The sequence below is a fragment of the Enterobacter sp. Crenshaw genome, from assembly GCF_024734705.1.
GTDB classification, from domain to species: domain Bacteria; phylum Pseudomonadota; class Gammaproteobacteria; order Enterobacterales; family Enterobacteriaceae; genus Enterobacter; species Enterobacter asburiae_B.
Genome location: NZ_CP102932.1, coordinates 518,153 through 575,823, shown reverse-complemented (window position 1 = coordinate 575,823; position 57,671 = coordinate 518,153). Strand labels below are relative to the sequence as shown.

General features: G+C 55.6%; 50 protein-coding genes and 1 pseudogene (2 of these 51 running past the window's edge). 31 read left to right on the top strand and 20 right to left on the bottom strand.

The annotated features are described in order from the left end of the window. From NWV12_RS02665 to NWV12_RS02640, 7 genes and pseudogenes are all read right to left on the bottom strand, one after another. Window positions 1-676, bottom strand: partial view of a DUF2955 domain-containing protein gene (locus NWV12_RS02665; RefSeq protein ID WP_023310256.1) — the 5' portion only. Its footprint begins 401 nt before the window's first position; only the first 676 of its 1,077 coding nucleotides appear in the window; its start codon is at window positions 674-676; the stop codon falls past the left edge of the window. A 4-nt stretch (window positions 677-680) separates the two neighbouring features. Next, window positions 681-1,748, bottom strand: coding sequence for an HlyD family secretion protein (locus tag NWV12_RS02660; protein WP_101744430.1), 1,068 nt, complete (start codon window positions 1,746-1,748; stop codon window positions 681-683). Next, complete coding sequence (locus NWV12_RS02655) at window positions 1,745-2,215, bottom strand: MarR family winged helix-turn-helix transcriptional regulator (protein ID WP_033144545.1); 471 nt, start codon at window positions 2,213-2,215, stop codon at window positions 1,745-1,747. Before NWV12_RS02655 ends, NWV12_RS02660 begins: the two co-directional genes overlap by 4 nt. Before the next feature lie 149 nt (window positions 2,216-2,364). Continuing rightward, window positions 2,365-3,060, bottom strand: coding sequence for a helix-turn-helix transcriptional regulator (locus NWV12_RS02650; RefSeq protein ID WP_048980606.1), 696 nt, complete (start codon window positions 3,058-3,060; stop codon window positions 2,365-2,367). After that, a pseudogene (locus NWV12_RS22100) lies at window positions 3,035-3,121 on the bottom strand (amino acid-binding protein); the annotation flags it as partial. The gene NWV12_RS02650 and the pseudogene NWV12_RS22100, both read right to left, overlap by 26 nt. Before the next feature lie 7 nt (window positions 3,122-3,128). Continuing rightward, the gene (locus NWV12_RS02645; RefSeq protein WP_033144543.1) at window positions 3,129-3,452 is read right to left on the bottom strand and encodes an antibiotic biosynthesis monooxygenase; all 324 of its coding nucleotides are present in this window, start codon (window positions 3,450-3,452) and stop codon (window positions 3,129-3,131) included. A 152-nt stretch (window positions 3,453-3,604) separates the two neighbouring features. Beyond that, a complete protein-coding gene (locus NWV12_RS02640) occupies window positions 3,605-5,020 on the bottom strand; it encodes an aldehyde dehydrogenase family protein (protein ID WP_048980608.1) in 1,416 nt (471 codons plus the stop codon). Between the two features lie 100 nt (window positions 5,021-5,120). Here NWV12_RS02640 and NWV12_RS02635 point away from each other — a divergent pair, with 100 nt between their 5' ends. Next, window positions 5,121-6,023, top strand: coding sequence for a LysR family transcriptional regulator (locus NWV12_RS02635; protein ID WP_033144541.1), 903 nt, complete (start codon window positions 5,121-5,123; stop codon window positions 6,021-6,023). Here the strand turns inward: NWV12_RS02635 and NWV12_RS02630 are convergent. After that, on the bottom strand, window positions 6,010-6,489 hold the full coding sequence (locus NWV12_RS02630) for a carboxymuconolactone decarboxylase family protein (RefSeq protein ID WP_014882392.1): 480 nt from the start codon (window positions 6,487-6,489) through the stop codon (window positions 6,010-6,012). The genes NWV12_RS02635 and NWV12_RS02630 overlap by 14 nt on opposite strands. Window positions 6,490-6,590: 101 nt before the next feature. Between NWV12_RS02630 and NWV12_RS02625 the strand changes: the two genes are divergently transcribed. Continuing rightward, window positions 6,591-7,979 (top strand): PLP-dependent aminotransferase family protein, encoded by a 1,389-nt coding sequence (locus tag NWV12_RS02625; RefSeq protein WP_048980612.1) that lies wholly within the window; start codon window positions 6,591-6,593, stop codon window positions 7,977-7,979. Window positions 7,980-8,065: 86 nt separating this feature from the next. Here NWV12_RS02625 and NWV12_RS02620 read toward each other — a convergent pair whose 3' ends face one another. Beyond that, complete coding sequence (locus NWV12_RS02620) at window positions 8,066-8,227, bottom strand: DUF1127 domain-containing protein (RefSeq protein WP_048980613.1); 162 nt, start codon at window positions 8,225-8,227, stop codon at window positions 8,066-8,068. Between the two features lie 176 nt (window positions 8,228-8,403). Between NWV12_RS02620 and NWV12_RS02615 the strand changes: the two genes are divergently transcribed. Beyond that, window positions 8,404-9,819 carry a PLP-dependent aminotransferase family protein gene (locus NWV12_RS02615; RefSeq protein ID WP_033144539.1) on the top strand — a complete coding sequence of 472 codons (1,416 nt, stop codon included), beginning with the start codon at window positions 8,404-8,406 and terminating at the stop codon, window positions 9,817-9,819. 99 nt (window positions 9,820-9,918) lie between these two features. On the opposite strand, the gene NWV12_RS02610 is transcribed toward NWV12_RS02615, so the two are convergent. Then, window positions 9,919-11,040 (bottom strand): cupin domain-containing protein, encoded by a 1,122-nt coding sequence (locus tag NWV12_RS02610; RefSeq protein WP_048980616.1) that lies wholly within the window; start codon window positions 11,038-11,040, stop codon window positions 9,919-9,921. Between the two features lie 332 nt (window positions 11,041-11,372). Here NWV12_RS02610 and NWV12_RS02605 point away from each other — a divergent pair, with 332 nt between their 5' ends. The 15 genes from NWV12_RS02605 to NWV12_RS02535 all read left to right on the top strand — a co-directional run bounded on the left by NWV12_RS02605 (window position 11,373) and on the right by NWV12_RS02535 (window position 30,125). Beyond that, entirely contained in the window at window positions 11,373-12,593 is a 1,221-nt protein-coding gene (locus NWV12_RS02605) for a VWA domain-containing protein (protein WP_033144537.1), read from the top strand. A 249-nt stretch (window positions 12,594-12,842) separates the two neighbouring features. Then, window positions 12,843-14,216 carry an SrfA family protein gene (locus NWV12_RS02600; RefSeq protein ID WP_048980618.1) on the top strand — a complete coding sequence of 458 codons (1,374 nt, stop codon included), beginning with the start codon at window positions 12,843-12,845 and terminating at the stop codon, window positions 14,214-14,216. After that, complete coding sequence (locus NWV12_RS02595; RefSeq protein WP_048980619.1) at window positions 14,217-17,222, top strand: virulence factor SrfB; 3,006 nt, start codon at window positions 14,217-14,219, stop codon at window positions 17,220-17,222. Continuing rightward, window positions 17,222-19,888 carry a putative virulence factor gene (locus NWV12_RS02590; protein WP_048980621.1) on the top strand — a complete coding sequence of 889 codons (2,667 nt, stop codon included), beginning with the start codon at window positions 17,222-17,224 and terminating at the stop codon, window positions 19,886-19,888. The genes NWV12_RS02595 and NWV12_RS02590 overlap by 1 nt, the downstream gene beginning before the upstream one ends. 6 nt (window positions 19,889-19,894) lie before the next feature. After that, window positions 19,895-20,854, top strand: a complete 960-nt coding sequence (locus NWV12_RS02585) for a hypothetical protein (protein WP_048980622.1) — start codon at window positions 19,895-19,897, stop codon at window positions 20,852-20,854. Between the two features lie 8 nt (window positions 20,855-20,862). Continuing rightward, on the top strand, window positions 20,863-22,818 hold the full coding sequence (locus tag NWV12_RS02580; RefSeq protein WP_048980623.1) for a vWA domain-containing protein: 1,956 nt from the start codon (window positions 20,863-20,865) through the stop codon (window positions 22,816-22,818). Then, the gene (locus tag NWV12_RS02575) at window positions 22,818-23,504 is read left to right on the top strand and encodes an ABC transporter ATP-binding protein (protein ID WP_087823597.1); all 687 of its coding nucleotides are present in this window, start codon (window positions 22,818-22,820) and stop codon (window positions 23,502-23,504) included. Before NWV12_RS02580 ends, NWV12_RS02575 begins: the two co-directional genes overlap by 1 nt. A 31-nt stretch (window positions 23,505-23,535) precedes the next feature. Further along, window positions 23,536-24,717: an ABC transporter permease gene (locus NWV12_RS02570; protein WP_232056989.1), complete on the top strand. Its 1,182-nt coding sequence runs from the start codon at window positions 23,536-23,538 to the stop codon at window positions 24,715-24,717. Then, window positions 24,707-26,242 carry an SUMF1/EgtB/PvdO family nonheme iron enzyme gene (locus NWV12_RS02565; protein ID WP_083239558.1) on the top strand — a complete coding sequence of 512 codons (1,536 nt, stop codon included), beginning with the start codon at window positions 24,707-24,709 and terminating at the stop codon, window positions 26,240-26,242. Before NWV12_RS02570 ends, NWV12_RS02565 begins: the two co-directional genes overlap by 11 nt. Before the next feature lie 18 nt (window positions 26,243-26,260). Beyond that, window positions 26,261-26,959: a hypothetical protein gene (locus NWV12_RS02560; RefSeq protein WP_033144530.1), complete on the top strand. Its 699-nt coding sequence runs from the start codon at window positions 26,261-26,263 to the stop codon at window positions 26,957-26,959. Between the two features lie 11 nt (window positions 26,960-26,970). Beyond that, entirely contained in the window at window positions 26,971-27,453 is a 483-nt protein-coding gene (locus NWV12_RS02555; protein WP_048980631.1) for a hypothetical protein, read from the top strand. Between the two features lie 51 nt (window positions 27,454-27,504). Then, window positions 27,505-27,981: a hypothetical protein gene (locus tag NWV12_RS02550; protein WP_053085578.1), complete on the top strand. Its 477-nt coding sequence runs from the start codon at window positions 27,505-27,507 to the stop codon at window positions 27,979-27,981. Between the two features lie 25 nt (window positions 27,982-28,006). Further along, complete coding sequence (locus tag NWV12_RS02545; RefSeq protein ID WP_048980632.1) at window positions 28,007-28,435, top strand: IrmA family protein; 429 nt, start codon at window positions 28,007-28,009, stop codon at window positions 28,433-28,435. Between the two features lies 1 nt (window position 28,436). Beyond that, entirely contained in the window at window positions 28,437-29,687 is a 1,251-nt protein-coding gene (locus tag NWV12_RS02540) for a hypothetical protein (protein WP_048980633.1), read from the top strand. 141 nt (window positions 29,688-29,828) lie between these two features. Beyond that, on the top strand, window positions 29,829-30,125 hold the full coding sequence (locus NWV12_RS02535; RefSeq protein WP_048980634.1) for a hypothetical protein: 297 nt from the start codon (window positions 29,829-29,831) through the stop codon (window positions 30,123-30,125). A gap of 58 nt (window positions 30,126-30,183) precedes the next feature. Here NWV12_RS02535 and NWV12_RS02530 read toward each other — a convergent pair whose 3' ends face one another. Next, on the bottom strand, window positions 30,184-30,786 hold the full coding sequence (locus NWV12_RS02530; RefSeq protein WP_023310243.1) for an ATP-dependent Clp protease proteolytic subunit: 603 nt from the start codon (window positions 30,784-30,786) through the stop codon (window positions 30,184-30,186). An 88-nt stretch (window positions 30,787-30,874) separates the two neighbouring features. Between NWV12_RS02530 and NWV12_RS02525 the strand changes: the two genes are divergently transcribed. Then, window positions 30,875-31,261: a VOC family protein gene (locus NWV12_RS02525; RefSeq protein ID WP_039260954.1), complete on the top strand. Its 387-nt coding sequence runs from the start codon at window positions 30,875-30,877 to the stop codon at window positions 31,259-31,261. 185 nt (window positions 31,262-31,446) lie between these two features. Next, entirely contained in the window at window positions 31,447-32,064 is a 618-nt protein-coding gene (locus NWV12_RS02520; RefSeq protein ID WP_048980636.1) for a response regulator transcription factor, read from the top strand. Between the two features lie 3 nt (window positions 32,065-32,067). Here NWV12_RS02520 and NWV12_RS02515 read toward each other — a convergent pair whose 3' ends face one another. The 5 genes from NWV12_RS02515 to NWV12_RS02495 all read right to left on the bottom strand — a co-directional run bounded on the left by NWV12_RS02515 (window position 32,068) and on the right by NWV12_RS02495 (window position 39,290). Further along, a complete protein-coding gene (locus NWV12_RS02515; protein WP_048980638.1) occupies window positions 32,068-37,650 on the bottom strand; it encodes an ATP-binding protein in 5,583 nt (1,860 codons plus the stop codon). Between the two features lie 9 nt (window positions 37,651-37,659). Next, window positions 37,660-38,040, bottom strand: coding sequence for a response regulator transcription factor (locus NWV12_RS02510; RefSeq protein WP_048980640.1), 381 nt, complete (start codon window positions 38,038-38,040; stop codon window positions 37,660-37,662). Between the two features lie 23 nt (window positions 38,041-38,063). After that, window positions 38,064-38,324 carry a XapX domain-containing protein gene (locus tag NWV12_RS02505; RefSeq protein ID WP_010427264.1) on the bottom strand — a complete coding sequence of 87 codons (261 nt, stop codon included), beginning with the start codon at window positions 38,322-38,324 and terminating at the stop codon, window positions 38,064-38,066. Continuing rightward, window positions 38,321-38,542 carry a DUF1427 family protein gene (locus tag NWV12_RS02500; protein WP_048980642.1) on the bottom strand — a complete coding sequence of 74 codons (222 nt, stop codon included), beginning with the start codon at window positions 38,540-38,542 and terminating at the stop codon, window positions 38,321-38,323. The genes NWV12_RS02505 and NWV12_RS02500 overlap by 4 nt, the downstream gene beginning before the upstream one ends. Before the next feature lie 61 nt (window positions 38,543-38,603). After that, the gene (locus NWV12_RS02495) at window positions 38,604-39,290 is read right to left on the bottom strand and encodes a hydrolase (protein WP_047059056.1); all 687 of its coding nucleotides are present in this window, start codon (window positions 39,288-39,290) and stop codon (window positions 38,604-38,606) included. A gap of 217 nt (window positions 39,291-39,507) precedes the next feature. Between NWV12_RS02495 and NWV12_RS02490 the strand changes: the two genes are divergently transcribed. Genes NWV12_RS02490 through NWV12_RS02475 form a run of 4 tightly spaced genes read left to right on the top strand, consistent with a single transcriptional unit; the run spans window position 39,508 to window position 44,251 of the window. Continuing rightward, window positions 39,508-41,379 carry an amidohydrolase gene (locus tag NWV12_RS02490; protein WP_048980645.1) on the top strand — a complete coding sequence of 624 codons (1,872 nt, stop codon included), beginning with the start codon at window positions 39,508-39,510 and terminating at the stop codon, window positions 41,377-41,379. Next, window positions 41,379-41,783, top strand: coding sequence for a DoxX family protein (locus NWV12_RS02485; RefSeq protein ID WP_048980646.1), 405 nt, complete (start codon window positions 41,379-41,381; stop codon window positions 41,781-41,783). Before NWV12_RS02490 ends, NWV12_RS02485 begins: the two co-directional genes overlap by 1 nt. Then, window positions 41,780-43,399, top strand: a complete 1,620-nt coding sequence (locus NWV12_RS02480; protein WP_048980649.1) for an MFS transporter — start codon at window positions 41,780-41,782, stop codon at window positions 43,397-43,399. The genes NWV12_RS02485 and NWV12_RS02480 overlap by 4 nt, the downstream gene beginning before the upstream one ends. 30 nt (window positions 43,400-43,429) lie before the next feature. Next, complete coding sequence (locus NWV12_RS02475) at window positions 43,430-44,251, top strand: alpha/beta fold hydrolase (RefSeq protein WP_048980651.1); 822 nt, start codon at window positions 43,430-43,432, stop codon at window positions 44,249-44,251. A 94-nt stretch (window positions 44,252-44,345) separates the two neighbouring features. Here the strand turns inward: NWV12_RS02475 and NWV12_RS02470 are convergent, their stop codons facing one another. Together NWV12_RS02470 and NWV12_RS02465 are read right to left on the bottom strand one after the other, a co-directional pair. Next, window positions 44,346-45,743 carry an MFS transporter gene (locus NWV12_RS02470; RefSeq protein WP_101744429.1) on the bottom strand — a complete coding sequence of 466 codons (1,398 nt, stop codon included), beginning with the start codon at window positions 45,741-45,743 and terminating at the stop codon, window positions 44,346-44,348. 50 nt (window positions 45,744-45,793) lie between these two features. Next, entirely contained in the window at window positions 45,794-46,882 is a 1,089-nt protein-coding gene (locus NWV12_RS02465) for a cellulase family glycosylhydrolase (RefSeq protein ID WP_048980654.1), read from the bottom strand. A gap of 185 nt (window positions 46,883-47,067) precedes the next feature. On the opposite strand from NWV12_RS02465, the gene NWV12_RS02460 reads away from it, so the two are divergent. Then, a complete protein-coding gene (locus NWV12_RS02460; protein WP_048980656.1) occupies window positions 47,068-48,075 on the top strand; it encodes a LacI family DNA-binding transcriptional regulator in 1,008 nt (335 codons plus the stop codon). On the opposite strand, the gene fosA is transcribed toward NWV12_RS02460, so the two are convergent. Beyond that, window positions 48,061-48,486: a FosA/FosA2 family fosfomycin resistance glutathione transferase gene (gene fosA, locus NWV12_RS02455; protein ID WP_048980661.1), complete on the bottom strand. Its 426-nt coding sequence runs from the start codon at window positions 48,484-48,486 to the stop codon at window positions 48,061-48,063. The genes NWV12_RS02460 and fosA overlap by 15 nt on opposite strands. Window positions 48,487-48,685: 199 nt before the next feature. Between fosA and trpS the strand changes: the two genes are divergently transcribed. Together trpS and NWV12_RS02445 are read left to right on the top strand one after the other, a co-directional pair. Next, window positions 48,686-49,690, top strand: a complete 1,005-nt coding sequence (gene trpS / locus NWV12_RS02450; RefSeq protein ID WP_048980663.1) for a tryptophan--tRNA ligase — start codon at window positions 48,686-48,688, stop codon at window positions 49,688-49,690. Between the two features lie 576 nt (window positions 49,691-50,266). Next, window positions 50,267-50,638, top strand: a complete 372-nt coding sequence (locus NWV12_RS02445; protein WP_048980665.1) for a hypothetical protein — start codon at window positions 50,267-50,269, stop codon at window positions 50,636-50,638. Between the two features lie 58 nt (window positions 50,639-50,696). Here the strand turns inward: NWV12_RS02445 and NWV12_RS02440 are convergent, their stop codons facing one another. Next, complete coding sequence (locus NWV12_RS02440) at window positions 50,697-51,164, bottom strand: SymE family type I addiction module toxin (protein WP_075204794.1); 468 nt, start codon at window positions 51,162-51,164, stop codon at window positions 50,697-50,699. Between the two features lie 300 nt (window positions 51,165-51,464). Here NWV12_RS02440 and NWV12_RS02435 point away from each other — a divergent pair, with 300 nt between their 5' ends. The 4 genes from NWV12_RS02435 to NWV12_RS02420 form a co-directional block, all read left to right on the top strand. Next, the gene (locus NWV12_RS02435; RefSeq protein WP_048980667.1) at window positions 51,465-52,337 is read left to right on the top strand and encodes a phosphorothioated DNA-binding restriction endonuclease; all 873 of its coding nucleotides are present in this window, start codon (window positions 51,465-51,467) and stop codon (window positions 52,335-52,337) included. Window positions 52,338-52,362: 25 nt separating this feature from the next. Continuing rightward, window positions 52,363-53,028 carry a winged helix-turn-helix domain-containing protein gene (locus NWV12_RS02430; protein WP_048980669.1) on the top strand — a complete coding sequence of 222 codons (666 nt, stop codon included), beginning with the start codon at window positions 52,363-52,365 and terminating at the stop codon, window positions 53,026-53,028. A gap of 1,664 nt (window positions 53,029-54,692) precedes the next feature. Beyond that, the gene (locus NWV12_RS02425; RefSeq protein ID WP_048980671.1) at window positions 54,693-56,708 is read left to right on the top strand and encodes a class I SAM-dependent DNA methyltransferase; all 2,016 of its coding nucleotides are present in this window, start codon (window positions 54,693-54,695) and stop codon (window positions 56,706-56,708) included. 11 nt (window positions 56,709-56,719) lie between these two features. After that, window positions 56,720-57,671, top strand: partial view of a restriction endonuclease subunit S gene (locus NWV12_RS02420; RefSeq protein WP_048980672.1) — the 5' portion only. 209 nt of this gene lie beyond the right edge of the window; the window shows 952 of its 1,161 coding nt (coding positions 1-952); its start codon is at window positions 56,720-56,722; its stop codon lies off the right edge, out of view.

Here is a 57,671-nt window from a genome sequence, read left to right as displayed (position 1 = left end):
GGAACAGAATTAAAATCCCCGCCATCAGCGCCGAAAGCGAATCGCTTAAGTCGCTGATCTGAAACACCACGAATATCAGCGTCGCGACGGTGCCGGAGAGCAGCGACTCGTGGCGCACGCGGGCATCGTCTTTCTCAATCAGCGGCGGCGGCCTGCGGGGCTCCACGTCCGGCAGGAGATAGTTCATCAGCGCGCTCAGACACACCGCCATCACGCTCGCTTCGATGTTGGAAAACAACAGCGTGTGCCAGCTGGTGGTGGGGTAGCTCATAAAGTTGAGCATCACGCTCTGGCACACCACGCCCATTGAGCCAAACAGGAACAGCGGCCCCTTGCTCATAAAGCGAAAACGCATCACGTACAGGGCGAACACCACCAGCGTCATAATGACCGGCCATTGCGACAGATAGCCGATGATGAAGATCATTTCGACGCAGTTTAGCGCGGCGCTGAAGATAAACTGCTTTGCCACGTGGCGGTTAAACACCGGCACCAGCGACAGGAGCATGATCGGATAGACCACGAAAAATACGCCGTAGCTGGTGTTGTAGAAGCTGGAGATGCTGAGCGCAATCATCCCGGCGAAGACGATGCGCAGGGTCTGGCGAAAGTCGTTTGCCGTGTAGACGATGTTGCCGTGCGGGGTAAATACCCGCGCCAGGGTGCTAATAGACATCGAACTAATAAACATAGTGCAGCAGGCTCACCAGGTGGATCTGCATCCCGGAGAAGAAGCGCGCAAACGGCCCTTCGCTGTTGTAGAGCTGCACGGTCGCCCGCGCGCCGGTCGGCAGATGCTTCGGCAGCGCTTCATCCAGCGTCACGTGAATGCGCATCCGCTGAGCGTCACGTACCCAGCGGTTGGAGGTTTCCGGCTCGGACAGCTGGCCGTTCACGGCCTCCTGACCCGCCAGTATCCCCGCGTCGCTGCTGGTCACGTGGGCGCGGAAAACGTGCCCCGGGAAGGCGTCGAACACCACGGCGGCGTCGGTGCCCTGATGGGTGTGGCGCAGGCTCTTCTCGCGGAAATCGGCGACGATATCGGTCTGGTTGTTCACCAGCGCCAGCGCGGCAGAGCCGGATGAGGCATAGAAACCGGGACTTAACTGCAGGTTACTGACCGTACCGTCCGCCTGGGCGTAGACCTTCGTCCAGCCGAGGTTAAGCTCCGCGTCATCCAGCGCGTTACGGTATTTTTGCAGCGTCACGTTGCGATGCTCGTCCCGCTCGCCGCGCTGAATACGCAGGTTATGGATATTGGCCTGGATGGAGCTGACGGACTGCTCGCTGCTCTGCCAGGTGGTACGAACCTTATCCAGATCCGCCTGCGAGACGTTCTGCAGGGTGCTCAGCTTCTGGTAGCGATCGAAGGTCACTTTATCGTTACGCGCGGTCAACACGGCGGTTTTCAGGCTGGCCTGCGCGGCAGCGATCTGCGCATCCAGCTGTTCGTTGGAAAGGCGTGCCTGCTCAAGCGCGATTTGCGCCGCTTCCACTTTATTGCGAAACGGCGTGTCGTCGAGCTCAAACAGCAGATCGCCTTTTTTCACCTGGCTGTTGTTGTGGACATGTACCGCCGCCACGTAGCCGGAGACGCGCGGAGAAACCGGCGTCACCACGCGCATCACGGTGGAGTCCGGCGTCAGCGGGATCCAGATATCCGCGACGATAAAGTAGACAAACATCAGCAGGAAAGAGGCAATACTCACCCTTACCCAGCGGGCAAACTTTTGTTCAGGGGTCATTATTTTTCGGTCTTGTTATCTTCTTCGCGGATTGTCCGCAAATTGCAGGCGAATTGATTCAGGGTGGCGCTGAAAATGTCGATATGTTCCGGCGCGATGTTTTGCGATACGCGCGCCTGATAGGTCTCAATCACCTGAGTGAGCCTTTTTAATATGGCTTTTCCCTCAGGCGTCAGCGTCAGAAGCCGGATGCGCTTGTCATAAGGCGATACGGAGCGCAGCAGGTAACCCTGCTTTTCCAGCTGTGTCAGGGTGCGCATCAGCGGCGGCAGTTCAATGCCCTGCACCTCCGCCAGCTCACTCACGGAGACGTTATCCCCGAGCTGATGAAGCTGCATCATCACCGTCCAGCTCGACTGGGTTAACCCGGTATCGAGAATGGCGTCGTCGATTACCGCACGCCACTGGCGCACGATCATCGCCATCCGCATGCCCATCGGCCTGCGGCTAAACAGTTCTTCTTCGCTCATGGGGAAACCTCTCGTCACACGCGGTAACGATAATAGTTATCATGGTAAGTATCAAGAAACGAGAGGCGAAAGAGCAGGAATTGCGAAAACGATGTCTCCCTCTCCCCGTGGGAGAGGGTCGGGGTGAGGGCACCAGCCCGCAGCGGAGTTTAGCGGCTAAAAAGTCTCTTAACAGCAGCCCTACCTGAAGCCGTCACCACCACCTCCCTGTATCCCACCACCCGCTGGATCCACCCTTTGCTTTCCAGATAAATGAGCAGCGCCGCGCCCGCCTCACCGCCCAGATGAAACCGCCGCTCGCTCCAGTCCAGACAGGCGCAGCAGGCTTTTCGGCGCGGGTGAGCGCTTAACGAAACGCCGAGCGTCAGGAACTGCTCGCGGCCATACGGCGTGAGCGCTGAACCGTCTGCCTCCAGCCAGCCTTCCGCCTGCATAAAATCGTAGATTTGCACCGCAACCCTTCCGGCAAGATGGTCGTAGCAGGTTCGGGCCTCGCGCATGGCTTTCGGCGCGGTTGTTTCCGGCGGGGTGATGCGGCTCCAGGAGAGCCCCATCATATGCTCGACCAGCGCCGCCACGTCGTGCCCAGCCAGACGATAATAGCGGTGCCGCCCCTGAGACAGGCAGGTAACCAATTGCCCTTCCACCAGCCGGGCGAGATGGCCGCTGGCGGTCGACGGCGCAACGTCTGCCGCCGCGCTCAGCTCGGTGGCGGTCCACGCCCGCCCGTCCATCAGCGCGCACAGCATTTTTACGCGCGACGGATCGGCCATTGCGGCAGCCACCGCGGCAATGGCCTGTTCCAGCACCGCGCCGTTCTCAGGAGGTAGGCTCGTTTTTAACATGGGTCGCCCAGGGTTCGGTTATCTCTGCGGCCAGCTTATCATCATCCGTCAGCAGAATGAGGTCAACGTCATACATCCGCGTGCCCTCCGGTTTCGGAACTGTACTCCCGCACCAGCTGCGCCACCCGGATACGGTAGTACGCGAAAATCGACTCCCGCCCTTCGGCCTGCGCCGCCTGATGGAAGACGTTCTGCTTCCAGCGGCGGACGGCCTCTTCGTCGCGCCACCAGGAAAGCGACAGGATTTTGCCGTCGGTCGTCAGGCTCTGAAAACGTTCGATATCAATGAAGCCGTCGATGTCCGCCAGCAGAGGTTTGAGTTCGGCAGCGAGCTGAAGATAGCGCGCCTGATGGGCGGGCGCGGCTTTGGCTTCGAAAATGACTGCAATCATGATGGTCTCTCCGTAGTGATGTTGGGGAGATAATGCAGGGTAGAGAGGAACGATGCTTCGGCAAAGAGCGAAGTGTTGTGCCGGATGGCGCTGCGCTTATCCGGCCTGTGGGATGATGTAGGCCCGGTAAGCGCAGCGCCACCGGGCAGGTTTTAGCTTAGAATCGACCTGGGCTCCATAAACGCCCGGATCCCCCACTCGCCCATCTCGCGCCCCACGCCGGAGTGCTTAAACCCGCCAAACGGCGCCTTCGGCTCATGGGCAAGGGTATTCACCAGCACGCGACCGGAAACAATCTGCTGCGCCACGCGTCGCGCGCGGTTCACATCGCCGCCCAGCACCATCGCGCTCAGGCCGTAGTCGGTATCATTGGCAATGGCGATCGCCTCCCCCTCGTCACGATAAGGGATCACGCACAGCACCGGGCCGAAAATCTCATCACGGGCGACCGTCATCTGGTTGTTCACGTCGGCAAACAGCGTAGGGCGCACAAACCAGCCGTCTCGCGTGCCGTCTGCTCTCCCTTCACCACCCGCCAGCAGGCGCGCGCCCTCTTCGATTCCTTTACGGATATAGCCCTGTACCCGCTGCCACTGCTTTTCGCTGACCATCGGGCCGACGTCCGTCGCGCTATCGCGCGGATCGCCCGATTTCACCGCCGCCACGGCCTGCGCCAATGCGGCTTCGATCTCCGCCTTGCGCGCCTGCGGCACCAGAATGCGCGTTCCGGCCACGCACGCCTGCCCGCTGTTCATAAATCCGGCCTGAATCACCAGCGGGATCGCCTGCGCCAGATCCACATCATCCAGCAGGATCGTCGGCGATTTACCGCCTAACTCCAGGGTAACGCGCTTAAAGCTCTCCGCCGCGTTGCGCAGGATCGCCTTGCCGGTATTCGTCGAGCCGGTAAACGAGACTTTTGCCACGTCGGGATGACGGCTGATGGTTTCACCGACGGTTTCGCCGCGTCCGGTGACGATGTTAAACACGCCCGCCGGCAGCGCGGCATCGCGCAGCGCTTCGGTGACAATCCGGGTTTGCAGGGCGCTCATTTCGCTCGGCTTGATGACGGCCGTACAGCCCGCAGCCAGCGCGGCCGCCAGCTTGCCGCAGATAAACCCCGCGTCGCTGTTCCACGGCGTGATTAGCCCGGCCACGCCAAGCGGCGTCATCTGCACCGTCGCTGCGCCTGCGGGGGTGATAAATTCAAACGCCTCCAGCGCCTCAATGGCCTGAGCAATCACCTCCGCCGGATAGCTGGCCATCCACGCAGAGCGCGAAGCAGGCGCGCCGTACTCTTCAATGACCGCTTCCAGCAGATCGTCGTGACGGGCGGCCACGGCGGCGTGCATACGTTTTAGCGCCGCGAGGCGTTCCTGTTTAGTGGTCTGCGACCACGCCGGGAACGCCGCTTTCGCCGCCGCAACGGCGAGCTCCGCGTCAATCTCATCCGCCAGACGAACCTGGCCGATGACCTGCGCCGTCGCCGGGTTGTACAAATCAAACCACTCGTTGCCGTGCGGGGTAACAAATTCGCCGTTAATAAAGATCTGTTCGATGGTGTGCATATAAACCTCCTCAGGCTGTGTGAGCACAGTCTGTCACGGCTTCTCCATTCCGATAATCCACGCTATGCTGCAAGGGTTGTTTCGATTTTCAGGATAATCTATGCATCGTTCAGGTCTGACAGAGCTGGAAGTGGTGATGGCAGTCGTGCGACGCGGCAGCTTTCGCGCCGCCGCGCAGGAGCTGGGCATGTCCGCCACGGCGGTAAGCAACGCCATCGCCGGGCTGGAGAGCCGCCTTGATACCCGCCTCTTTAACCGCACCACCCGCAGCGTGGCGCTCACCGACGCCGGACAGCGCTACGTGGCGCGTATCGGCCCGGCCCTGCAGGAGATCCGTCTCGCCAGCGAGGAGATCCACAGCGACACCGGGGAACCCGCCGGCACGCTGCGTCTGAACGTGCCGAACCATATCGGCACCCTGTTTCTGGACCAGCTGCTGATCGACTTTATGATCCGCTACCCGAAGATGCGCGTAGAGACCGTCAGCGAAGCGCGAATGATCGACATCGTCGCGGAAGGCTACGACGCGGGGATCCGCCTTGAAGAGTCCGTGCCGCAGGACATGATCGCCGTGCCGCTGACCGGGGAGATCCGCCAGCTGGTTACCGCCACGCCGGACTATTTTGCCCGTCACGGCATTCCGCAGACGCCGGACGATCTGCTTTCGCATCAGGGGATCGGCATGCGCATGGCCCACGGCGGGATCTACCGCTGGGAGCTGGCACGTCGGGGAGAAACGTACGCCCTTGCCGTGCCGCCGCGCTTTGCGACGTCCGATCTTTTTGCCTCGATCCGGGCAGTAAAAGCGGGATTAGGGGTGGGATTTTTGCCGGAACTGTATATCCGGGAAGAGCTGGAGCGTGGAGAACTGGTGAGCGTCTTAAACGACTGGGCGCAGCCCTTTGCCGGACTGCGCCTGTACTACCCCGGCCATCGCCACGTTCCGCCAGGCCTGCGGGCGCTGGTGGCAACGATCCGCGAGCGCGGGATTATTCCAGGTTAGCCTTGTTCAGCCCGTAAGCCGCGTCCAGCGAGCCCGGCGCCATGCGGGAGGTGATCCCCAGACGGTTCCAGGCGTTGATCGCCACGATGGCGAAGTTCAACTCTGAAATCTCCACGTCCGAGAAGTGCTCCGCCACGCTGCGGTACAGCGCGTCGCTCACGCCGTGAACACCAATCTGGGTCAGCGCTTCGGTGAAGGCCAGCGCGGCTTTCTCGCGGGCGCTGAACAGCGGGGACTCGCGCCAGGCCGCCAGATGGTACAGGCGCAGCTCGCGCTCGCCGGCGATTTTGGCCTCTTTCGAGTGCATATCCAGACAGAAGGTACAGCCGTTCAGCTGCGACACGCGAATGTCGATCAGGTGCTTCAGCGCCGGGTCGATGGAGGTTTTTGCCACTTCCATGCTCAGGGCGGACAGGGCGTTGGCGAGGGCAGGTGTAACTTTATGGTGGTTAACGCGAGTGCTCATTGTCTTTCCTCTTTTTGTGCGGCATGTGTCATGCGATGCGGTAAATCTACGCCGTTCATGACATAGTAAAAAGATACAAAAAGCGTGAAACGAGGTAGGACATGAAGCCGGGCTATCACGAGATTTATTCCCGCTATCGCGACAACATCACGCGCGGCGTGCTGAAGCCGGGCGATAAGGTGCCTGCTATCCGCGTGCTTGCGGAAGAGCTGAAGGTGGCGCGTAAAACGGTCGAAACGGCGTATGCCATTCTGACGGGCGAAGGGTATCTGGTGAGCCAGGGCGCGCGCGGCACGCGGGTCAACCCGGATCTGCTGTTGCCGGATAAGAGTGCCCCTGCGGAACAGCCCACCGGCGCGCTTCCGGCATCGCTCATCAGCCAGCGCGAGCGGGCCGGGTTTCTGCGCCCCGGCATCCCGGCCCTTGACAGCTTTCCGTATAAAAAATGGCTGCTGCTGGCGGGACAGGCGACGCGCGCCATGCGTCAGGAGGAGATGCTCAATCCGCCCGTTCTGGGCTGGTATCCGCTGCGCCAGGCCATCGCCAGCTATCTTAATATTTCACGCGGGCTGTCCTGCAGCGCCGAACAGGTGCTGATCACCAGCGGCTACAGCGGCAGCCTGCGGCTGATCCTCGACACCCTCGCCAGCCGCAGCGACAAGGTGGTGTTTGAGGATCCGGGCTACTTTATGGGCCAGCAGCTGCTCAAGCGGATCGTGCCGCGCCTGCACACGGTGCCGGTCGACCGCTGCGGCATCGATACGGACTACCTGCTCCGTCACCATCGCGACGCCCGTTTTGCCATCGTCACCCCGTCGCACCAGAGCCCGCTGGCGGTCACGCTATCGCTGCCGCGCAAGCAGCAGCTGCTCGACTGGGCCAGCCAGAACGAGGCGTGGATCATCGAAGACGATTACGACGGTGAGTTTCACTACACCCGCAAGGTGCTGCCGTCGCTGAAAAGCCTCGACCAGCACGACCGGGTAATTTTCATGGGCACCTTCAGTAAAACCATCATGCCGTCGCTGCGCATGGGCTACGTGGTGATGCCCGCCAGCACCGTCGGGGCCTTTACCGACTGCGCGGACATTACCACCAGCGGCCAGCCGGTGCTGACGCAAAAGATCCTCACCGCGTTTCTCAACGAAGGGCATTTTTTCCGTCATTTGAAAAAGATGCGCGCGCTGTATCAGACCCGCCGCGACTGGATGATTGCCGCCCTGCGCGAGGTGTATGGCGATCTGTTTTTCACCGAGCAAAACGACGGCGGGATGCATGTTGTGGCGTTCCTGACCAGAGGAAGCGGTGACCGGGAAGTGGCGCGCTGCTGGCAGGAACAGCAGCTGCAGGTGAATGCGCTTTCGGAGTGGTATCGCGGGTCCGGGAAGCGCTACGGGCTGGTGATGGGCTATAACAACGTGCGGTCGTATCAGGAGGCGGTGGATTTGCTGGAAAGACCGAAGCGGCAGACGCTTGCGCTGTTGAGCTGAAAATCGCCCGGTGGCGCTACGCTTACCGGGCCTACGGGATCGAGTAGGCCGGGTAAGGCGCAGCCGCCACCCGGCGATGACGTGTCTCACACATCATTCCGCGACAACCCCACATCCTTGAGCTGCTCGTCGCTCATCTGGCTCAGGATGCGGCGGGTACGGTTGATGCGATACCAGTTGCAGATCGTTTTGCCGATCCAGACGAAGACAATAAACGGACGTTTTGAACGATTCTCATAGAATTCCATGATGCTCTCCTCACTGTACCAGTGGGGTTATCATCCTGGAAATCGGCCTGTGCAATACAGACTCAAAAACACCTTTTGTTTAACATACAGATCCGCTAAAACAGTATCTGCATGCCAATTTTTACGGCAATCTGTACTGGTTTTACAATCTGTATGGTGAAAACAAAGGATACAGCATGACGCGTTATCAACATCTCGCCAACCTTCTGGCAGAACGCATTGAACAAGGGCTGTATCGCAGCGGCGAACGTCTGCCGTCGGTACGCACGCTGAGCCAGGAGCACGGCGTGAGCATCAGCACCATACAGCAGGCCTATCAGATCCTCGAAAATCTCCAGCTGATCACCCCTCAGCCGCGCTCCGGCTATTTTGTCTCGCAGCGCAAGGCCCAGCCGCCGGTTCCGGCCATGACGCGCCCGGTGCAGCGCCCCGTGGACGTCACCCAGTGGGATGAGGTGATGATGCTGCTGGACGCCCGCGCCGACAAAGAGATGATCTCCTTCGGCGGCGGCTCGCCGGATATTAACCAGCCGAGCCTGAAGCCCCTGTGGCGCGAGATGAGCCGCATCGCGCAGCATAATCCTGCCGAGATGCTGAGCTATGACGTGCTCGACGGCCGCCTGGAGCTGCGCGAGCAGATCGCCCGCCTGATGCTGGACGGCGGCTCCACCGTAGCGGCGAACGAGATTGTCATCACCAACGGCTGCCACGGCGCGCTGTCGATTGCCCTGCTCTCGGTGTGCAAGCCGGGGGATATCGTGGCGGTGGAGTCGCCGTCGTTTCACGGCACCATGCAGATGCTGCGCGGGTTTGACATCAAGGCGATTGAAATTCCTACCGATCCCGAGACCGGGATCAGCATAGAGGCGTTAGAGCTGGCGCTGGAGCAGTGGCCGATCAAGGCCGTGATTCTGGTGCCCAACTGCAATAACCCGCTCGGGTTTATCATGCCGGAAGCGCGGAAAAAGCAGGTTTTAGCCCTGGCCCAGCGGCACGATATCGTGATCGTGGAAGATGACATTTACGGCGAGCTGGCGGCGGAGTACCCGCGCCCGCGCACCATTCATTCGATGGATATCGACGGCCGCGTGATCCTCTGCAGCTCGTTTACCAAAACCGTGGCGCCGGGCCTGCGCGTCGGCTGGATTGTGCCGGGGCGCTATTACGACCGGGTAATGCACATGAAATACGCCGCGGGCGGGTTTAACGTGCCGGGCACGCAGATGGCGGTGGCGGCGTTTATTCGCGACGGCCATTACCATCGCCACGTGCGCCGTATGCGTCAGATTTATCAGCAGAATATGGAAACCTACACCTGCTGGGTGCGGCAGTATTTTCCGGCGGAGATTTGCGTCACGCGCCCGCAGGGCAGCTTCCTGCTGTGGATTGAGCTGCCGGAAAAGGTCGACATGGTGTGCGTCAGCAAGCAGCTGTGTCGGCTGAAGATCCAGGCCGCGGCCGGGTCGCTGTTTTCCGCCTCCGGGAAGTACCGCAACTGCCTGCGGATCAACGTGGCGCTGCCGCCGACGGAGAAGAATCGCGAGGCGCTGAAGAAGATGGGTGAAGCGATTGTGATTGCAATGGAGGAGTAGTGCGGCCTGATGCCCTCACCCAGCCCCTCTCCCAAAGGGAGAGGGAGAAAACCGCCGTTGTAGGCCCGGTAAGCGCAGCGCCACCGGGCAACAGGTAGGTTATTCGTCGAAGTACCAGTATCCCTGGTTAATCAGCCCGGTGAGCTCTTCAACAAACGCCGGGTTTTTCAGCGCATCGCCCAGCTCGGCCTGGCCGAGTTCAGTGTAGCGGCACAGCGCATCCGCCGCTTTCGCGTCTACCGTCTCCAGCTGTTCGCTGTTGATAAAGAAGCTGCCGTTGACGTTCAGCACGCGCAGGCCGCTCAGGCGAGACAGCGTTTCGCCGCCCTGCAGCGCGTCCAGCACCTCTTCCGGCGCGTACGGCGGCTCGGCGGCGGCGATATCCAGCTCGTGGCGCGGCGTGGAGACAAAGCTGCCGAACCATTTTGTGAAATCATCCGGCTTGCTAATCATGTCGAACATCATCTGGCGAATGCGATCGAGCTCGTACTGCTCCACGCGGCCCGGGTGTTCGCGACAGCTCAGATCCGGATCGCTGTAGTGCTCGCCGCCCAGATCGTTTTCCAGCGCGTAATCGGCGAAGCTGCTGATCAGATCGCGACCGTTCGGCCCGCGGAAGCCGACGGAGTAGTTGAGCGCCGTCTCATGGGTAAAGCCGTCGTGCGGGAATCCAGGCGGGATGTAGAGGATATCGCCCGGGGCCAGATCTTCGTCGATGATCGGCTCGAACGGATCGACATGCAGCAGCGCAGGATGCGGGCAGAACTGACGCATCGGCAGCTTGTCGCCCACGCGCCAGCGGCGGCTGCCCATCCCCTGAATGATGAACACGTCGTACTGATCGATATGCGGACCCACGCCGCCGCCCGGCACGGAGAAGGAGATCATCAGGTCGTCCAGACGCCAGTCCGGCAGGACGCGGAACGGACGCACCAGCTCCGCGGCGGGCATATGCCAGTGGTTCACCGCCTGCGCCAGCAGCGACCAGCCGGTTTCACCCAGATCGTCAAAGTGCTCAAACGGACCATTGCTGGCCTGCCATTTGCCGTTGAAATGGCTCACCAGACGGCTATCGACTTCCGGCTCCATCGCCAGCCCGGCCAGCTCGTCCGGAGTAATCGGGTCGACAAAATTCGGGAAGGCATTTTTCAGCACTACGGGTTGTTTTTGCCAGTATTTCTCAAGAAATTCCGGCCAGTTCAGGTTCAGTTGATACGCCATGGGTAGCACCAGTGAGAGGGGAAACAGGCGCGATTATGGTGGAGAGCGTGGAGGGCTGCTTTGTCGTGGGTCAAGCGCAGATGATTTGCCTGCCACGCGCGTGTTGGCAATGATTAAACCTGGTCATTAGGTGAAGTAGTATTAAAGTAAAACTTAAATGATACTTTTTCCTGAACCTTTTCCCCCGTCCGACGTTTACTTTTACTCAAGGCATCTTACCTCTTAAAACTGGTAGTTTTTTAATTTTAAGAACAAGATTAGCATTAGAGATTGTCATTCTTTATATTTAGCTCTAAGCTATTTTCTTTTGCATACCTGGCTCATTAAAGGCAATGATTAGAATCACAAGGACTGTTGAAAGCGAACATTGCTTACAAGAATATATTTCAACGTTTTCTGCCTTAAATAATCTTATTGACCGACACCTTTCTAAAACTTATCTCAATCTTTTTGCCCGCCCTCAGCAGGCTGAAGATGGTGCGGTTGAATGGTATAGCGAAATAAATGGTAAACCCCAACGCTTTAACGCTTTAAACGTCGTTGAGCGAGACAAAATCGCCATACTCCTCTCACAAAAGCTGGCGGCACTCACTCAACTTCATCAAACACTCTCGACTAGCGCGCAGACTTCTCCCGAAACACTGCAGTTACTGGCAAAAATAGCCAGACAGCCCTCACCAGAAAGAATATGGATCGTTGACGGTCAGCCTGTGATTACAGGCTGGGACATCATGCCTGAAACTAAGTTGCCGGCAGAACCGCTGGCTAAAAAGCGTGGGTGGTTATGGCTGGGGCTTTTAGCACTGGCTCTGCTTCTGGCTCTTGTTCTCCTGCGCGGCTGCTGGCCGACTGTCAAAGTAGCCACTCCTGCCGTTTCTCCCGTCCAGCCAGCCCCTGAGCATCAGGTCAAAATGCTCTGCCCGGCACAGCGGACAAAACAGCAGGCACCTGAAATGGTTATTATTTTTGATGCTTCTGGCTCTATGGCCATGAGCATGGATGCCACACCAGAAGAGATAATGCGGTGGATGCAGGATAAACCTGTACCCGGTATCGATCGTGAACCTCGTCGCATTACGCTCGCACATCAATCCGCTAAACACATTATCGATGACGTGCCAAATGACATGGACATTAGCCTTATTGCCGCAGCTAATTGCCACCAGGTGAACGCAACTCCGGCTTTCCTGCCGGAACAACGCGCTGAGCTAAAAAAGTTAATTGATAAAATCCAGCCGGTGGGTAAAACCGCTCTGGCAGAGGCGTTAGAAGAGGCGGGGAAACGAGTTAATGGCGTTGACCGTGATGCCATAATTCTACTGGTGACGGACGGGGAAGAGACATGCGGAGGCTCGCCTTGCGATGTCGCGCTTGAGCTAAAAAAACGTAAGCCCCGATTACAGGTCAATGTTGTCGATATCATGAATACCGGCGCCGGAAACTGTATTGCCAGCAATACAGGTGGAAAGGTATTTGCTGTCAATAATACGCAGGAGTTTAATAAGATGATGAACAACGCCGTGAAGGAATATATACCGCAGGGTTGTGATTAACACATTAGAGAAAATGAATACATTGCCAGAAATATAGTTTCACAGCGAAACTTTTTTTGCGGCAATCGGATATGCGCACGTCCCAATAATAAGTTTAGTTTAGGTCTAAACGTTTTCGGCCATTTGCCGATAATACTCAATATTTTGTTGCCATAAACAATTGACGCAGATTACCCGGCGTATTTGCGGCGTCCTTTTCCACAGTGGAACTTGCTTTCACTTGTTCGTTTAACAGCAAAGGCATGCAGCGTGAAAGAAATTTTTCTATGCAGTGACAAGCTCGATAAATATCAGTCGATGGGTGAGAATGGACAGGCAGTATATATTTCCGCATTACAGCTGCGTGAAACCCTACGACTTAGAAAACAAACGGCGGTTGCTGACACTTTAGCCATCCCGCAAATCAGCGAGCATGGCGATCGAATCGACTGGTATGCCCCGCTGGCCGGTGACGTTATTCCATGGACGGCCGCAACGGAAGCTGAGCGCCAGGCCGCGCTCGCGCAACTCGAAACCACCCATGCAGCGTTTCGCCAGATAAGTAATGAATTTGCCCAAAGCCAGCAGCCGGAACGCCGGCTCTTTGGGAAATTACTTGAAAAAGCGATGCAATTCCCCGATCAGCAGCACGTGTGGCTGGTAGGTGGAAAGCCAGTCATCAGTTTTTGGGGATTTGTGAACGCCACTAACCAGGCCCGCATCGAGCCGTTAGACTGTTTGCGTCCAATATCTACAGCCTTGCCTCCGCAATCAGCCAGTATTGAACCGGTGATACCAGAACGCACTTTCACGCATCAAAGGCCCGCCAAAGGACGCTGGCGGTTGCTCTTACCCGCATGGTTGCGTTGGCTACTGCCGCTACTTCTGTTACTCTTTTTAGCACTACTGTTCTTACGGGGTTGCATGCCAGGCATAACGATACCTGGTATTTCATCTTCCGTACCCGCTTTGCCCGCGCCCCACCTTCCAACAGCCGAATCTCTTGCGCCGTCGTCAAGGGCCATCATCAGCACAACAACGTCTAAGGCGAACCTGCATTCGACAACGGGCAGTGAGATTTTAAGCACCACGGGCACTTCACTCACAACGTCACAAGAGCAATCAGCATTACAAACGCCGTCACAAAGCGCAGCAGCAACGGCATCTGCTGTGGATCCTGCGTCAGCCACGAATAGCCCTCATCCCGGCGGAACAGCACCTGCTCTCGAAGAGCCATCGGCCAATACCTCAACTGGCGCTAAAGTCCCGTTGACCCTGCCCGCATCTTCACTGGCCCAAGGAAACACCCGTTTTCTGGACGGGAACTGGCACGCAGGGGCTGGTATTCAGGACCAACGCACAGGAAAGCCCCTTAGTCTGAGTTACCAAATCAATGACGGTAAGGGCGAAGTACAGATGATCCGTGGCGACGGTGTGACCTGTCGTGGCGCGGTCAACGCGGCTATTCAGTCAGGTCATATCGCCATTAACAATCAGGGAGAAGCACTGTGCTCCGATGGCTCACGCTACCAAATGCCAGAAATTCTGTGTGCTCCCGGCGCGCAAAACATTGCGGATTGCAAAGGCCGTTACGACGCCAAAACACTTTTCCCTATTTCGATGAAGCAGGAGGCAAGTCAGTAAATGCTCGCTGAACTCACTGATTTTAAAAAACAGGTCAAACTTATTCGCGACAGCGGGATCCAGTTCCTTGATTTCGCCTTTACCCTGCCAACGCGTAAAGAATATGGGGAATTTCTTCGTCAACAGGGCGACGAGGCTATTATGCGGCTTATCTATAATGAGAGGGAAGATAAGCTGCAGATCCCTCAGCCTGACAGCGAACCTCCTCGCTACGCAGACTCCGACTACACATTGACGACCGAAGAGTCGCTACGCCTCTATCGCGGCCTCTGGTTACCGCTGCCATTTTTCCGCTTCAACCCGCCACGAGCCTTTGCTCACGGGCCGTATAACTGGTCACGCGTCCAGTTCCATGAGCTGCCTGAGCCGGATGAAAAGGGCAATACCTGGCGCGCTACTCTGATTTTTGATACCAAAATTTTCCCGGATCGCGAGAATACGCAGTATCTCGCACCGGGCGAGGATGATATCCGTTCAGGGGCGGGATTTGCTCTGGCACGCCATCCTCACGAGATGGGGGAGTTTCTCTCACTGCCATGGGTGAATGAATGGCTACGGGAAATTTTCAGTACTCAGGCTCGCGAAGTATTACGCCAACATATTGATGACATTGATGAACAACTACTGCAGAAGGAACATCAGGCGCATTATCTTAACCTGCTGCATGTCCTGGCGACGACGATTGTCGTTCCTGAAGTACAGGTCAACGACGTAAAAATCCGGGACTCAGCGATACCTGTAGACCTCGTGCTGGACATTGGTAACTCACGTAGCTGCGGCATCCTGATCGAAGAACATCGTGACGACAATAAAGGGCTTTCTCAACTTTATCAGCTTCAGCTCCGAGATTTGAGCCAACCGCAATTTGTTTATAACGAGCCTTTTGACAGCCGTCTCGAGTTTGCCCAGGCCGAATTCGGCAAGCAGGATTTCTCGCTAAAAAGCGGGCGCAGCGATGCCTTCACATGGCCAACCATTGGACGCGTCGGCGGAGAAGCCTTCAGAATGGCGGCTCAACGCCTGGGTACCGAGGGCTCAACAGGGATCTCCAGCCCTAAACGCTACCTCTGGGACGATCAACCCTATTCACCGGGATGGCGCTTTAGCCAGGCCTTCGTGAAAAGTGACAGAGAGCCGTTAGCCACTGCAGCACCGCTGCTGTATATGGTCAACGATCAGGGGAAATTGCTCATTCGCCTGAAAAATGAAGAAGACCGTATGCCTGTCTTCACGCCGGTATACAGTCGTAGCTCGCTGATGACGATGATGTTGTCAGAGGTATTAAGCCAGGCTCTCATGCAAATCAACAGCCCTTCACAGCGGCTGAAGATGAACCACGCCAGCACACCGCGCCGTTTACGAAATGTCATTATGACTGTCCCTCCGGCGATGCCAAAGCCTGAGCGCGCTATCTTTGAGGAGAGCATGCATGACGCTATCCGCATGGTCTGGAAAGCGCTCGGCTGGGAAGAGATGGATTATGAAGGCGATGACCCGCGGTGCTTGAAATACGCCCATCCAGGCGTACACGTGAAGTGGGACGAAGCCACCTGTGGGCAGTTGGTATATCTCTATAACGAAACGCAGAACTACTTTGGCGGTCGCACGGACGAATTTTTTGCAGCTACTCGCCGTCCCGATACTCAAAAAGACACCAGCGATACACGCTCATTAAAAATCGCGTCGATTGACATTGGCGGAGGAACGACCGACCTCGTCATTTCTCGCTACACGCTGGATGAGGGCCAGGGCATTAACGTCCGGATTACCCCGAAACAGCTTTTCCGTGAAGGGTTTAAGGTAGCAGGCGACGACATACTGCTGGATGTTATACGGCTTTTCCTCCAGCCAGCAGTAAAAGCGGCCATGACCAAAGTCGGCCACAGCGATCTTGCAGCCGAATCAATGATGTCACAACTGTTCGGTAGTGAATCGATCGAAGCCGGAAAACAGGTATTACGTCAGCAGCTTACATTGCAGATCTTCGCGCCTCTGGCGTTATCTATTTTGCATCGCTATGAAGAGTACTCCCCGGAAAATGGGCGGGAGATACTGAATTACACCTTCCGTGAGCTACTTGCCGATAATCTTCCAACCGAGAAAGTACAGGATTACGTCAACGACGTTGCCCGTTCCGGACAGCTTGCGAGCGAAGTACCGTTCTCCATTCTGGATGTACCGCTGGAGTTGGATCTTGCGCGTCTGCACAATGAATTTATCGACCCTCGCAGCGGGCGAATGAACATTTGCCACAGCCTGCGCGCGTTGTGCGAAGTGCTTTGGCATTACAACTGCGATGTATTACTTTTAACCGGTCGTCCATCCCGCCTGCCGGGAATTCAAGCGCTCATTCGCCAGCTTCAACCTGTTCCCCCTTCTCGCGTGCTGCCACTCCACGGTTATGAAACCGGTGGCTGGTATCCGTTTAACAAAAAAGGATGCATTGACGATCCGAAATCGACAGCCGTTGTGGGGGCGATGCTGTGCCTGTTAGCGGAGAAATCCAGGCTCAACAACTTCTTCTTCCGCACTGCGAACTTTAAGCCTTATTCAACCATCCGCTATGTCGGGATGCTTGATGGAAACAATGTGATTAAAGACAGCAATGTCGCCTATCGCGACGTTGATTTGGACTCCGCTGATTTCCAGTTACCGGAAGGGAAAGGCTTTGAAGCACGGGGGGAAGTGCGTATCGGTTTCCGCCAGCTTGATAACGAACGCTGGCCATCGACCGCACTTTACACCCTAAAAATTACCAGTGCGAACCTGGCAAGCGAGCTGTCGGGTGATGCTGTAATAAGCATCGGTTTAACCGCAGAACAGGGACGTGGACGTAGTAGCGAAGAACCGGTCAGTCCGGAGCGCTTCCAGATTGGCTCGATGGAAATGAAAAACGCACAGCGCGGTTATGGTCGTAGAGATGTTGCATTCCAGTTGAACACAATGGTCGGTAATGGGCTGAGTGAAACCCATTACTGGCTGGATAGCGGGAGTATTAAAAGCTAATGAGCACTATTCATCCCAACACCATTATCCAGGGCTGGAATGGCGTCGAACAAGGTGCAGGCCGGGCCATTGACTGGATCGCAAGCGTTCGTCAGGACGCGCCGCGCCTGAACACTGAAGCCGATCGCCTGACCATGAACTTGCGCCGCAGCCGTAACAAAGCACGCAGATTGGCGCAGGCCGCAGCGAAACCGATGACAATCGGCTTCTTTGGCTTGTCGCAGGCAGGCAAATCGTATCTCATTTCCGCGCTGGCTGCGGGTGAAAACGGAAAGCTGGAAACACGCCTCGGCGGCAATCAGCTCGATTTTCTGACCCACATCAACCCGCCTGGCGGCGGCAAAGAGGCGACGGGTCTTGTTACCCGGTTTAGCCGCAGTGCTCAGAGCTCAGACGACCGCTGGCCTGTCACGTTACAGCTCTTCAACGAAGTGGAAATGGGGAAGATCCTCGCCAACGCATTCATCCATGACTTCAACCAGGAAAAATTTGACTGGCAGTTCGATGAAAAACGCATCAGCGATCTGTTAACGTCCCTGTCGAAACGACGCCTGACCTCCCGCAGCCCTGGCGTGACCGAAGATGACGTAGTTTCTTTTTGGGATTACCTCATCCGCCATGCTGAGAAAACGCAAAGCCGTTTTGCCCTGACCTACTGGCCACAGGCAGTAAGCCTCGCACCATGGCTTTCTGTTGAAGATCGCGGCCAGCTTTTCTCCGTTTTATGGGGCGAAGTACCAGAACTAACCAATGCCTATATCCGTTTTGCCAACACGCTACAGCGTCTCGGTGGAGTGCAGGAGCTGCGTGCCCCACTGAGCACGCTGGTTCGTAACGAAAACGGCCTGCTTATCCAGCGGGATAGCATCATGAACGTCGATATGCTGGAGCGGCTGAATACCCCGTCGGATCAGACTATTGAAGTCTGTCCTGTGGTAAATGGGCAAACGGGTGCGTCTATTTCGCTATCGCTGGCAGAGCTCACTGCGCTTACCGTTGAATTGCATATCCCGTTAATGGCTCCGCCTCGCGAAACAATCTTCGAAGCCGTCGACTTGCTTGATTTCCCGGGTTATCGCGGCCGTCTGGCGGTGGAGTCCATGAGTGATGTCACTCGCGAGGTTAAAAATGCAGAGAGCAACCCGCTAGCGCAGTTAATTTTGCGCGGAAAAGTGGCCTATCTTTTTGAACGTTACACCGAAAACCAGGAGATGAATGTCCTGGTGGTGTGTACGGCCTCAACAAAACAGTCTGATGTCAAAGAAGTGGGCGGCGTTCTGGACGAGTGGATCCGTTACACCCAGGGCGCCGATGCCGACGCGCGTGGTCGTCGCTTACCTGGCCTAGTCTGGGCATTAACCATGTTTGATCTGCGCATTAGCCAAAACCTTTCCCATGACGAAGCACTTCTTCGCCAGTCCTGGGGGCTTGGCGGGATGATCAAAATGGCGATGACCGAGCGTTTTGGCCAGTACAAATGGATGCAGGAATGGAGCCAGGGCCAGGCGTTCAATAACACGTTCCTGGTACGCAAACCGCGCCAGCAAACGCCCTTTATCCGCATGAACGCAGGTAGTGAAGCGGCTTTCAACGACGACAATGGCGGGCAGCTCGCACTGATGCGGAAAACCTTCCTTGAAGATGAAGCTGTCGCTCGCTACATCGCGAACCCTGCTGAAGCCTGGGATGCGATGCTCACCCTCAACGACGGTGGTATGCGCCGAATGGCCGATTATCTGGCCCGCGTCGCCCGTCCTGAACTGAAACTGGAGCGGATCGCAGAACAGCTCGACGAGATCCGCCACGAACTGGTCGAAGGGGGACTGGGGAACTGGTACCAGCCGGACGGCGAAGAAGAGCTGTCCAGAAAATCCCGAATTGCGCAAGAGATCCTTGCCACCCTGAAAAAACGCAGCGGCATGCACGGCGAACTGCTGGCGCGGTTGGTTCCGGCACGCCGCGATCTCCATGCACTTTACATGCAGCAAACGACCCTGTCTGCGCATGAAGCAGAAGAAGAAGATGCAGGATTCTTTGATATCGGTGTGGAAGATGCTTTCGAAAGCAGCGCAACTGCGGTGACGACGCACAGCCATGAGATCGCTTTCGCGCACCAGAGCGTTCAGCTCTGGATTAACCATCTGCGCGGCCTGCCTGAAACCGCCGCCATGCTCAACTACATCAGTCTTCCGCGCCCGATTGCCGAAGCGCTGGTAGACGAATTGATCACGGGGTTATTGCGTTCACGTGTCGAGGACGCGCTGGTCAATGCAATGAAAAATACCGAGCAGGCTGGCGTTCGTCGCGAACGTATGGTCGAGCGTCAGGTTTCACGCGTGCTTCACGTGATGAGCGATTTCATCACCTGGCTGGGCTATCAAAATATGCCGGAATCGAAACGCCCGGCCCGTCTCAACCAGCCCGAACAGCCGATCTTTACCCGTCCACCAACGTGCGACAGCGTGGTCTGGAAAGGTGATGAACGCCTGGCACGCCTGACGCCGCAACAGCTGAACTACAGTGCCTTCTTTATCATCGACTGGCTGGTTGGACTGGAAGCACTCATTACCGAAAACGCAGGTCATTCTGCCGGACGCGAGATTAGCGTCGCGCAGAACGAAAATCTGGGCGTCATTCTCCGCCAGATTAAATTGGCAAAGGAGTAACTGGACGTGATCAAACCTGAACTTAAGACGCTGACCCCTATACAACCAGGATTCGCATTGCTCTTGTTGAAAGGCTGGAAAGGCGATGCCGAGGGCGTCACAATCTCGGTAGTACGTAATCAGGATCGCCTGTATCTGGATAGCCACGGTGATTGGGTCAGTGGCGAGATTTTCCTCGCCCTTCCTCCACTGATACAAAATGAGGAGACGCCCTGCGTTCAGGTCGGCCCTTCTCTGATCGATCCACTACTCGCCAACCGCCAGGCGGCCTATCGCATCACCATCAAAGATGGAAGTAATAAGGATATGGGGATTCTGACCATCGCTGAAGGGCTACTCAGCTCCCAGGCCGGTGGTGAAAACCCACTCCCGGAAAATATACAGACGCTGAATGATACCCCCATCGTGCAGCCGATGTCCGTTCAAGAACCGGAACCTGTCGTTTTAGAACCTGTCGCAGAAAAGCCTGTATCTCAACAGCCGCAGAAGCCGAAAAGTAAGCTGCCGTTATTTGCGGGATTAGCCATTCTATTGCTCCTGCTGGCCGCTGCTGGGTGGTGGTTTACCCGTAAGCCAGAGCCTGCAATTCCAGCGGCACCTCCCGCGCCCGTCGCGAAAATTACCGGGCCGTGTGGTGATGAACAAATGGCGAGCGGCAATGAAATGGCGTTCGTTAAAGGGTGCCTGCGTAGCCAGCCAAGTAGTGCACAACTGCTGGACGTCATCGCAAAAGCGAAAGCGGCAAAACATTGCGATATCGCTCAGCGCCTTTACGCCTATAAAGCCCAGTCCGGCGATACGCAGATGGCCGTTCGTTATGCACAAGAATATGACCCGAAAACCGCAAAACCAGGGGGATGCTTCAATCCTGACGCAGAGACAGCGGCGTATTGGTATGAGTCGGTTGTAAATCTGGATCCGCAGAATAACGAGGCCAAAGCCCGTTTAGCTGAGCTGAAGAAATAGGATAAACAATGAAATACATGCATTGGTTCAGTAGCCTGGTGTGTGCCGCAACGCTGGCATCCCCCGCCTGTGCCGCGGGTAAACAGCCGCTTTTGCAGGAAGGTAAACATGCGTTATTCCAGCGGGTACTGACTTACCCAGGCTGCCAGCTGTCCGCCAAAGCAGGTGAAGCAGGTAAAGAGCAGCCGGCCTTCAGTCGATTCTATGTTTACCAAAGGACAACGCAGGGTCAGGACACGTGGCTGCAGGTTGGGCCGGACAGCTTTGGTCATACCGCTGGCTGGATGAATTCCTCCTGCACCGTTGACTGGAAAATGCAGCTGACGCTGGCGTTTACCAATCCTGCTGGCCGTCAACCGATGCTGTTCTTTAAAGAGAAATCCGACGTTGAGTCTCTTCTGAACAGCAAAAACCCTGCGGCAACATTGCAACCAATGCTCAACAGTTTGAGCAGCCATAAACCGGTCCCGCAGGTTCTGGCACGCGAGCCTGATTACATGGTGGATCAGTTAAAAAACTTTTATCTCTTACCTGTTCTTGGCTCAGATGATGTGTTTACCGATACCGGCTTCCAGGTACGTGTACTCAACGTTGCCTCCGTCAGCGAAAAGTCGCCCGCAAAAAAGGCCGCGTCCGCTGCTGATGAAAAGAACATGATGAAAGGGTTCTCCGCCTCGGTTGTCTTTGTGATCGACTCCACCATCTCGATGGGGCCGTATATCGATCGCACTAAAGAGGCGATCGATAAGATCTACAAGAGGATCGAGAAGGAACACTTACAGGATCAGGTCAAGTTTGGCCTGGTAGCTTTCCGCTCCAGCGTGAAAGCGGTGCCGGGTCTTGAATACGACAGCAAGATGTATGTCGACCCCAATACCGTTAAAGATGGTAAAGACTTCCTCGCTAAAGTACATGACCTGAAGCAGGCTACCGTTTCCAGCAGCAAGGTTGATGAAGATGCTTACGGCGGGGTCATGACAGCGCTGGACAAAGTGGACTGGACGCAGTTTGGCGCCCGCTACGTTGTACTGATTACTGACGCAGGCGCGCTTGATGGCACAGATAAGCTCTCGTCAACCCATCTGGATGCCGCCCAGGTGCGTCAGGAAGCCGCCTATCGTGGCGTTGCGCTGTATGCGTTACATCTGAAAACCTCTGATGGTAAGAAAAATCACAGTTCTGCTGAAGCCCAGTATCAGGAGCTGACGTTAAATCCATTCCTGCACAAACCGCTCTACTATCCTATTGATTCAGGTGATGTAAATAGCTTCGGTAGTATGGTCGATAACCTGGCGAATGCCATTACCGGCCAGATTAAAACAGCCTGGAGCGGCGAAGAAACGGCGGGGAGCGCGCTGGGGGCAAGCCCTAAATATGCCGGTAAGAAAGAAGATCCCCTGCTCAGTGATGCCGACAAGTTAAGTAAGGCAATGCGTCTTGCCTATCTGGGTGAAAAGCAAGGCACCACGGCACCACCGGTATTCAAGTCATGGATAAGCGACCGCGATCTGATTGACCAAAACATCCCGGCGACCGAGGTGCGCGTACTGCTCACGAAAAGCGAGCTCAGCGATCTGAGCGATGTCATGAAGAAGATCGTCAATGCCGCCAATGAGGGGATGATCTCTCCGGATGACATGTTTGCCAGCCTGCGTTCTCTGGCGGCAACCATGGGCAACGATCCAAACCAGGCGAAAGGGAAAAATGCGACCCGACTCGGAGAGATGGGACTGCTCGGTGAATATATCGAGAGCTTACCTTACCTCAGTGAAGTATTGAGCCTGGACGAAGAAACCTGGAAAAGCTGGGATGGCCTTGAGCAGGAGCGTTTCATCCGCAGGCTGAATACCAAGCTTAATTACTATCAACGCTACAACCAGGATGTAGACCGTTGGGTGGCATTAGCGCCCGATAGCGACCCACGCGATAACGTTTATCCGGTACCTCTGGAGAACCTGCCCTGATGTTGAGGATCCGCGATATGGAGATCAGCCGGGGCGGGACGCATGGCTATAGCGTCGCCCTCCCGCACCTCTCGTTGAAAAAGGGAGAGGTGGTCGCTCTAACCGGGCCTAGCGGGTGCGGTAAAAGCACGCTTCTGGAGATGATAGGGGCGATCCTCCGCCCAGCGCATCTTGCCGAATACCGGCTCGCCGGTCGCGATATTTCAATACCGCTCATGGCTGAAAACGAGCCTGTCCTGGCCGCGCTTCGCGCACGCGAGCTTGGGTTTATGCTACAGCACGGCGGCTTGTTGCCCTGGTTACCCGTGATAGAAAACATCACTCTGGTTCGCAGGCTGGCAGGACTTAGCCTACAGTCAGCCTGGCTCGATAAGGCCATCGACAGCCTGGGCGTGCGACCGCTGCTGACAAGAATGCCTTCCCGGCTTTCTATCGGCGAGCGCCAGCGCGTTGCCTTCATCCGTGCGATTGCCCACCAGCCACGCTTACTCCTTGCCGATGAACCGACTGCGGCGCTGGATCCTGATAATGCAGACCGGTTGTTTGACCTGATGATCGGCATGGTGCGCTCACTGGATATGGCAGCCATTGTTGTGAGCCACGACTGGCAGCGCGTGACGCATTTTGGGATTGACCGATATCAGGCCGTGACCGGAGAGGGAAAAAGTGTCTTCTTACCCAGCTGATATGCCAGCGTCAGGCACCCTGCTATGCCGTATGGCTCTGCGCGATCTCATTCACGATCGCAAGGTCGCGCTGTGCATCATCTTCTCTTTGATTGCCGTTATCGCACCGTTATTGCTGCTGTTCGGATTGAAGAATGGCATTGTCAGCCAGCTTCGCCATCAGCTTCTCGACGACCCTCGCACCCGGGAAGTACGTATAACGGGTAATGGTAATTATGATTTTGCCTGGCTTGATAAGCTCGCCCGCCGTTCAGAAGTCGGATTTTCGATTCCGTTAACCCGTTCGCTGAACACTCAGGCCGATCTGGTTCGGGACGGGCAACACTTTGTCCCGGGTGCTGAAGTGATCCCGACGGCCAAAGGCGATCCTCTTTTGCAGGATGTCAGAGCACCGGTCAAAGACAGCGATACCGTACTCAGCGCCAGTGCGGCACGGCGCCTTGGCGTGCAGCCAGGAGATATCCTGCGCCTGATGGTGAGCCGAAAAAGCGAAGGGAAAAACCAACGCGCCACGTTCGCTTTAACCGTTACCGGCGTGCTGGATGACGCAAAATTTTCACGTCAAGGTGCCTTTATTACATTGTCTTTGCTTGTTGCTCTGGAAGACTACCGCGATGGCTTTCAGGTTCCCTTGCTGGGGGTCAGCGATGGCAAGCCGCCCAGAGAGAGAACCCGCTATTCAAGAGCACGTATCTATGCCAGTTCGATAGATGACGTTTCACTCCTCGCGCGGTGGCTGGAGACGCAGAACATTGAGGCTATCACTCAGTCAGCTCAAATTGAGTCTGTGCGTGCCATCGACCGTGTGCTGGGGATTATCTTTGGCGTGATTGCCTGGATCTCTGCATCAGGGTGCATCGCCTCGTTAGTCGGTGCCTTCATCGCCAACATTGATCGTAAGCGCAAAGATATGGCCGTGCTGCGCCTTCTGGGTTTTCGCCGTCGCGCTGTGACGCTTTTTATTATTATTCAGGCGCTGTGTTTGACCGGCGTCTCATACGGACTGGGTGTGATCATCTACCTGCTGGGCAGCGCATTGTTCAACCATGTGTTGGGCAGTTCTTTACCGGACCAGGCATTCGTCTGTCACCTTGACCCCCTTCATTTTATCGCCGCATTGCTCTGTGTCCTTGCCGTGGCGTTAGGCGTGGCCGCTATCGGAGCACTGCGCGCACTGAAAATCGAACCTGCGGAGAGTTTACGTGAAATCTAAACTGGCGATGAGCCTGGCTATCATTGGACTCGGGTACGCCTGCGCGGCGAATGCCACCTGGGATGAAAAGTTCTGGAACCCAAAACCTCTGGCCGATGACGTGATATTGCCTATGCCGTGCGACGGTGCCATGGCATTTCGCAAAGTCGCTATCCCGCTGAATAAACCGCTGGAAGATTACAACATCACGCTGGGGCAAGAAGGCGACGACTGGGGATACGTTGAACAATCTCGCCAGGAACACATTGCAGGCAGTTTCCCGGAGAAGGGTGGTAAGGGCCGTTATTACCTGATGGCCAAATATGAACTGAGCGACCTGCAGTATCGCGCGCTTTCTGGGGAATGCCCGACGACGGATATGAAAGGACGTTTACCGAAGGTGAGTATTGGCTGGATGGATGCCATGGTATTCGCAAATCAATACAACCTGTGGTTACGAAAAGAAAAACTTTCTGCACTGCCTGAAGATGATGGTCAGGCGGGATTTTTACGGCTTCCGACAGAAACCGAGTGGGAGTTTGCCGCACGCGGCGGGCTCGCGGTTTCCCCCGCAGAGTTCCGCGATCGCCACTTCCCCATGCCTGAAGGATTGAACGGTTATGTCTGGTTTGCGGGGGCACAGTCTGCAAATGGAAAACTTCAGCTTACCGGCCTGCTGAAACCTAACCCGCTCGGATTGCACGACATACTGGGCAACGCAGCAGAGATGATGTTTGACCCGTTCCGCCTGAACAAGCTCGATCGCCTGCATGGTAAGGCTGGGGGCTATGTCGTTCGGGGGGGCAGTTATATGACTCCTCAGGCGGATATCCGCAGTTCACTGCGTGGAGAGGAGCCGTACTATGCCAATGCGGGCGAGAATACAACCAAAAGCACCGGTGTTCGTCTGGTTTTAGTTTCCACAACCCTGACATCACGCGAGCGGGTGAAAGAGATTGAAAAAGAGTGGCAATCATTAGGCACGGGTAAAAAGGAGACACCTGCAGGCAAAGCTGATGATTCGCTAAAAAACCTGAATGCTATCTCGGCAAAAGTCCAGGATGACGCACTGAAGAAACAACTTGAGCAACTGCGCGGTGAGCTGCGCGCAAATAGCCAGCTTCGGGATGAACAACGGGATCAGGCAATACGCACATCGTTACAGTTGGGCGCCTTTTTGTGCACAAAAATGAAAGATGACGGCGAGTTTTACGATCGTCTCAACCAGCTCTTCACCAAAACCTGTGCCGCAGGCAGCCAGCTTGATGCTAATTGCTCCCGCCGTCAGGAACAGCTTGGTCAACATCAAAAAGCCCTTGATTTTATTACCAGTTATTACGCTGACACCCTGGTAGACATGGGCACAACCTATGACAAACCCCTCATCGAACCGCAGGTCGCTGTCGTATTGCAACAGATGGCTGCACGCGGAAAAACCAACCTTAACGGTTATCTCGATACCTACTGGAAGAACCTTCAGGGGTACTGGAAAGATGGAAAAGTTGCGCGCGAGGCGTGGCTTAGTTCATGTAAAAAAAATAATTAAATAGTTCAGGAGATTGGAATGTTAAAGGTTATTCGCACAGCAGTGATAGCAGGAATGATGGTATTTCTGGCGGGGTGCCAGAATGGCAGTACGGGAAGTAGTGGCGGCGTCGACCCGCGCCTTGCCAATAATCAGGACGTTGAGTTTTTCAATAAATCAGGCTGGCAGGCCTGTGCTGGCGGCGCGGTAATCGGCGCACTGGCTTGCGCTGTCAGTAACTCCAGCAACAAAGCGGTATGTATGGCCGCCGCCGCTATCGCCGGTTGCGGTGTGGGTATGGGGGCTAACGCCTATCTGGATAATCAGCGCAAAAAATACGCCTCCCAAGAGCTGCAGTTAAACGCAACGATTAAGGATGTTGAAGCCGAAAACAAACGCATTCAGAACGCAACCAGCGTTGCAAAATCGGTTATCGACTCTGATAAAAAGACCCTCGCTCAAATAGAAAAAGATATGGCTGCAAACACGGTGAAAAAAGACGCCGTACAGAAGCAAATTAAAGGAGTGGATGCCAACATTGCTTACCTTCGCGGCACCATCACCGACATGAAAAAACATGAGAAGCAGTGGCAGGACGTTTCTGCAGACATGAGCAAATCCGGCAGTGATACCCAAAATCTGGATAGCGAGATTGCGTTGATGCGCGACAAAATTGGCTCTCTGCAGGGCGAACTCGATAGCCTCTATACCCAGCGCACCGCGCTGAAAGTCGGTTGAGGGGAATAGCAATGCGTTATATTTTTCTTGCACTCAGCGCACTCATATTAGCCGGCTGTGCCACTAACGCGCGAGATTGTGACCCGACAACCGGTGATGTCAGCATTATTACCAAATTTAACTGCAACTACTCCGGCACCTGGGATAAGCGCGTTGAAGATAAACAAAAAACGCTGCAACACGATCAGGAACTGAATAAAGAGTTCAAAGCGGTGAATGATGCGATTGAAAAAGAGAAAGCACTGAGCAATGCCAACGTAGCCAGTAAACAAAAATCGCGGCAAGAACTGCAAAAGTCGATGAACAATCTGGTCGCCCAGTTGAAGAAAAAAACAGCTGGCCGGGCTGATGCTCAAAAGCAAGTTGCAGACCTGGAAAAAAGTATGAAGGAGGCGCAAAACAAACCAAGCGCTTCCGAATTGCAAAAACAGATGGAACTGCAGAAGCTGCAGGGACAGCTGAATGAATTACAAGAAACACTGGCTTCACAATAATAAAATAGCAGCCGGATTACCGGCTGCTTTACCTGCTAAGGAAAAATAACGTTGAAATCTCAATTACTCTCTGCTGGATTATTGACACTTCTGGCGACAACTCCAAGCGTTCATGCTGCACCGCCTGAGCCTGAACTTATTTTCAACTGCGAACTCACGAACGGAAAATACGTTATCGTCCGTCTGGATCACGATGTTCCTACTTATTATTACGGCTCACTTGAAAAAGTAGAAATGACTCTCCCCAAAAATGAGGGAGACAAAAAGCAGGTTCGCCTGGGTGAAATGACGTTCTCAGGTGGAGGCGCTTATTATTATCGTTTCATCAATGGCAACTACAGCTATGTTGTTTATAGCGGCACGGGAAAAGGATGGGATTATACCGGCCTGAAAGTATATAAAAACCAAAAGCTCATCATGAAAAAAGAGTGCACTAATGGGGGGTTTTTACCTAATGAATATCGCGGTCAAGGCCTCGTAAAAGAAGCGGACACCGGTGATGATGCAACATACGGTTATGTTGATTAATACATCATTTTCAGGATGGTAAAATATGATGAGCCGTTACTTACACTGTAGCACAGTATTCGCATGTCTTTTATTCGCTGCTCCAACTCATGCGATTGAGATCTGGCACTCAAACACCGTCTGGGCAAATCAAGGGATGTGCAGCGCCACTTTCACGCTGGACAGTGGCATGGAAAGCGTTGGTTCGTTAGAGATAGGCTTTGACCTCGTTGATGCAAAAAATAACCTTGTAGCTCATGATACTTTGCAGGTAGACCCATTCGGCGATTCTGATGCCACGCGATACCAAACGGCTTTCGCCGAAGGCGAGCATTATTGCGAAAGCAATCTCACGCTGCGCCTGACGTCACTGGCATTAGTTAACGGAAAGACCAAACAGCCTTTACCTCTCAGTTTGCTTACACCAAGGGCATTTATTCCATTCCCTATCATTAACCCGCAGGCAGATCACTAATATGTCTATAGACGCTGAAGCAAACTCAACACCTGACAATAATGGACCTGCCCTTTGCTTTTTGTTATTACTTATCTTTGGCGGGTTCGTTTTCTTTATACCTGCAAGCGTTGTGGTCGCCTTCCCGGCCGTTCTCGCCGGTTCCTTCCTGTATTTTATCTGGTATCTTATTTCGGAAGGGCATTTAGGTAATATTCTTGGCAGTATGATCGTCAGCATGATACTTATGGCTATCGCCGCAGCTATTCCTGTCATTGGCTGGATATTGTTACTTCTATGGATCTTCTACAATATTGCGAAAGCCTTTGAGACGATAAAAACATTACTTCCCGATGCGCTCTTTAGCGCTGTTCTCTATGGATGTTTGCTCTTTCCCGTTATCCAGGAAATGGCAATGGACGGGGAGAGCAACATGGCTGCCACTATCGCTTGTGGTGTCGTGTACGTGATAACTGCAGGGCTTTATTGTTCCAGGTTAACGCAGCTGGCAACCAACACTAAGCAAAGTATTTTCTATTTTTCAATTATGTGGCTTTCGGTCCCACTTATCGCACTTCTGATCGTCTCGATTGTGGCATCCTTACGCGCGGCATTCAGAACCGTGCTGACCCCGGTGCAGACCGTGGTCAAAACCCCGCAAAACGTATCAGCGCATATGCGAGGCGGGAGCCATGTCAACGCTTACACCCGAACTGTGACCACCATTCAACATAGCGTGACCTCCCAGACGCTTCCGGGGATGGGAGCTGTTGGTGCCTCTATGGTTGGTTCCGTATCGGAGGCAACGATAACAACACCACAACAGCCACAGCAAACCTTGCCAGCGCTGGAACACAAACCAGCCGGGGGTGAATTAACACAGTATGCGACGAACAAAGACCACAACTTTTACCGCTACGACAATCTCAACGCGAAAAAAATAAGCAATTTCGTCCAGGCGGCCAGTCATCGTCAATTGCTGCCTCCTCTCACGGAAGATGCGATCCTGTTCTACTACGACGAAACGGTTTTCGGCCAAGGGGATCATGGTGTGGTATTAACCGATGACGGTGTTTATTGCGTGTTGGGAAAATTGTATGAAACTTTCTACGCCCGCTTCAGCGAAGTCAGTAGCGTAGTCATAAAAGGATCCTTTAATAAAAAAATTGTCCTGCATATGAAGAATGGCCAGAAACATAATATTGAACTGACTCAATCAAATGCCGGGGCAAAAAAAATCTACGAACTTATCAGCATCGCAGCCCAGAATTAAGTAATCCTCCAGGCACCCGCTCAACGGGTGCCTTTCAGACTTCTGCATGACACATTCTGACAGTTTCACGCTTTATCGTGATCGCCATATTTACAGCGGCTTATATCGTTACGTTAAGAGAGAACTGTCATGAGGCCTGAAATGAGCGATTTCACTGAACTGCCGGTCACTGGCTTTGTTAAGACCAAAACAGCGGTCTACACGCGTAAACAGAACCCCTCGGTATTCTCGCCCGTGGCGCGTGAACTCCCTGCGGGAAGCCAGCTGACGGTGCAGGCTGCGGTGATGGGGGATGCTGTGGAAGGCAACGCGCACTGGTATCGCATTGATGAGGATACATACATCTGGGCGGGGGCATGCACACGGCTCGATCCTTACCCGGCGTTTCCGCCAGGCACGCGAACGAACTGGATGGCGGTGGTGTTCGAGGTACGCTAGGTCCGGCGTAGGTCGGGTAAGGCGAAGCCGCCACCCGACTCAAACACGCTGCGAAAACTTAATCGAGCTTCAGCTCGTCATAATGGGTAATCAGTTTACCCACAATGCCGTAGTCCAGCGCTTCTGCCGGAGACATCCAGAAGTTGCGATCGGTGTCTTTTTTCACTTTTTCCAGCGGCTGGCCGGTGGCGTCAGCGATCAGCTTGTTCACGCGATCCAGCATGCGGATGATCTCGCGCGCTTCGATCTCAATATCCGTTGCCTGACCGCGCACGCCGCCCAGCGGCTGGTGGATCATAAAGCGGGTATTCGGCAGCGAGTAGCGGTGTTCTTTTTTCGCCGCCAGGAAGATGGTGATCCCGGCGCTCGCCACCCAGCCGGTGCCGATGACGTGCACTTCCGGGCGGATGAACTTGATGAAGTCGTGGATGGTATCGCCCGCTTCCACGTGGCCGCCCTGGCTGTTGATGTACAGCTTGATCGGATCGTTGCTGACGCTTTGCAGCAGGATCATCTGGGTGATGACCTTCTGCGCCAGCTCCTGGTTGATCTCACCGGAGATCACAATCGAACGAGACTCCAGCAGTTTTTGCTGCAGAGCGCCCGCGCCGTTTGACCCTTCCGCTTTTTCCTTGTCGCTATCTTTCAGTGTGTAGTGCATTGTTATTTCCTCAGCTTGTCGCGCTCAAAACCAGAGTGTAGCCTGTTTTACCGGTGAAAGTCCTCACAGACAAATAACGAGGGAGCTTATGAATATTGCCCATGTCGCACTCTGGACCCGCAGCCTGAACGCGCAGGTTCAGTTCTGGGAAACGGTGTTTGGTGGCCGCAGTAACGAACGCTACGTCAGTAAAAATCGTCCCGGTTTCGAATCACACTTTATTACGCTGGATGACGGGCCGACCATCGAGCTGATGACGCTGCCGGATCTGCCCGACGCCCCTGCGCACCCGGAGTTTATCGGCTGGGCGCATATCGCCATCAACGTCGGCAGCAAAGCGCAGGTCGACAGCATGGCCGAGCGTGCACAGGCCAACGGCACGCTGCTCAGCGCCCCGCGCATGACCGGGGACGGCTTCTATGAAGCGGTAATTGCGGATCCGGACGGCAACCGCATCGAGCTTGTGGGTGCATAAAATCAGCGTTTCGTTCCTTCACCGCTCCGGTCACGGATCGCTATACTTCATCTTCATACGGTTATCATATTGTTAAATGATAATGATAGTTAATGTGTTAAGATGAAAGTCAGCATAAACAGTCCCTTACGTAACCGGCGGGATTGTTTGCATCCTCGACATGTAAATCAGCACCGGGGCGGTGAATGGAACACATTGTGTATGTGGTTGATGACGATGACGCGGTCAGGCAGTCCGTGATCGGGCTGCTGGATTCGGCGGACCTGAACGCCGTCGGCTTTTCATCGGCAGAAGCGTTTCTTCAACACCGCTTTGAAGAGCTCCCGTCGTGCGTGGTCCTCGATATGCAAATGCCCGTCATCTCTGGCTTTGAGGTGGCTGACGCCCTTAAGGACAGCGGGCGCGAAATCCCGATTATTTTTCTCACCGGCCACGGCACTATCCCGATGTCGGTGCGCGCCATTAAAGGCGGCGCGTACGAATTTCTCACCAAGCCCGTCGAATCCACCGCGCTTATCGACGCCATTGAGTCCGCGCTTCAGCTGGCGGAACACAACGCCGTGCGCAATAAAGAGCACTACGCCCTGAAGCAGCGCCACATGTCCCTCACCCCGCGCGAGCACGAGGTGCTGACGCTGGCGATAAGCGGCATGCTGAACAAGCAGATTGCCGCCGAGCTGGGCGTCAGCGAGATCACGGTGAAGGTGCACCGCCGCCGCGTGATGGAGAAAATGCAGGTGCGCTCCGTCGCGGAGCTGGTCAGGGCCGTTGAGCGCCTGACCAATAGCCAGCCTGCGGAATAACCTTTACCCTTCCTGCGCCGCCAGCGGCAGCGCAAACGCAAACACCGTGCCGTACGGCTCCCTGCGGCGCGCGCTCAGCTTCCCGCAGTGACGCTCGATGATGCTGGCGCTGATGGTCAGCCCCATCCCCATCCCCTGCGCCTTGGTGGAGTAGAACGAGTCAAAAATCTGCTCCAGCCGCTCGGGCTCAATGCCGCTCCCGGTATCGGCGATCTCGACGATCACTTTCCCGTCCGCGTTGGCGGTGCTGAGGGTAATGGTGCTGGCGCGATCCTTCACCTCGGCCATCGCCTCTACCGCATTCATCACCAGATTGAGCAGCACCTGCTGGATCTGCACGCTATCGCCGGTGATAAAGCTGTTCTGCGCCTGTAACTGATAATCAACGCTAATGTGTCTCTGCTCCAGCTCGCTGCGCGAAAGCGTGATGATATGGTGGATCAGGTAGTGCATGTCGATGCGCGAGAAGGTGGGATCCTGCTTGCGCGTCAGGGACTGGATGCTGCGAATGATCTCCCCCGCCCGCGCGCCTTCCGCGGCGATCTCCTCCAGCCCCTCACGCACTTTATCCAGACGGGCGGGCTCGCGGTTGAGCCAGCGCAGGCTCGCCCCGGCGTTCGAGACGATCGACATCAGCGGCTGGTTGATCTCGTGGGCGATGGAGGAGGTCAGCTGCCCGACGGTGGTGGCCCGGGACACCCGCGCCAGATCAGCCTGCGCGACCCGCATGGCATCCTCCGCCGCGCGCTGGCCGGTGATATCGGTGATGATGCCGTAATACTCGTTCACCTCGCTGCCCACGCCCACCGGATCGCCAATCCCGAGGATGTAGCGCGTTGAGCCGTCGGTTCGCTTAACGCGAAACTCCGCGCGCATGGAGAGCCCGTCGCGCACGCTTTGGGTGACGATGGCGCTGATGCGGGCGTAATCGTCCTCATGGACGAAGGTCAAAAACTCCGCCATGGAGATCGTCTTTTGCTGCCCGGGCAGGCCGAGAATGCGGGCGTACTCTTCCGAGACAAACATCAGATCCTGCTCCAGCTCCCAGCGCCAGCTGCCGGTGTGGCTGATCTGCTCGCCGAGCATCAGCGAGGTCTGGCTGGATCGCAGCTCTTTCTCCACCCGTCGGCGCTGGATGTTCTCCGCCAGCAGCTCGGCGTACAGCCGCGCCGTCTCAAGGGATACCGCGGCCTGCGCGCCCAGCAGGCTCACCACGCGCGAGTGCTCGGCGGTGAAGACCTCCGGCATCAGACGGTTTTCGAGGTAGAGCACGCCTACCAGCCGCGCCTGTTTGAACATCGGGACGCACATGACCGCCGCCCCCGAGGTCACCAGATAAGGGTCCTGACTGAAGGGATGGAACTCCTCCGGCCTGCCGGTGCGGATCTCCTGTCCGGTGCGGATCACCGCCGCCAGCACCGACAGCGGCAGGTCGGTCGCCGTCGGCACGTCTTTCAGGATCCGCACCCGCACGCCCTCGGTGCTGGTCCAGGCGCTGGCCTCAATCTCCGGGATGAGGCTCTCGCTCACGCGCAGCAGCAGGCCCCGCTGCGCCCCGGCGCGTTCGAGCAGAATGGTCATCAGGTTTTCGATTAAGCGCTCAAGGTTAATCTCTTCCGACAGCGCGCGGGAGGCTTTGATGACGCTTTGCAGATCGCGGATCGTCTCATTCTGGGCGAACGCCACCGTGTCGTAGGCGCTGGCCTGCCCGGAGGCCAGCAGGTGCGGGAAATCCTGCTCCAGCTGGCGCACCTTGGCCTGCGCGCCCGCGCGGCCCCAGGCGGCAATCGAGCCGCGGAAGTGGGCGTCCGACGCTGTCGGGTAGCCGCAGGCCAGGGCAAAGCGCCCCGCCAGCTCGTGGGCCAGGGCGTTGATCGGGTTAAACCCGCCCTCGCGGGAGAGCCGGACCGCCTTCTCATACTGCTCGAGCGCAATGCTGTTCATTCCGTCCAGACGCACGATTTCGGCGTAAATCAGCGCCTCTTTATCCGCGAACGTGCCGGGATTAACGCGCGCCCAGAGGGCGATTTTGTCGTAGTGGGCGTGAATGCTGCGGCGGTGGTTCGCCGAGAAGGTCTCCGGCGTCAGCTGACGGGAGAGCGCCAGGGCGCTGTAGAGATGGTAATCCAGCAGATGGATGTGGCCCGGCGCAGACCACGCGTACCAGCCCGCCATCTCGAGATCCGCCTGCGCGTCGGCATATTCGCCGCAGGTAAAGTGCGCCATGCCGCGATACAGCCAGTACCAGAAGAGCATGGTGGAGTTTTTCTCCGGCGCCTGCTCCGGCGACGCGGGAAGCAGCGCCTCCGGCAGCACCTGCGACGCGGTCCAGGTGCCGATGACCGGCGTGCGCAGGAACTCAACGTAGCCGCGCTGGACCATCAAAATGGTTTCCACGTCCTGGAAGTGGGTTTTACGCACGAACGCCAGGCCGCGATCGATGCTGGTCAGCACCCCGTCCAGGTGATCGCCCCGCGAGAGGAAGTTAATCACCTGGTGGCAGGCCGCAAAGCAGGCCATCGTCATATCTCCGTGGGTCACCGCCGAGGTGAAGCAGGCCTTCGCGCACTCGATGGTAAACGATAAAGGCTGGGTCCAGACGCTGAGCTGGTCGAGCGGCAGCAGGGTTTTGGCTTCGAACGCGTCGTAGCCGTGGCGATTGACCAGCTCGCGGGCCAGCGTGCCGTACTGGAACCCAAGGCGATACTCGGCGTAGCGGTGGCCAATCAGCACGCCAAACCAGGCCATCGCCGTGGTGGAGGCGCCGGTAATGCCGTGGTCGAGGGTCAGGTGCATCATGCGGCAGAGCAGCAAAAAGTGCAGGCGCGGGCAGATGAAGCTGGCGCAAATGCTGGCGCTGTAGAGCAGGTTCATCACCGCTTCGGTTTCCGGGTTATCCATCCGCGACAGTTGGGCAAACAGGTTTTTCGGCGCGTCGGCCGTGCGGTTGCAAAACAGCGCCCAGGCCTCGTCGCAGTCGGCATCTTCCGGATAGCGGCTAATCTGAATACCGAAAATCCCCAGCCAGCAGAGCGCCGCCTCAAGCGCCAGACGGCTGTCCGACTGGCGAATGTACACCTCCACCAGCAGGTTGGCCGCCAGCGCCTTTTCGGTCAGCCCGCCGGGGCAGCCGAGAATGGCGTCACACAGCTCGCGGGTGCGCTCCAGATGCCCCAGCGCAAACTCGCAGCCCGCCTCTTCGATATCGAGCATAAAGTCCGACACCGTCCCGGCGTTGCCCAGCGCTCTGGCGGTCTGGATATAGCCGAGCGCCGAAGGATAATCCCCGGAGCGCTTCGCGCGTCGCGCGGCCAGCAGGCTCAGCTCGCGGAACATCTCCCGCTGCGGGACGGGCTGGATGCTGTCCAGCGCGGCCGTGACGTGGTGCACGGCGCGGAACAGCAGCTCATTCCCCGCAGCCTGACGCGCGGCGTCGGCCAGCAGGCTGGCGGTGGTCAGGTGAATATGGCTTCTCTCATGCCGATCCAGCAGCGCAAAGGCGGCCTCCTGCACCCGGTCGTGGGTGAAGGCGTACTTTTTTTCCGCCAGCACGATGAGCTGGGCCATCACCGCCGGGTGCAGCGCATAGCGCATTTCCGCCATCGACAGGCCGACCACGCGGCAGATCATCTCCATCTCGCCCGTGCCGCCGAGGCAGGCAATGCTGCCCAGCAGGCGGCGCGTCTCGTCGGGCAGCTCTTCAAGCTGCTCCAGCACCAGGGTGACGAGGTTTTCGGTGTAATGCCTGGCGCGGATCGCCTGCAGATCGTAGTGCCACTTGTCCTGATATTTGTTGTGCACCACCAGGCCGTCATCCACGATGCGGCGGAAAAACTCGTGCACAAAGAGCGGGTTGCCACCCGTTTTCTCGTGGATCAGCGTGGCGAGGTCGGTCGTCGCCGCGCTGCGGGTGCGAAATACCGTCGCCAGCCAGCGCGCCACTGCTTTCACGGAAAGCGCCTGCGGGACAATCTCGCTCGCGTTTTGCGCCGCCTCCGGCAGGCCTGCCAGCAGCGCCTGCAGGGCGGCGTCGGGCACGGCGCTGATATCCCTGTGGGCCGCGACCACCAGCAGCGGAACAGCGCCGCAGTTCATCAGCAGATATTTGAGCGTGTGCAGGCTGGCGGCGTCGCTCCACTGGAGATCGTCGAGCACCAGCACCAGCGGGCAGCCCTGCGAGGCAAAGGTTTTTACCAGCGCCAGCACCATATGGCTGAAGCGCGCCCGGGCATCTATGGAAAACGTATCGGCCGAGAAGCGCGGCTTGCTCTCCAGCAGCAGGCCCAGCTCTGGCACCAGGCTGACGGCCAGCGCCTCGTGCCCCTCCAGGGCGCGAGACAGGCGGATTTTCCACTTCGCCACCTCGTCTGCGGGCAGCCCCAGCAGGTGCAGCGTCAGGGTGCGGAACGCGGAGCTTAATACGCCGTAGGGCAGCGACGGCGAAAACTGGTCGACTTTGCCCACCGCCAGCAGCACCGTACGCTGCTGCAGCGTTTTGAGCACCGTCGCGATGATCGAAGATTTGCCGATCCCCGACGGCCCGCCGATCGTCACCAGCTCCGGCATCAGGTTCTGCCCCACCCGCTCAAACGCGGCAATGACGTCGTTCGCCTGCGGATGCGTCGCGAAGAGGGAGTCCGCCAGATGGATCGCCGGGGTGCGGTCCTGCTGGCCGGGCGTAAAGGCGACGATATCGCCCTCGCAGGTCAGCGTCGCCTGGCAGCGGCGGAGGTCGGCAATCAGCCCGTCGACCGTCTGGTAGCGGTTATCGGGGTGCTTTTCCAGCAGCTTCAGGATGATGGTCGACAGCATTCCCGGCACGTCCGGGCGGATCGCGTCCGGGGCCAGCGGCGCGGAGGCAATATGGTAGTGCGCCCAGTTGGCCCGATCGTCCTCCCCCAGCTCAAACGGCAGGCGTCCGGTCAGAAGTTCGTACAGCACCATACCGAGGCTGTAGAGATCGCTGCGGCCGTCGACGGGGCGCTGGGTGCGGGTGGTGTGCTCCGGCGACATATACGCGGGCGTACCGCCTGAAACGGCAAGCCGGGTCTGGGTGATGGCATCGGAGAGACTGCTTGAAAGGCCAAAGCTGCCCAGACGGCAGGTGGCGTCGTGATGAACAAAAATACTGCCGGGCTTGATATCGCCGTGGATCAGGTTTTGCAGATGCATCTGGCGCAGGGGAACGCAGATCTGGATCGCCATCTCGAGAAAGCGCGTGATGCCCGAGATCGCCCTGCCCGCGCGCCGCGCCAGCAGCTCAAACGAAAACGGGGCGTACACCAGCGCGAAGCGCCCCCGGTACTGCGTTGACGCGACGGCGCGAATGGCCCAGCTGTCCTGCAGCACGTCGCGCAGCGCAAACTCGTTTTTGAGCAGCCGGGTGGCCCGCTCTTCCTCTTCGTCGCTGACCGCGGTAGCGATAATGAACGAGCCGCCGGAATGAGGATGTCGCGCGTGCATCCAGGCGATTCCGCCCTCCTGCGCCAGCACGGTAAAAATCACATCCTCTTTAAGGACAAAAACCCGCCCCTGGTGAAGATTCCCCTGGGCGGGCCAGAATGCAGGCTGCTCGTGTTCGTTCATCCGCGATCCTTATTGTCGGCGGGCCATCTCCCGCTGAATATGATCCAGCAGAATATCGATGTTAATAGGCTTACGCAAAAATGCAGCGGCGCCCAGATCAAGAGCGTACCGCTGCATATTTTCATCAGCATGACCGGAGATAAAGAGCACGGGCGGAGGCGGTACGGCCAGCAGCCGCAGCTTTTCAAACAGCTCCAGGCCGCTCATGCCCCGCAGCTTGATATCGGTGATCACCAGCGCCGCGCCGGACAGGGCGAAAGGATGGCTCAGAAACACCTCTGCCGAATCAAACGTATCGGCCGAATAGCCTTCCGACTCGAGGAGATTACTCAGCCCGCTGCGGACGGATCGTTCGTCATCAATGATGGCAATGCGCCACGGCAGCGTCATGCTCTCTTTCCTCTCACAAATCATTAAACGTCGCGATCGTCCTTCGCGGGCGCAGGGGGCGCCGTGCCGCTGATTTTCGGTACGCATTCGTGACGAAACCAGGCGAGGGTAAGCGGTTCGCGACTCAGTAAACGCCGTCCCACCGGGATGAGCTGTTCGCCCACCAGCATGCCAAACAGACCAAGCAGGGCGACAACCGGCGGTGCCGGGGAATGCACGTCGAGCAGGGCGTAAATTACCCCAGCAACCACGCCGCACACCAGCGAAATTATCCATGCTTTCATGATGACGCTCCCGTCTGCAATTTGACCTGCGGAACGGTCACCGGAGGCGACGGCGCGCCGTCGCGGGATAACAGATGACGCGTCGCCTGTTCACCCGCCAGCATCCCCAGCAGGCCAATCAGCGCCAGCGCGGGCGGCGCGGGGGAGCGCACCTTCAGCACGGCATACATAAGGCCAATCAACACGCCTGCCGCAAGGGATATCAGCCCAGTACTCATTGTGAACTCCAGAGAAAGAGGCAGCGGCGAGCCGGATGAGGGACCAGCCCGCCAGCGGAACTTAGCGTGCCGGGACCGGCGCTAAGGTGCGGTGCTCGCTCTTCTGGCGAGACGGCGCTTTGTGCACCATGGTGTAGGCGTAATCCACGCCCATGCCGTACGCGCCGGAGTGCTCGCGCACGATATCCATCACCGCGGTGTAGGTCTCTTTACGCGCCCAGTCGCGCTGCCACTCCAGCATCACCTGCTGCCAGGTCACCGGGATCACGCCCGCCTGGATCATGCGCTGCATCGCGTAGTCGTGGGCTTCTTTGGAGGTGCCGCCGGACGCGTCCGCCACCATATAAATTTCGTAATCGCCTTCCAGCATCGCGCACAGGGCAAAGCTGTTGTTGCACACTTCGGTCCACAGACCGGCAACCACCACCTTCTTCTTGCCGTTGGCCTTCAGCGCGTCGCGCACCTTCTGGTCGTCCCAGGAGTTCATGGAGGTACGCTCCAGAATGTCCTGGCCCGGGAACACGTCCAGCAGCTCCGGGTAGGTGTTACCGGAGAAGCTTTCGGTCTCAACGGTGGTGATGATGGTCGGGATGTTGAACACCTTAGCCGCTTTCGCCAGCGCCACGGTGTTGTTTTTCAGCACCTGGCGGTCAATAGACTGCACGCCAAACGCCATCTGTGGCTGGTGATCGATAAAGATTACCTGACAGTTCGCAGGGGTTAACACTTCGAGCTTTGAAGAGGTCATAGCATTTTCCAGTGGTTAAGGGTGAAATCGCCGCGAGCGCCGCGACGATAAAGTCACCCTCATCCTGCGGTTTTCCGTCTTTGCGCGTAATTATCTATTCGTATAGTTAACCTTAGGTATAGTTATACTTTGGTATACCTATCCTATTGTATAACTGGATCTTTGCCGAAACCGGTTCCCATAATCCTGACCATTCCCCTCTCAGTCAGGAGCACGTATGGTTACCCTCGGTAAAGCCGATCTCATTCTGGTTAACGGCCAGTTTCACACCGTCGATCGCGAGAACCCCGTCGCGGAAGCCGTTGCCGTGCGCGACGGAAAATTTCTGGAAGTGGGTACCGTCGCCGAGGTGATGCAGCACCACTGCGACGGCACCAAGGTGGTCGACTTAAAAGGCCACACCGCCATCCCCGGCCTGAACGACTCGCACCTGCACCTCATTCGCGGCGGGCTGAACTACAACCTTGAGCTGCGCTGGGAGGGCGTGCCGTCCCTGGCCGACGCCCTGCGGATGCTGAAAGAGCAGGCCCTGCGCACGCCGTCGCCCCAGTGGGTGCGCGTGGTGGGCGGCTGGACCGAGTTCCAGTTTGCCGAGCGCCGGATGCCGACCCTGGACGAAATTAACGACGCAGCGCCGGATACCCCGGTCTTCATCCTGCACCTGTACGACCGCGCCCTGCTCAACCGCGCCGCGCTGAAGGTGGTCGGCTACACCAAAGACACGCCAAACCCGCCGGGCGGGGAGATCCAGCGCGACGCCAACGGCAACCCGACCGGGATGCTGATTGCCCGTCCGAACGCCATGATCCTCTACGCCACGCTCGCCAAAGGGCCGAAGCTGCCGCTGGAGCAGCAGGTCAACTCCACGCGCCAGTTCATGCGCGAGCTCAACCGTCTGGGGCTGACCAGCGCCATCGACGCGGGCGGCGGCTTCCAGAACTACCCGGAAGATTACGAGGTGATTGCCGAGCTGCACGAGAAAAAGCAGATGACCATCCGCATCGCCTACAACCTGTTTACCCAGCGTCCGGGCCACGAACTGGAAGACTTTGAAAAATGGACCGACATGCTCACGCCGGGCCAGGGCAGCGACTTCTTCCGCCACAACGGCGCGGGCGAGATGCTGGTCTTTTCCGCCGCCGATTTTGAAGACTTCCTCGAACCGCGCCCGGACCTCGCGCCGGGCATGGAAGACGAGCTGGAGCGCGTGGTGCGCCATCTGGTGGAGCACCGCTGGCCGTTCCGCCTGCACGCCACCTATAACGAATCCATCAGCCGCATGCTGGACGTCTTCGAGAAGGTGAACCGCGACATTCCGTTCAACGGCCTGCACTGGTTCTTCGACCATGCGGAAACCGTTACCCAGGCCAACATCGACCGCATCAAAGCGCTCGGCGGCGGCATTGCCGTGCAGCACCGCATGGCGTTCCAGGGCGAGTACTTTGCCGAGCGCTACGGCATCGAAGCCACCCGCCACACGCCGCCGGTGGCGAAAATGCTCGAGACCGGCGTGCCGGTGGGCTTAGGGACGGACGCCACCCGCGTGGCGAGCTACAACCCGTGGACCGCGCTCTACTGGCTGGTCTCCGGCCGCACCGTCGGCGGGATGCAGATGTACGACCATAGCGCCCGTCTGGATCGCGATACCGCCCTGATGCTCTGGACCCAGGGCAGCGCGTGGTTCTCCAGCGAGCAGAATCAGAAGGGGCAGATCAAGGTCGGCCAGCTCGCCGACCTGGCCGTGCTGAGCAAAGACTTCTTCCGCGTGCCGGAAGAGGGGATCAAGGGCATCGAGTCCGTCCTGACCGTGGTCAACGGCGACATTGTGTACGCCGCAGGCGCTTTTGGCCCGCTCGCGCCGCCGGCCATTCCGGTCCTTCCCGAGTGGTCCCCGGTGGTGAAGGTACCGGGCCACTACCGCAGCGCGCCGCCGCAGGCCGCCCGCGTCGGGATGAGCGCCATCCATCACTGCAGCGGCCCGTGCGGGGTTCACAGCCACCAGCATGATTTCGCCCGCACGTCAGAGATGCCGGTGTCCGACGATAACGCTTTCTGGGGGGCGCTGGGCTGCAGCTGCTTTGCATTCTGATGAAAAACACCTTTACCCCGCCCCGGGTCGACCTGGGGCTGTTCTTCCTGCGCCTGACCGGCAGCCTGCTGCTGTACGTGCACGGCCTGCCGAAGGTGCTGCACTTCAGCGAAGAGCTGACGCGCATTGAAGATCCATTCGGCTTCGGGCCTTACGCCAGCCTGATCCCGGCAATTTTCGCCGAGGTGATCTGCCCGCTGTTTATCATTGCGGGCGTGTACACCCGCCTGGCGTGCCTGCCGATTATCGCCGTGCTGCTGGTGGCGATGCTGGCGGTCCACCCGAACTGGTCGATTGCCGAAGGGCAGTTTGGCTGGCTGCTGCTGATTATCTTCACCACCCTCGCCCTCACCGGGCCGGGCCAGTGGCGGCTGCAGCGTAAGACAGCGGAGAGGTTCGCATGACCCAGGTTAACGACGTTCGCGACGCACACGTCGAGACGACGCCCGCACCGACGGTTTCGCCCTGGCAGCCGCTGAGCCAGCCGGTGTTCCGCATGCTGTGGATCGCCACGGTGGTCTCTAACGTCGGCTCATGGATGAGCGACGTTGGCATCAACTGGAGCATGCTGACCCTGAGCGCCGACCCGCTGGATATCGCGCTGGTGCAGGCGGCCAGCAGCCTGCCGATGTTCCTCTTCGCCCTGCCGTCCGGGGTGATGGCGGACATCGTCGACCGTCGTAAATACCTGCTCTTCTCCCAGCTGTGGGTGTTCATCGCCGCCGCCGGGCTGACGGTGCTCTCCTTCACCGGACACGTCACCCCCGCCGTTCTGCTGGTGGCGACGTTTCTGCTGAGCGTGGGCGCGGCGATGAGCTCGCCGCCGTTCCAGGCCGTGGTGCCCGATCTGGTGAGCAAGCCGGAGCTGGGCGCCGCCGTGGCGCTGAACTCGCTCGGGGTGAACATCAGCCGGGCAATTGGCCCCGCGCTGGGCGGTTTTCTGCTGTCGCTCGCCGGGCCGTGGATGGTGTTTGCCCTCAACGCGCTGTCCGTGGTCGGCGTGGCGTGGGTGCTGTGGCGCTGGCGTCCGGCGCCGTCCATTCAGCGCCTGCCGCCGGAGCACTTCTTCTCCGCGGTGCGCTCCGGGATTCGCTACGTGCACGCCGCGCCGGTGCTGCGCAACGTGCTGGTGCGCACGGTGGCCTTCTTCGTTTTCGGCAGCGCGGGCTGGGCGCTGCTGCCGCTGGTGGCGCGCCGCGAGCTGGGCTTAGGCCCGGCGGGCTACGGCGTGATGCTGGCGTGCATTGGCCTGGGGGCGATTGCCGGGGCCATCCTGCTGCCGCGCCTGCGCCAGCGGCTGGACGCCGACCGCCTGATGGTGGCCGCCAGCCTGACCTTTGCTCTCACCATGCTGGCGCTGGCGTTCGTGCGCCACGTCTGGCTGCTGAATCTGTTTGAGTTCTTCACCGGCTTCGCGTGGATTGCGGTGCTCTCCACCCTCAACCTCGGCGCGCAGCGCAGCGCCGCCCGCTGGGTGAAGGCCCGCGCGCTGGCGGTCTACCTGACGGTGTTCTTCGGCTCGATGACCGCGGGCAGCGCCATCTGGGGGCAGATCGCTTCCCGCTTCGGCACCCCGACCTCGCTGGTTGTCGCCACGCTGGGCATGGTGCTGGCGAGCGCGACGGTGTTCCGCTGGAAGCTGGGCAAAGATCCGGACCTGAACCTCGACCTCAGCGGCCAGCCGCTGGACGGCGTGGAGATTGACCTGCCGAACGAGCGCGGCCCGGTGCTGGTGTCGCACGAGTACATCATCGACCCGCAGAACACGAAGGCCTTCCTGGAGGCGGTCCACGAGCTGCGCCGGGTGCGCCGCCGCGCCGGGGCGATGAGCTGGGCGGTGTACGAGGATATCGAGCGTCCCGGCCTGTTTATCGAGACCTTCCTGATGGGCTCGTGGATTGAGCATCTGCGCCAGCAGGAGCGCCACACCATGAATGACCTCCTGCTGCAGAGCCGCGTTCTGGCTTTTCATCAGGGCACAACATCACCGGCAATACGCTACCTGGTCGCGCCGGTATAACCATAACCATCACCTGCACAGGAACACACTATGGCAACGTTTAAGGCAAAAGACGGCACGCAGATTTACTACAAGGACGGCGGCGCGGGCAAACCGGTTCTCTTCAGCCACGGCTGGCCGCTGGACGGCGACATGTGGGACAGCCAGCTGAACTACCTGGCCGAGCGCGGCTTCCGCGCCATCGCCTTTGACCGTCGCGGCTTTGGCCGCTCGGATCAGCCGTGGAACGGCTACGACTACGATACCTTTGCGTCCGACATCAACGACCTGATCACCACCCTGGACCTGCAGGACGTGACGCTGGTGGGATTCTCCATGGGCGGCGGCGACGTAACCCGCTACATCAACAACTACGGCAGCGCGCGCGTGGCCGGCCTGGCGCTGCTGGGCGCGGTGACGCCAATCTTCGGCAAATCCGACTCCTTCCCGCAGGGTGTGGATCAGAGCGTGTTCGACGGCATTCGCGATGGACTGCGTAAAGATCGCGCCCAGTTCATCAGCGACTTCGCGACGCCGTTCTACGGCATCAACGCCGGACAGACCGTTTCCTCCGGAGCCCTGACCCAGACGCTGAACATCGCCCTGCTGGCGTCGCTGAAGGGCACCATCGACTGCGTGACCGCGTTCGGCGAAACGGACTTCCGCCCGGATATGGCGAAAATCGACGTGCCGACGCTGGTGATCCACGGCAGCAACGACCAGATCGTACCGTTTGAAAGCACCGGCAAGCTGGCGGCGGAGATGATCAAAAACGCCACGCTGAAGGTGTACGACAACGCGCCGCACGGCTTCGCGCTGACCCACCAGGACCAGCTCAACGAAGATCTGCTGGCGTTTGTGAAGTCGCTGTAAGTCTTTAAAAGCGAAGCCTGATGGCGCTTCGCTTATCAGGCCTACATGTCCCGTGCGATTTGTGGATCCTCGGGGTTTTGTCGGCCTGTGCGATTTATTGACTCACGGGGTTTTGTAGGCCGGGTAAGGCGCAGCCGCCACCCGGCGCTTTCGCAGACGCGTTCCGCTCCGCCAGCAGCCGACAAATCTCCGCATGCTTCTCCTCGGTAAAGGTAAAGCGCGACATAAACACAATGCGGATCAGCGACCCAATCGCCGGCAGCAGGCAGATCCCGAAGAACAACCCCGACAGCACGCCTTCGCTCTGGATTTGCGCCTGCGGCACGTAGCCAATCATCGTCAGGAACACGCCGATTAACCCGCCGCCCACCGCCACCGACATCTTGCCGGTAAAGGTCTGCCCGGAGAAGGTGATAGCCGCGCAGCGCTTGTGGGTATGGTACTCCGCGTACTCGATGGTGTCGGCAATCATCGACGAGGTGAGGATGTTGGTCATCATCACGAACAGCGTGCTCAGGCCGAGCAGAATAAACAGCATCGTCACCTGCTGATACCCGACAAACCACATCACCACGCGCACCGCCACGTCCAGCCCGCAGAGGATCATAAACAGCTTCCGCTTCTGCATCCGGCGCGTCAGCATTGGGGCGACCAGGCACAGCACCGCCGCGACAATCCCCATCACGCCAATCGCCATCTGCAGGCTGCCGTCGCCCAGGTTGTTGATAAAGAAGTAGATATACAGCCCGCCCGCCACGTTATGAAACACGCAGAAAAAGAACGACAGCAGGACGATAAACAGCGGCTTGTTCTGGCGCAGATTGTGGAAGGTGTCGCGGATGGTCACCTTTTCCGGGCTCGGCGGCACGCGCTCTTTGATCTGCATAAAGCCGTTGAGCATCAGCGGCAGGCCCACCAGCATCATCACCAGCGCCGCCATAAAGTAGCCTTTATCGTTGCTGTACTGGGCGAAGAACGCCGCCAGCTTCGGGAAGAAGATGTTGGCGCAGGCAATCCCCGCGTTGACCCCGAGCATCGCCGCCGTCACCGCGCGGGTGCGCTGGGCGGAGTCGTTGGTCATCACCGACGACATCGACCAGAACGGGATATCGGAGATGGCGTACAGCGTCCCCCACAGGATGTAGGTCACCCCGGCGTAGAGGATTTTAGTGGTCATGTCCGCTTCGATTTTATAGAACGACAGCAGCGTGACGCCGGTGATCAGCAGCGGCGCGATCAGCAAAAAGTGGCGAAACTTGCCGAACCGGCTGTTAATGGTGTCCATAATGCTGGCAAACAGCGGATCGTGAACCGCGTCCCACGCGCGGGCAATCAGGAAGATGGTGCTCGCCGCCAGCGCCGAAATCCCCAGCACGTCGGTGTAAAAATAGTTAATAAACGAACCCACTAAACCAAAGCTAAAACACTGACCTAAACCATAGCCAAAATAAGACCACAGCTCGCGAGACGGTATTTTCATTGTCGTTGCCATTGTTATATGCCTGCCTGGTTGCCCGGCGGTGGTCCGCCGGGTCGATATTATTAGCCCTGAACTTTCGGGGCGATCTTGCGCAGCTGCTGCATTAATGCGATTTCACGGCGCGAGAACGGAATGCCGTTCTCCTCGAACACGTCGTGGAACCAGAGGCGGCAGTAGTCCGTGGACTCCTTCATCACCACCGGCCACGGCAGCCACGTCTGCGTTTTGCCGCGCACCAGCCCCCACTGGTACGGCGCGACCTTCGCCGCGTACATCAGCGGGAGCTGCTCTTCGATGGTGCTGCCCACGTGGCGCGCCAGCCATTCGGTGCAGAACAGCGGGCGACCGAGCTTTTGCAGCTGCTGGATAATCGCCGTCATCCGCCCCGTGTGGGTGTAGGCGTGGAAGCTCACCACGTCCGAGAGCGCCAGCGCGGTCTGGTCCAGCGGATGCTGGAAGAACGTCTCGCCCTCCTCCTCCGGCGGCAGACGCCACGCGCAGACGGTGAGCGGCTGGGTCGGATCTTCTTCACGCACCCACTGGAAAGCCAGCTTCATCAATTCGTGCGCGCAGGTCTCCAGCTTCGCGTCGTACTGCACCTCCTGCGTGCCGGTCGCAAAAATGCCGCGGTTGCCCGGCTCGTTATACAGATCCCACAGCAGGACGCGCCTGTCGTCGCGGAACTGGCGGACAACGTCGCGGATATAGCGTTCAATGTCTGCCCAGCAGTCGGGATCGCACACCTTGTCGCGCCCCGGGCTCGCCGCCGCCTGGCTGTTGTGCTTGCCCGGCACGGGCGGCTTTTGCGGGCCGAGGTACGGCTCGTCGCCGGAGAAGCCGCAGTCGTCCATCAGGGTCAGCATGGTGCTGAAGCCGCGACCGTCGGCAATCGTCAAAAACCGGTCGATGCGCGCCATCAGCCCGTCGCGGTCATGCTCCCAGACGATAAACGGCAGGTTGATGCGCAGGGTGTTGTAGCCCGCGTCCGCCGCCCAGCCCAGCTCGCGCTCGATGGTTTCGGCATCAAAGGTCTCTTCCTGCCAGATATCGGTCCAGTTCACCGCCGTCGACGGCAGATAGTTAAACCCGCACAGCCAGCCTTTTTGCTCATACCACGACTGTGCCTGCTCCCTGCTCCACTGCTCTTTCATTACGCGTCCTCTTACTGATAATATTTAGCTAATAAATATTAGCTGCAGGACAAATGCGCAAATCACGGCGTTTAGAAAAGCGATGCCCCTCACAAAGTTCACGCTTCGATGAATGAGAAACGTGATCGACGGCGCTAAAGCGTGCGGTTAGGGTATGATGCGAAGTCGCGAAAGGGAGAGGACGGATGAAGCGAAAAACGAAAGTGACGATGAACGATATTGCGCGGGCGGCGGGCGTGTCGCAGGCGACGGTATCGCTGGTGCTTAACCAGTCACGCAACATCAAGCTCAGCGACGACACCCGCCAGCGGGTCATTGGCGTCGCTACCGAGCTCGGCTACGACCGCCTCCCCGCCGTTCACGCCCCGCGCAACCAGGAAGAGATCGCCCTGCTGGTCAGCTCTATGCAGAGCTTCGACCCGTTTATCGACGCCATCAGCCAGGCGCGGGAAGCCGCGTGGCGCAACGAGACCCTGCTCACCGTCTACGACTACGGCGACGACATCGAGCTGGCGCTGAACATCATCCGCCAGCTGGAGAAGCGCAACTGCATCGGGATTATTCTCGCCTCACCGGTCACCACGCTGGTGGACATGACGGCGTTCCAGGACTGCACCCGCATCCCGCTGGTGCTGCTCAACCAGCGCGACCCCGGCTCGCCGCTGCTGCCGTCGTTTATCCCGGACGACTACGCCAATGCCTTCCAGGTGACTAAACACCTCATCGCCTGCGGGGCCACACGCATCGCCCACATCACCGGCGAGATCTGGATGGAGGCCTCCCGCCAGCGTCTGGCGGGCTACCAGGCGGCGCTGCAGCAAGCCGGACTCGCGTGCGACGACGGCCTGGTGCGCCAGACCAACTGGCAGTTCAGCGAGTCCTTTACCGCGACGACCTCTCTGCTGGAACTGGCCGAGCGCCCGGACGCCATTTTCTGCGCCAGCGACTGGCTGGCGATTGGCTGCTACCAAGCGCTGGCGGTGAACGGCGTGCGCATTCCGCAGGACATGCTGCTGGCGGGCTACGACGACCAGAAGATCTCCGAGCAGCTCACCCCGCCGCTGACCAGCATCCAGTTGCCCTACAGCGAGCTGGGGCGACTGGCGGTGGAGTACCTGTGCAATCAGGAAGATGCCGCCACGCACGTGACGCTGGCGGGCAGGCTGAAGGTGCGCGCCTCAAGCCTCGTCTGAGGTAAACACCATACCCACATAGGGCTTCTCGCGACACGCCGCCAGCCGCGCGGCGAGGCTGCCCACGTGCAGCTCCAGCTTGTGCCCGTCCGGGTCGAGAAAATAGAACGACGCCCCCTCGCTTTTGTTCTGCTTCCAGACGGTGACGCCCGCCTGCTCAAGCCTTTGCGAGAGCGGTTCAAAATCTTCTTCCGCCACGGTAAACGCGTAGTGGGTGTAGTCGCTCTCCTGCGGCGGCACGTACTCGCGCGCCTCGTCGTACGACAGGCAGACCCACAGATCGCCGCAGGTGAGATAGGCCCCGGTATTCCAGCGGGCGTGCAGCGCAAGCCCCAGCAGCTCGTGCCAGAAGGTGACGCTTTTTTGCAGGTCGCTGACCGCGAGGGTCAGATGGTTGAGTGATTGCAGCATGACGTGCCCTTTTGTTTTTCGCGCCGGACGTGGTACGGTAAAGAGATGAACATAAACCACGCCGTGCTCACCGTAAACCGCTGGTGGCTGCCTTCTTAAAGGCGGCTCGGAGTAGTTTTCCCCATTTTCAGATAGCCGCCGAAAGGCGGCTTTCACACATCGAAGACCCCTTTCGGCAACTGCACATTAAGGAGTCTTTATGAACGCACCCACCATCCTCACCGGCGACCGCCCAACCGGCCCGCTGCACCTCGGCCACTTCGTCGGATCGCTTCGCCAGCGCGTGGCGCTCCAGCAGACGCACAGCCAGTTTGTGCTGATTGCCGACCTGCAGGGGCTGACCGACAACGGCAGCAACCCGCAGAAGATCCGCGACAACATCCCCGAAGTGCTGGCCGACTACCTCGCCGCCGGCATCGACCCGAACCTGACCACGATCTGCCTGCAGTCCGCCCTGCCCGCCCTCGCCGAGCTGACGATGCTGTATATGAACATCGTGACCGTCGCCCGCGTGGAGCGTAACCCGACGGTGAAAAACGAGATTGCGCAGAAGGGCTTCGCCCGCTCGCTGCCGGTCGGGTTTATGGCCTACCCCATCAGCCAGGCGGCGGACATCACCGCGTTTAAGGCCGAGTGCGTGCCCGTCGGCGACGACCAGTTGCCGATGATTGAGCAGACCAACGAGATTGTGCACAAGATGAACAGCCTGCTGCCCGCCCCGGTGCTGCGCCACTGCAGGGCGATGCTGAGCGACACCAGCCGCCTGCCCGGCATCGACGGCAGCGCCAAGATGTCGAAATCGCTCGGCAACACGCTGCACCTTTCGGCCAGCGAAGAGACGATTCACCGTGCGGTCAGCGCCATGTACACCGACCCGAACCACCTGAAGGTGAGCGACCCGGGGCAGATTGAGGGGAACGTGGTGTTTACCTACCTCGATGCGTTTCATCCGGACAAGGAGAAAGTGGCGGCAATGAAGGCGCACTATCAGGCGGGCGGGCTGGGTGACCGGGTTTGCAAGAACGAGCTGGAGGCGTGCCTGCAGGAGCTGATTGCGCCGATGCGGGAGCGGAGGGCGATGTATATGCAGGATAAGGGCGAGCTGATGGCGATGCTGAAGCGCGGGACCGAACGGGCGCAGGGGGTGACGCAGGCGACGTTGAGGGAGGTGAAGGTTGGGCTGGGGGTGCCGGTGTTTAGTTAAGTTAGAATTAGCGGTGGAGTGAGTGGGAAGAGTACGAAGCCGCTAACTCGATTATTACGGAAATAAACGAGGCGCAATAAAGTATTAAATCCTTTATTAGCCAATGCCGTTTATCATTCTTTCAGGAATGCTATATTCATGGCTTCTTTATATTTTTAATGCGCGGCGCAAAATGATATGAGTAAGTTTATTATTTCGATGCTGAATACGTTACTGTGTGTTTTTGTGATTGCACTGTGCCTCATTTGCTTAGGTATCTCTGATAACTGGAGAGAATGCACTCTAGCTATAATCATTATTTTAGGAGGCACACATCTTACTTGTGTTTTACTGAATCGTGTATTGCCTCATAAGTTATCTATCTTAGAAGGAATACTGGAAGTATTGGGAGGACCACTATTAGTTATAGGCGCAATTGTGTGCTTTGATGTATTCGAACCCTGGCCGCTAAAAATCATTGGGATGTTTGTGTGGATTATTTTGATTTTCTTTGTACCTTCAATAATAAGTCCCAGGCGTTAACTCGGTCTATTAATCAATGCCTACGTCATTTCTTCACCCACGGAATCCAACATAATGTACCCCACTCTTTCGCAGGTCATTGAGGTTGTACGTCAGTCCTCTGGACATCATCGCAAGCGCATTGATGAGAACACCCTAATCGAAGCCGACCTTGATATATGCGGCATGGATGGCGATGCCCTGATTGAAGACTGCGAGGCAGCGTTTGACGTTACGCTTGTCACTGAAGAAGATGGCTATGAGAAAACTTTTTCCCTCGCTGAAAACGAGTTTCTTTTTAGCACCGAGGGCATAGATTACTTTGGTATCTGCCGCTTGGTACGCAGGCTACGAGGCATTCCGGAACCCGTGATACGCAATTTAACCGTTGGCGAACTCCATGCTGTACTGGTTAAAACTGTGAAAGACCAAATACATCATAATTGAGTGACTTTTAACGTAGTGCGGGCATGCGCTCACATGCCCGTGCATACTGGTTTGAAGTTTAAACAGCCTGCCCACTGCCACGCTTAATCACCGGAACATCGCCCGTATCATTCAGCGCACCCGGGAAGGTCTTCAGCCACTGCGCGACTTTCTGCTTATTAATATTCACCACACTCATCCCTTCCAGGCATCCCCATAATTCTCTTGTATGCTGTGGTGTAATCACAATGCAGTCTTTCATGGCGCGGATTTTCACCGGCATGCCGTCGATAAAGCCCGCACGGGTTAACCACTCGCCGCCCAGAAGAAGGTATTTCATATCTATTCGGGAATAGAGTTCGCAGCAGGCGGCACTGTCCTGCAGCGTCTCCGCGCGGGGATGGACGGGCGCCGCGTTGGGCTGGTTGCCGTGAAGTCGGCGGGCGCTGTTTTTGCGTACCAGCTCGTGGTTTTCAATCATGCCGGTGAAAGCGTCTGATTCTGTTTTGCAAACAGTAAACTCTGGCTTAAAATTCGTCACAGCCATTTTCAACTCCTTGTAAGTTGTTTGTGGTTAGCGGTATGGGGGTGTTGCAGCACCTTCATATCGCGAATTCTTCTTTAAATATTCCTTGATACTTCCTTTGCCGTTCGGCGTAATTTCTGGTGACCATTATACAGGGCTGAATATAAATACAGCGGTTTGGTGTGAGGGAAATTTGGAATTTGCGAGGGGGATTCAGGAAATAGTGTTGTGTGCGGTAAGGTCATGTTTTTGTTGATTGCGGGTTGATTGGTCTGAGTTTTGCGAGCATCATCGCAATTATTTACCTTCTTCCGTAATGCGATGGCTTCCAGCAAAACTCTCGAACAGGCAATTGCCGACATCACCATCTGGCGCAAAGGCGAACAGCGTGCGCCGCATAAGCCTTTATTGCTTCTGTACGTGCTTGCGAACTATCAGCAGGGACATGCGCGCCTGTTTGATTACGGTACGGAAGTGTGCGATCAGCTGCACTGCCTGCTGGAACGTTTTGGACCACAGCGTGCACAGTACCGTCCTGATATGCCGTTCTGGCGTTTACAAGGTGATGGCTTTTGGGAACTACAAAATGCGGAGCGCTGTTCCACATTAGGTACCAGCAAACAACCTCCTGCGGGAGAGCTAATTGAACATCATGTTGCAGGCGGTTTTTACGAGCAGCATTACTCTCGTTTGATCAACAGTAAGAACCTGATCAACTCTATAGCTCAGCAAATCCTCGAAGCACACTTTACCGAAAGCATCCAGGAAGAACTCGCCGACGAGTTGGGATTCGATCTCCTGCAAATTCGCAAACAGCGCGATCCCTTATTTCGACAGCAGGTACTGCGAGCCTATAACTATCAGTGCGCCGTTTGCGGTTTCAATATGCGACATGATAATACCTCTGTCGCACTTGAAGCCGCTCATATCAAATGGAAGCAATTTGGAGGGCCATGTGAGATCGCGAATGGCTTAGCTCTCTGTGCAATCCATCATAAAGCCTTTGATAAAGGCTCTCTTGGAGTGGATGAAAACATGCACGTTCAAATATCTTCCGCTGTAAATGGCAATAGCGTTGTATCCAGATTCTTTTGGGACTACGCAGGAGCTCAAATTCACCTCCCACTACAGAAAGAAAATTATCCGCAGGCTAGTTATATAGAGTGGCATATACGCGAAATTTTCAGAAAGTAATCGATACAATTTGGAGAACACAAAGATGCCGTTTCCTAGTTATAAAGAGATAGAGATCCCTTTACTTTTAAATATCTATAATCGGGGCGGAGAAGTAAGTTCTTCCTCATGTTATGAACCGCTTGGTAAGGAATTCGACCTTACAGATGAAGAAATGAGCATTTTACTTTCTGATGGCAGCAACCGTCTCCAGTGGAACAATATGGTGCAATGGGCGCGTAATCAGCTTGTTGACTACAAATACCTTCACAATGCAAAAGAATCGGGCCATGGCATCTGGAAACTCACTCAAGATGGCATAAAAAAAGCAGAATCGCTTTCAACCAAGTTAGAAATCGACTACCCAGATGATGTGTCCGAAACCTTTTATGAGGGGGCTGTAAAGCGGATTAAAGTTAACAAATACGAACGAAGTAAAACAGCAAGAGACAAATGTATAGACCATTACGGCTGTCAATGTAGCGTGTGCAATATGGACTTTGAGAAAACATATGGTGAAACTGGCAAGGACTATATTCACGTCCACCATATTACTCCTCTCTCGGAGATTGGAGAGCACTACAAACTTGACCCTGTAAAAGATCTTCGCCCTGTCTGTCCAAATTGCCACGCAATGATCCACAGACAAAAACCATCACTCACTATTGAGGAAATGAAAAACTTAATGATCAAAGCAAAAATATTGAAATGAATGAGGATTAGTAGAAGCGGAGTAAATAAACTCAGTAATTCATCACGTTGGTCAGATTGATTTCAACCGTAGCAACATCGAAGCATAAATAGAAAAAAAAACCTTTTCTCGGATCGGGTTTTGACCAAATCTCTTTCGCCCAGCTACTCTTTTCCTTAACCTATCCCAGCTTTTCTAGATAGGTGTACGAAAGCGCAGCCCCGGGCCCCCCTCTAAAATGATACTATATGCAAGTACACACAACTAGTCGGGATGCGCCTCGAAAAAGTAGCCGTCTGTCAGAGGCGGGGCATTTTCAATGGATCGCAGGTGGGATTGTTGAAGGACTCTATAACAAGGAGTTTGATAAGACTTCGATTGGCCTAGATGAAAGAAAGAATGAGTGAGTCAATTTCCGAAACGGTGAATAGGTGTGGGATTGTCGAATGTTTATTATGATTTTTTCCGGTAAGCCATTTGCACTGGAACCATCCAAGGGAAATATCTGTGTAGTAGCTTCGGAGGGAGATGTTAAGAAGGAGTGCAGAGCCTGGACCAGAACATCGCAATTACCCTTATTTTCTTTAGCAAGCAAAGGAAAATGCATTAGGGATGATGCCATCGTGGTACAAACAATTCCTATTGTTATTTATAAAGCAGCATAGATTAATTTTTATCATCCAATACTTAAAAACAGATACAATCTGTAACCACTGGTAAAAACCAATAACTCTAACTTAGTTAAGGAACGTTGTTCACGTTATGATTTAATTAATTGAATTATAGAGTCAAGCCATATTAATAATCGTAATTTGCACAACTTACACATAGGCGCAAAATACACTTAACGAAGCCTAAGAATATTGCTTTATTATATTTCACAATTATTTTACGGATAAAAAGAAAGTTATTAATAATACCCCATAACACAAAAATTATATACTACACCAAATTCCCCCACAACCATTCAGTCATATTACCAACGAACAAATACTCATCTATATATATTTAAAAGCTTAAAAGTAAAATAAACGTTCAATTTTCCAATCTAACTCTCGTTCTTAAATTTCTTGATATTGATAACAGTTAGTATATAAAAAACACCCCATAAATTATTCATTGACTTAGTCAAATTCCCCATAAACCATTTCATTCTAAAAAGAGAAAAATCAACCATAAATAATACCAGAAACAAAAAAGCTTTGTTAATGCTTATATTTACATATTCATTAGCATAGTATTGGCAAGCCAGTCGTGCAACAATATTTAATAAATAGCATTGAACCCAACAAAAAACAACAAATAAATAGCAGGCCTAGAGAAATAGAGGATATTTAAATGAAAAGTATATCACTTGATTTATAGAAAAAATTTAATTTAAATTCCTTACTCAAAATTAAATGTTAAAAATCACTTCCCCTAATCTTTTCCAACATTTTCAGCATTAAGAAAACAGCCTTACTACCATTCATGTAACTTATAAACTCAAACAAGAGCTAACCGCACTAATCCGCAACACCTTTCTCTAGATAACTCATATGTTTCTTACGTTTAGTTAGAAAAAAACAGCTCTATATTCACGAAAAAAAAGCCCCTTAACACATTGACAAAACAGTAAAAACTGAAGTGTTTAGCTAGTTTTTTCATGTTATACTTCGCTACATAATACGTAGTGGAGTGTAACAATGAGCAAAGTAAAGGCTTACAAACTAGAAGATCATGTAAATGATTGGGTAAAAGAACAATTTAACCTGCTTAAACTCAAAAAACAGCAAGACTATCATACTGAGTCGGATGTACCAGAATACCTTAAAGATGCTTTAAAAGGTCGCGCCAAAACAGCGAGCAAAACCAACTTTGGAAAACCGGATTTTAGCTTTACCAAATATTCCGTGCCCGTTGTGATTGAAAACAAACTTGGGTTAAAAAAACTTATTAATATTACAAAAGATGGCATTAAATTTGACGAAAAATCCGTTCAAAGTTTTGCGGTTAATGGCGCACTTTACTACGCCACCGGCATGATTGCATCCGGGAAATACCATGAGGTTATCGCAATAGGGATTGCAGGTGATTCAGACGAGGCCATTGAGCTTAAAGCCTATTATGTTTACGGCTCAGGCGATCATGCATTTAAAGAGCTTAATGGTGTAACTACTTTAAATTTCCTCGAAAATACTAAGACTTTTGATACGCTTTACCAAGAAGCGATTTTGACCGAAGCGGAAAAACATGAGATTTTAATTAACTCGCAAGCCGCCCTGCAAAAATATGCTAAAGCTCTCAATAAACTAATGCACAATCTCAATATCACTGCACCACAGCGAGTATTATATGTCTCGGGTATGTTACTTTCTATGCAAGACATTCAAGATGAGCATGGTAATAAAATTCAAGATGGTCTTACTCCGGAAGATTTAAAAGGTATTCAGACAGAATCAAAACGGGACGGCATTCAAATTGTAAACCAAATAAAAGAATTTTTGATTGCAAGAAAAATCCCTTCTGATAAGCAAGCATTAATGCTTTCAAGCTTTTCAGAAATTTCCAAAGATATACAGCGTGATGAGTTATGCCCTTTAGATAAAGAAGTGGCAAAGCTAATTAATGGCTCAGCAAGTAGCAACAAACAGATATTCACATTCATCTACCACAACATATTTTTGTCGATTGATGCTATGGCTGGCCATCTTGATATTATGGGTGAAATGTATTCTGAATTTCTCAAGTATGCGTTGGGTGATGGCAAAGAGATTGGTATTGTGCTCACACCACCTTATGTCACAAAAATGATGGCGCAAATACTCAATATTAATCAACATAGTAAAGTCATGGACTTAGCGACCGGTTCGGCAGGTTTTTTGATTTCAGCTATGGAGATTATGATTCAGGATGCGGAAAATACCTTTGGAAAAAAAACTACCGCAGCGGAAAAACAGATTGAGCAGATTAAGAAAACACAACTGCTTGGGGTAGAATTAAATGCAGAAATGTTCACGCTAGCTGCTACTAATATGATTTTACGTGGAGATGGAAGCTCTAACATTCAAAAAGGAAATAGCTTCAATACACCTGAAAAAATTTACACTGACTTCAACGCCAATCGCTTACTGCTTAACCCTCCATTTAGTTATACTGAAAACGGTATGCCGTTTATTGCTTTTGGTTTAGATAAAATGCAGAAAGGTGGTTTAGGCGCTATTATTATTCAAGATTCAGCAGGCTCAGGTAAAGCAATAAAAACTAACCAAGCCCTATTGAAGAAACACAGTCTGATTGCTAGCATTAAAATGCCCACTGATCTTTTCCAGCCAATGGCAGGAGTGCAAACTAGCATATATATTTTTGAAGCTCATACACCTCATGATTTCGAAAAAACAGTTAAGTTTATTGATTTCAGAAACGATGGTTATAAACGCACTAGTCGTGCTTTACAAGATATTGATCAACCGACACAACGATATACCGATATAATCAAACTCTATAAAGGCGGTATTCGTGCCAAGCTTGATGCCAACTGGCAGGTGAAAGATGTATATGTTGAGGATTTTATCACTGACAGCGGCGCTGATTGGAATTATGATCAACATAAAAAAATCGACACTAAACCGACATTTGATGATTTCAAAAAAACAGTAGCCGATTATCTAGCATGGGAGGTTGAAAAACTGATTAAGCGAGATAATACGCCGGGAAAGTAGACTGCCGCGCTATGCAACACCAGTTACAGCAGCTGGAACAAGACTATGGCATAGCGTGGCGGGAATATCGGTTAGAAGAGTTATTTGGCAAAGCCTCGAGGGGTCGCCGCTTGAAGTCATCTGACCGTATTGAGGGTACCTTACCTTTCGTGACAGCAGGTGAAGCTAATACTGGAATTTCAGCCTGGATAGGTAATGATGTTGAAGTATTTTCAAAAAATACTATTACCATTGATATGTTCGGATCTGCAAAATACAGAAATTATGAGTATGGTGCAGATGATCATGTGGCTGTTGTGCATACAGAGCACTTACCATCGCAAGTAGTCATGTACATTACAGCAGCCGTCAACAAATCCTCTCATGCTGGGCAGTTTGACTATTCCCGAAATTTCTATGCCTCTGATGCAGATGAATTGGTTATCCAACTCCCCATAATCAATTCAAATGGTAAAACAGAAATCGCTTTTGATTTTATGAACACATACATCGCTACTCTAAAGACGGAGCGTTTCAATACGCTGAATGCTTATTTAAGAGCTTCTGGATTGAATGACTATATACTCACTGAAAGTGAGCAAGCTACGCTTAATAAAATTGAAACAGTACCTTTGGGTGCATTTAAGATTAAAACCTTATTTGAAAAGCTTAATCTCAAAAATAATAATCCATCATTTGAGAAATTGCTCGACACCTCAACATTTCCAACAGGAGAATTTAACCTGCCTTTGGTTAACGCAAAGTTAGGTAATAACGGCATTATGTTTTATGGTCGAGAAGAAGACTTTGATTCTGCGGAAATGACTATTGATGTAGTGAGCAATGGCGCAGTGGCAACCGGTACAGTTTACGCTCAACCTTATAAAACAGGCGTTCTCTGGGATGCCTATCTTCTTAAGCCAATTGTTAATGACATAAACAAAGAAAAACTACTTTATCTTGCCACTTCATTACAAAAATCAA

Bases quoted from the DNA above. Each gene is read 5' to 3' on its own strand.
- NWV12_RS02520 (WP_048980636.1), top strand. From the start codon at position 31,447: ATGGAACACATTGTGTATGTGGTTGATGACGATGACGCGGTCAGGCAG.
- NWV12_RS02475 (WP_048980651.1), top strand. From the start codon at position 43,430: ATGGCAACGTTTAAGGCAAAAGACGGCACGCAGATTTACTACAAGGAC.
- NWV12_RS02640 (WP_048980608.1), bottom strand. From the start codon at position 5,020: ATGCACACCATCGAACAGATCTTTATTAACGGCGAATTTGTTACCCCG.
- NWV12_RS02645 (WP_033144543.1), bottom strand. From the start codon at position 3,452: ATGATTGCAGTCATTTTCGAAGCCAAAGCCGCGCCCGCCCATCAGGCG.
- NWV12_RS02460 (WP_048980656.1), top strand. From the start codon at position 47,068: ATGAAGCGAAAAACGAAAGTGACGATGAACGATATTGCGCGGGCGGCG.
- NWV12_RS02575 (WP_087823597.1), top strand. From the start codon at position 22,818: ATGTTGAGGATCCGCGATATGGAGATCAGCCGGGGCGGGACGCATGGC.
- NWV12_RS02480 (WP_048980649.1), top strand. From the start codon at position 41,780: ATGACCCAGGTTAACGACGTTCGCGACGCACACGTCGAGACGACGCCC.
- NWV12_RS02465 (WP_048980654.1), bottom strand. From the start codon at position 46,882: ATGAAAGAGCAGTGGAGCAGGGAGCAGGCACAGTCGTGGTATGAGCAA.
- NWV12_RS02430 (WP_048980669.1), top strand. From the start codon at position 52,363: ATGCCGTTTCCTAGTTATAAAGAGATAGAGATCCCTTTACTTTTAAAT.
- NWV12_RS02485 (WP_048980646.1), top strand. From the start codon at position 41,379: ATGAAAAACACCTTTACCCCGCCCCGGGTCGACCTGGGGCTGTTCTTC.
- NWV12_RS02515 (WP_048980638.1), bottom strand. From the start codon at position 37,650: ATGAACGAACACGAGCAGCCTGCATTCTGGCCCGCCCAGGGGAATCTT.
- NWV12_RS02655 (WP_033144545.1), bottom strand. From the start codon at position 2,215: ATGAGCGAAGAAGAACTGTTTAGCCGCAGGCCGATGGGCATGCGGATG.
- NWV12_RS02560 (WP_033144530.1), top strand. From the start codon at position 26,261: ATGTTAAAGGTTATTCGCACAGCAGTGATAGCAGGAATGATGGTATTT.
- NWV12_RS02425 (WP_048980671.1), top strand. From the start codon at position 54,693: ATGAGCAAAGTAAAGGCTTACAAACTAGAAGATCATGTAAATGATTGG.
- NWV12_RS02620 (WP_048980613.1), bottom strand. From the start codon at position 8,227: ATGGAATTCTATGAGAATCGTTCAAAACGTCCGTTTATTGTCTTCGTC.
- NWV12_RS02510 (WP_048980640.1), bottom strand. From the start codon at position 38,040: ATGACGCTGCCGTGGCGCATTGCCATCATTGATGACGAACGATCCGTC.
- fosA (WP_048980661.1), bottom strand. From the start codon at position 48,486: ATGCTGCAATCACTCAACCATCTGACCCTCGCGGTCAGCGACCTGCAA.
- NWV12_RS02650 (WP_048980606.1), bottom strand. From the start codon at position 3,060: ATGTTAAAAACGAGCCTACCTCCTGAGAACGGCGCGGTGCTGGAACAG.
- NWV12_RS02580 (WP_048980623.1), top strand. From the start codon at position 20,863: ATGAAATACATGCATTGGTTCAGTAGCCTGGTGTGTGCCGCAACGCTG.
- NWV12_RS02500 (WP_048980642.1), bottom strand. From the start codon at position 38,542: ATGAGTACTGGGCTGATATCCCTTGCGGCAGGCGTGTTGATTGGCCTT.
- NWV12_RS02545 (WP_048980632.1), top strand. From the start codon at position 28,007: ATGATGAGCCGTTACTTACACTGTAGCACAGTATTCGCATGTCTTTTA.
- NWV12_RS02540 (WP_048980633.1), top strand. From the start codon at position 28,437: ATGTCTATAGACGCTGAAGCAAACTCAACACCTGACAATAATGGACCT.
- NWV12_RS02615 (WP_033144539.1), top strand. From the start codon at position 8,404: ATGACGCGTTATCAACATCTCGCCAACCTTCTGGCAGAACGCATTGAA.
- NWV12_RS02495 (WP_047059056.1), bottom strand. From the start codon at position 39,290: ATGACCTCTTCAAAGCTCGAAGTGTTAACCCCTGCGAACTGTCAGGTA.
- NWV12_RS02490 (WP_048980645.1), top strand. From the start codon at position 39,508: ATGGTTACCCTCGGTAAAGCCGATCTCATTCTGGTTAACGGCCAGTTT.
- NWV12_RS02505 (WP_010427264.1), bottom strand. From the start codon at position 38,324: ATGAAAGCATGGATAATTTCGCTGGTGTGCGGCGTGGTTGCTGGGGTA.
- NWV12_RS02535 (WP_048980634.1), top strand. From the start codon at position 29,829: ATGAGCGATTTCACTGAACTGCCGGTCACTGGCTTTGTTAAGACCAAA.
- NWV12_RS02630 (WP_014882392.1), bottom strand. From the start codon at position 6,489: ATGAGCACTCGCGTTAACCACCATAAAGTTACACCTGCCCTCGCCAAC.
- NWV12_RS02610 (WP_048980616.1), bottom strand. From the start codon at position 11,040: ATGGCGTATCAACTGAACCTGAACTGGCCGGAATTTCTTGAGAAATAC.
- NWV12_RS02470 (WP_101744429.1), bottom strand. From the start codon at position 45,743: ATGGCAACGACAATGAAAATACCGTCTCGCGAGCTGTGGTCTTATTTT.
- NWV12_RS02440 (WP_075204794.1), bottom strand. From the start codon at position 51,164: ATGGCTGTGACGAATTTTAAGCCAGAGTTTACTGTTTGCAAAACAGAA.
- trpS (WP_048980663.1), top strand. From the start codon at position 48,686: ATGAACGCACCCACCATCCTCACCGGCGACCGCCCAACCGGCCCGCTG.
- NWV12_RS02435 (WP_048980667.1), top strand. From the start codon at position 51,465: ATGGCTTCCAGCAAAACTCTCGAACAGGCAATTGCCGACATCACCATC.
- NWV12_RS02445 (WP_048980665.1), top strand. From the start codon at position 50,267: ATGTACCCCACTCTTTCGCAGGTCATTGAGGTTGTACGTCAGTCCTCT.
- NWV12_RS02530 (WP_023310243.1), bottom strand. From the start codon at position 30,786: ATGCACTACACACTGAAAGATAGCGACAAGGAAAAAGCGGAAGGGTCA.
- NWV12_RS02595 (WP_048980619.1), top strand. From the start codon at position 14,217: ATGCTCGCTGAACTCACTGATTTTAAAAAACAGGTCAAACTTATTCGC.
- NWV12_RS02555 (WP_048980631.1), top strand. From the start codon at position 26,971: ATGCGTTATATTTTTCTTGCACTCAGCGCACTCATATTAGCCGGCTGT.
- NWV12_RS02605 (WP_033144537.1), top strand. From the start codon at position 11,373: ATGATTAGAATCACAAGGACTGTTGAAAGCGAACATTGCTTACAAGAA.
- NWV12_RS02625 (WP_048980612.1), top strand. From the start codon at position 6,591: ATGAAGCCGGGCTATCACGAGATTTATTCCCGCTATCGCGACAACATC.
- NWV12_RS02570 (WP_232056989.1), top strand. From the start codon at position 23,536: ATGGCTCTGCGCGATCTCATTCACGATCGCAAGGTCGCGCTGTGCATC.
- NWV12_RS02525 (WP_039260954.1), top strand. From the start codon at position 30,875: ATGAATATTGCCCATGTCGCACTCTGGACCCGCAGCCTGAACGCGCAG.
- NWV12_RS02635 (WP_033144541.1), top strand. From the start codon at position 5,121: ATGCATCGTTCAGGTCTGACAGAGCTGGAAGTGGTGATGGCAGTCGTG.
- NWV12_RS02590 (WP_048980621.1), top strand. From the start codon at position 17,222: ATGAGCACTATTCATCCCAACACCATTATCCAGGGCTGGAATGGCGTC.